We start from the raw sequence: 57,671 nt of genomic DNA on the forward strand, positions 1-57,671 counted from the left end.
ATCATGACTGAAAGATGAACTAATTGTTTTCCACGTACTTGTGGAAGTTGTTGAGTATCGCATACCAGCCTTCGCGCTGCATCTCTACAGAGTTTTGCGTTTCAGGATCGAAACTGATCTTCACCTTTGTTGTATTTTCGTCTGCTTTTTCAAAAACGATTTCGACGTTTCTGCCATCTTCCATGTGGTATTTGATCAATTCATTTTCCACGACTTCATCGTAGATTCCCACAAAATCAAATCCGAAACTTCCGTCTTTGGCTTCCATTCTGTTGTTGAATTTCCCACCCACTCTCAGGTCATTTTCAGAACTCGGGCATTCCCATGATTCGTGGGCAAAATTCCATTTTACGATGTATTCTGGATCGTTGTAGTAGTCCCAAACTTTTTCTACAGGTGCTAAAATTGTAATGTCTATTTTTATCTTTTCCATTTTTATTTTTTTTTCGAATATCTGTTACTTGGAGTACTATTTAATTTAACGCAATGCCAAAACAGAGAATTTAAATTTTAAAAGTTTTAAGTAAGACGAAGGCGTAAAATTAAAAAAAGAGATACAAAGCTTTTTAATTATGACAGTTTGCGGAAAATCATAATTTCTTCAAATATCGTTTTATTTTACCCTTCGTAGCCCTGATCAGTAGAAAAATTGATCATCCAGTAGACTCCGAATTTATCCTGAAAACTTCCGAAATAATCTCCCCAAAACTGATCTTCGAGAGGCATTTCAATATTTCCATCTTCAGAAAGTGCTTTAAAGATTCTCTCTGCATCTTCTCTGGAATCCGGGAAAATGGAAACATAATTATTGTTCCCGACCGTTAAATTCTGTCCGAATGATGGCACAATGTCTGATGCCATCAATAGATCACCACCCACACGGAGTGCGATGTGCATCACTCTGTTTTTTTCTTCGTCTGACAGGTTCTCAGTTCCTGGAGCATTGCCCATTTTGTGAACGCCGCCAACGAATTCGCCACCGAATACTGTTCTGTAAAAATTGAAGGCTTCTTCTGCTTTGCCGTCAAAATTGAGGTATGGATTTAATTTAGGCATAAGGTTTTGTATTTAAGGTTTAAGATTTAAAATTCAAGGTTTAAGGTTTAAGATTCAAGGTTCAAGGATTATTAACAGGTTTAAAATTTTCAGATTTGAAATTCGCTTCCCTAGGTTAGAAATCTCATAACACGAATCCCGAAACCCGAAACTCGAACTAGTATTTCATGTTTTCGTCGAAGTCGTATTTCATTCCTTCGTAGTTAAGGATTCTGCGCATTAAACCGATTTGTCCGGATAAGTAATCTTCGCGTCCGATGCACATTCCTACGAAGTTGAGAACATTTTCAGGGAAGAAATCGATATTCATTCCCATTGGAAAATCTCTGCCAAGTTCTTCGTCTGAGACTTCCAGTAATCTATTGTAAACCAAAGGTGAGATGTGATGAAAACTGTCTTTTAACTGTTTTAAAGTCGGATATTTAAAGCTTTCATCCAGTGCTTTTCCTTCGGAGAAATATTCTATGAATTCAAATTTTTCTTCCAGTCCTAGTACATTTCCCATTGCGTAGCGCATGTCGAGAAAGTTTCCTACCATCCAGATGATGTGATTGGTTCTGCCTTCGATTCTCTGCAAAGCATCTTCCTCAGAAATTCCGTCGAGAACCATCAGAAAATTCTGACTGTGACCGCGGAATGCCGGGATGATGATGTCTAGTTTTTGTGATTTTGGGGTGTCCATAAATTTATTTGAGATTTGAGGTTTGATGTTTGAGATTTTGTTTCGCACAGATTTCACGGATTTGCACGGATGATTGTGGGAATTCATTTGAGGTTTGATATTTGAGATTTGAGGAGATTAGCTAAAAAATCGTCTCAATTTGCGAGAGCTAAATTTACTCCGTCGGTATTTGAGACATATCTGCAAAAGTGACATTCCAGCCGTGACCGTTGATGTCCCAGAAAGAGTTTTGATACATCCAGCCATAATCCTGCGGCTTTTCGTGTTGCGTGGCTCCGTTGGCAACTGCTGCGTTGACAATCTGATCAACTTCCTCGCGGGAATCCATGCCGATTGCTATCAAAACCTGCGTGGTATCACCCTTGGGAACAGGCCTTTCAGAAAACGTCATAAAATATTCTTCGGTAATAAACATCACGCAGATATTTTCGCCTAAAATAAAACATACCGCTTTTTCATCGGAAATATTTTCGTTAACCGGGAAACCGAGATTCGTCCAGAACTCCTTTGTTTTCGGAATATCTTTTACCGGAAGGTTCACATAAATTTGATTGATTTTCATTTTATTGCAATATAGTTGGTTAAAATTCTATTCTGAAGGAATCTGAGAAACATCCCCGTGCATCACTTCCCACTGATGACCGTCGGGATCGGCAAATGCCCATTGATACATCCAGCCGTGATCTCTGGGTTCGCTGTATTCTGAACCTCCGTTTTCGGTAGCTGTTTTTACCATTGCATCAACTTCGTCACGGCTTTTAACACCGATTGCTAAAAGAGTCTGCGTAGTTTGTCCGTCTGCAACCGGTCGGTCGGTGAATGTTTTGAAAAAGTCTTCATGAAGAAACATAGTGTAGATGTGATTTTCTTTCATCACTACACAGATCGCTTTTTCGTCAGAAAACTGTTCATTGATAGAGAATCCTAATTTCGTCCAGAATTCTCTCGCTTTCTGAACATCTTTTACAGGAAGGTTGACATAAATATCCGTGATTTCCATTTTGTAATTTTTTAGTGTTAAACTTTAAACCAAAATTACCAAGTCAATACGAAAATCAACTTGCCATAAGACAAGATTTAAACTTTTCTGGGATGTGAAACAATTTCTTTACGGATTCTGCTGAGTGAAGTGTCTGTAACGCCCAAGTATGAAGCGATTTGCTTTAACGGAGCGAACTGTACCACCTGTGGTTTTTGTTCTAAAAGATTAAGATATCTTTTCGTTGCCGAAAGTGTAAACATTTCCACAGAGCGTTGTTTGTAGGCAAAAAGTTCCTGTGACATCCATGCTCTTCCCCACTCACTAAGGTTTTGAATTTTGTGATATAACTCCTGAAACGTATCGAAATCTATTTTCAACAACTCACAATCTGTGATGCAGACGATGTTTTCCTGGGTTGGAATTCTCTGAAAAAGTGAGGAGACCTCGATAACAATTTCATTTTCCACAAAAAAGTGCGTGGTAACGTCATTTCCGTTAAAATCTGTTACAAATGACCTCGCCAAACCTTTCTCTAAAATATAATATTCATTAGCTGTTTTGCCTTCTTCAAGGATTAAATCTCCCTTCTGAAAAACCACTTTTTCGTGAGCCTGAAAGATTTCTGTAAGTTCTTCTTCAAAAAAGAACGGAAAATCTGAATATACTTCAAAGGCTTTGCTGGTCATGAATTTCCTGTTTGTGTTAAAGTTTTAAAATTAAAGTTTTTATTGGAATAATGGAGAGAAAATTTTTGCGCCAATAAAGATTCTTTCTAATCCAAAAATTTTAACATACTCGTTTCCTGAAGATGACTGTTTGAATACAGAAGAAAACCCATAAATTTTAAATAATCTTAGATTCTTATTAAGACATCTCTTTATCAATCTCGAGGAATTCATTTAAAAGTTTAAACCATTTAGATTACTACTGAATGACAAACTAGACGCTGATTGTAATGTTAAATTTTAAAACAAAGAAAGCTGAATCGGTTTTGGCTTAGGAGGTTTTTCAGCGTCACCGAAGACCGTTTTGCCACCGAAGCGCCATGAATTCTGACGTTCGTCTTCAATTACATCATTGATATCGAAATCAGGAGTAAAATTTTTCTCAGCTTCGGAAATAATCGTGTGAAGCTTATTAATTGACTGCAATTTATCTGAATTTCCCAGTTTTGATTTTTCAATTCCTTTCTGTAAAATATTGATCGTTTCATCATAAACATTGATCGGAACGGGGAACGGATGACCGTCTTTTCCGCCATTGGCAAAGGAAAACCGTGCAGGATCTCTGAATCTTGAAGGCGCGCCGTGAATTACTTCGCTGACCAAAGCCAGACTTTGTAAAGTTCGTGGACCGACACCTTTCAGCAACAACAATTCCTCAAAATTTTCAGGCTGATTTTCTCTGGTCATGTACAAAAGTGTTCCCAGCTTTTTCAGATCGACATCGGAAGCACGAACCTCATGATGGGCTGGCAAAATCAAATTGGCAAAATCCTGCATAATCTTCTCTGAATTGGTGTGTGAAATTTCTATAATTCCTTTCCGGCTCTCTTCGGCTTCATGGGCAGTTAAGTTTAAAATATTTCCACGGTTGATTCCCTGAATGCCTTTGTGCGGTTCGTCGACAAATGATTCCATATTTTCGGAATGCCAGTGATATCGACGTGCAGTTCCGTCTGCATCATTCATTCCCTGTTGCACAACCGCCCAATTTCCTTCATCAGATAAAATAAAATTATGAAGATAAAGCTGATAACCATCCTGAATAGCAGTGTTGTCCACTTTTGCTGAAAGTTTACTTGCACGAACCAATCCATTTCCGTCTAAACCAGTTTTATCAGCAATAATGAGAAGTTCATTCGGAGTTTCTTTTGAAAACCTTCCCTTTCCGCCACAGATATAAATTCCGAGTTCTCTAGAATTGGGATTGATGCTGCGTTTCAAAGCACCCATCACGGAAGTTGTAATTCCTGACGAATGCCAATCCATTCCCATCACTGCGCCAAAACTCTGGAACCAAAAAGGATCTGCCAATCTGCGGAGAACTTCATTTTTTCCGTAATCTGCCAACATCACTTCTACGATGGAAAGTCCGAGCACAGTCATTCTTTCGTAGAGCCAAGGCGGTACTTTTCCGTAGTGAAGGGGCAGTGTTGCGGTTCCGGAGCGTTTCATTTTAAGGTTAAGGTTAAGGTTAAGGTTAAGGTTAAGGTTAAGGTTAAGGTTAAGGCAAAATTAAAGCCTTATGATTGAAATTCATAAGGCTCTGAACATAATTTTTATTTTAATGTAAATTTTTTCGAAATAGAATCTGATTTTAAGAATATTACTTTTTCTGGAAATTACCGATTTTTAAAAACATATTCAGAATACCCAAAATCAATCCTGTTCCGACTGCTATCACTAAAGATTTCAGCAGCAAGTTTTTTAATGCCTCGATATCTGAAAAATCGATATCAAATAATCCAAAGACCAGAATTCCAGCAAAAAGTCCTGCAGAAATGGGTATAAATGTTATTTTAAAATAGGTAGATCTGTTTGTCATCTTTTTAGTTTTAATTAAAATTTATTTTAATCTGAAGAAAATCAATACTCAAAATTAACGTTCGCAAATTAAGAAATTTTAATGCTTAATAATCTCCTTTACGATTCCACCCTGAGGTTCTCTAACCGTTTGAGTGAAAATAAATGCCTTCGGATCGATGGCACGGACAATATTCTGTAATTTTCTAACTTCCAGTCGGGTTACAATCGTGAAAATAATATCGGCATCGGCACTTTGCTCGAACGATTCTTTCATAAAACCTCTTTCGCCTTTATACACAGTAATCCCTCGGTTCATCGTTAATACCAAAGCTTTTTTAATTTCTTCACTATTCCCAGAAACGATGGTTACGCCGGTGTAGGCTTCGATTCCTTCAATCACATATTTTGTAATCTGACTTGCGACCAAGTACGTCATAATCGCGTACAAAGCGGTTTCCACTTTTAGGAATACGGCTGCGATGATGAAGATAATGACATTCATTCCCAAAATAATTTCGGTAATGCTGAAACTGCTTTTTTTGAAAGTTAATAACGCTAAAACTTCCATTCCATCAAATGTTCCGCCTCCACGCATGGAAAGTCCGATTCCGATTCCCAGAAAGAAACCACCGAACATGGCGACCAGTAATTTATCGTGGGTCAGTTCGGGAAAAGGAACAAAATACATCGTTAAAGCAATTAAAAGTATCGTTAAACTGCTTCGGATAGCAAAATGTTTCCCGATCTGAAAATAAGCGAGAATGATAAAAGGAATATTTAAAATAAATAAAGTCAGTCCTAAATTCAGATGATAAACTTCGTACAGTAAAAGTGAAATTCCGGTAACGCCACCGTCTAAAAAGTGGTTGGGAACGAGGAAAGATTTTAAAGCAAAACTCGCAGAAATTACGCCTAAAAACAGATAAATGATATCTGAAACGGTAAATAGCGGGCCATGTTTGGTTGCTGAGCTCATAAGATGATCAGTAGTTTTTTAGTTTTGTTTTGATGATATTCAGGTTGTCCTGTTTTTTCTGATTTCGGCTGTTGATGGCTGTTTCCGTGAAGTAATGGTGACTTTCGAGGAATTTTTCCTGCAAAAGATTCCAGTCGCGCTCAGAGTTCACGATTCCGAACATAGAAAGTTCTTCAAATAACTTATCTCCAATCACAAAGAAATCGTCTCTGCCCAGGTAATCCAGGTCAGCGTCAGCTAAGATTTGCTCCAAATGATTATGCGGCGTCTGCGGGATTTTTGTCGCCATAATCATTCCTTTGATTTTTTCGGTCTGCGCTTCTGAATATCCGTAATCTGAAAGGTATTCTTCAGCAATTTCACATGATTTTGCTTCATGCTCTTTCGAACCATACAAAAATCCAGTGTCGTGAAATAGTGCTGCTGTTTTAAGCAAAACCAAATCTTCATCATTTACGTTTTCTGATTTGGCAATTTTTCCGACAGAATCGATCACGTCTTTCACGTGCATAACGCTGTGATAAGACAGATGCTCAGGGAGATTTTCCTTGAGACGTTTTAATATTATTGTATTTAATTTTTCGTATTCCATATTTAAAATAGAAAATGTGTTTATAATTTTTAACCACAAAAGTCACAAAAGCTTGTGGTTTAATTTTAAAGCTCAAATTGTTACTTTGAAAAGTGCAAAAAAGGCAAAACTGAATCCTTAATATCCTTTATTCGTTTTCTCACAAAATAGAATAATTTTTCTAATAAACTTCTGTGTCTTTGACTTCGTCGAATCTACGATTTGTGGTTTTTAAATTTCTCTAATTTTTGATTGTGGTTAATCCTTTTTAGTTTCCAATGCAAAATACATGTCCATATCGCCTTTTCCTTTGGTATGAATTTTACCTCTGTATTCACAGTTGATGTTTTCTTTTACCAATTGATAGGTTGATTCTGAAATGTTTATTTTTCCTTTCTCACTGTTCTGTTCCATTCTCGCAGCGGTGTTCACAGTATCGCCCCAAATATCGTATGCGAATTTTTTCACGCCGACAATTCCTGCAATCAAAGATCCTGAATTGATTCCAACTCTGATATCCAATGCTTCAGGATGTGTCTTTTTTCTTTCTTCAATGAATTCAATGATATCCAAAGCTACCAAAACCGTTTGGTAAGCATGATTTTCATTTTTAATGGGAAGTCCGCAAACCGCGAGATACGCATCACCAATTGTTTTAATTTTTTCCAGACCATGTTTTTCCATAATCATATCGAATGCGGTAAAACATTCGTTAAGCTCAACCAACATTTTCTCGGCGCCCATTTTCTCTGAACTCTGCGTAAAATTAACAAAATCAGTAAATAAAACTGTGACTTCATCATAATATTTAGCCTCTGAACTTCCGTTTTCTTTTAATTCTTCAGCTACTTCATGAGGAAGAATATTGAGAAGTAAATTTTCTGTTTTCTGCTTTTCATTCTGTAATTCAAATGTTCTTTCATCCACCTGTTTTTCAAGCAAATCATTCTGATCCTGAAGAATCTGCTGTTTTTCCTGTTCCTGTTTTAAATTGATATCAGAAAGTCGGTTTACTTCATCGAGCTGTTTTACAAGACTTAAATTGGTGGAGGCAAACTGCCAGGCCAAGTAAGCTGAAATTGAAAGTGGAAAACTCGCAAAAATCAGGACAGCTACAATGATTCCGACCGTGTCTCCCAACATGATCTCAGGGATTGCAACATTTAAGGATTCTAAAATATTAAGGATGATGGTGAGAATAATGATACCAAAAAAAGTAAGAATTCCTCCGCCAACAATAAATGCGGATTTCTCTTTTCTTATCATTGCTCTGATAATCAGGTACAGAGACTCAAACCATACAAAAATGATATAAAAACTGACAAAACTTATAGCTGTTTTTGCACTGAAATAATAAACAGTCAGAATTATTGCAGCAGTAATCAACAGAATTTTCAGCCGCAGTTTACTTCTTCCAAAAAGGGTGTTGATGAAGCCTGTAAGTGAAGCCCCGAAAGCTAAGATTGAAAGAAATGAAAGAAAGCCGAAGGTATCTACATCAGCAGGATCAGTCATTTGGTAGAATGAAAGAACCATGTAGCTCAACAGGCCAATTGAAAAATTATATATTGAAAAATAAAGGTTATAAACAGCTTTTCTGTAAAACAAAAAGAGTAAAAGATGAATAAAGCCAAGCGCGGAAAAAACACCACAGATCAGCATTGTGATAAAATTAAAACCCTCCGTCATTTCCACCATATCAACCATAAACTCGTTGGCTGAATTTAAATTGATATTCAGTGTGGTTCTTCTGAAGTTAATTGCCATTTTGTCGGCGTTGATATTGGGTAGGAACCGAATGGCCAATACGTTGACCTCTGTATTGTCCAAAGAAAAAAGTTCAGGTACTTTATTATTCATTTTAAAGCTCCTTGTTTTTTCATCTCCGATCTTTCCGATGCTTTCGATCTTTCTACCATTCAGATAAATTTCTGACGCTCCATTTTGACCAATATCAAAACATAAAGGTTTATTTAAAGTCGCTGAGTCGATTTTAAAATAATAGCGAATCCAGTAAACCTGATCCTTTTTGTACGATTTTTTAGAGCTGAAGTCCACATGAGTCCACGCCGAATCGTCGAAATCCGAAGCGGAGAATGTTGGATTATCATCCGCTAAAAACTTTGCTGCCTCGTCGATCGATACACCTTCTGTAATTTCTTTTACGTTAAAAATCTTTGGTTTCTCACGGGAATTCTGAGCAAAGCAGAACGTCTGCACACAAAGCAGAAAAAGGAATGTAAAGAATAGATGTTTTTTCAAAATTTTTCACAGTTTAGTTTGACGAATTTACAAAAAACATATCCATTGCGCCCTTTCCTTTAGTTTCTATTTTTCCGCGGTATTCAAAAGTAAAATCATCTTTAATTAAATTATAAGTTGCTTCAGAAACATTTAATTTTCCTAAAGAACTGTTCTGCTCCATTCTGGCAGCTGTATTGACGGTGTCTCCCCAAATATCGTAAGCAAATTTTTTCACTCCTACAATTCCTGCAATCACAGGACCTGAGTGAATTCCTATTCTGATATCCAAAGCATTTGGGTTAATTTTTTTTCTTTCCTGTATATATGAAAGGATTTCAAGACCTGCATTGACAGCGTTTTTTGCATGTTGTTCGTTAGAAACCGGCAGGCCACTTACAGCAAGATAGGCATCGCCGATGGTTTTTATTTTTTCTAAACCATATTTCTCCATGATGCTGTCGAATTCTGTAAAACAAACATTCAGTTCATCCAAAACTTCCTGAACACCAATTCTTTCTGAGTTCATTGTGAAATTTACGAAGTCTGTGAATAAAACAGAAACCAAATCATAATGCCGGGCATCTGTTTTCCCTTTCTGCTTGAGTTCTTCAGCAACTTCGTGAGGCAGAATATTAAGAAGAAGATCGTCAGATTTTTTCTTTTCTGCATTGATTTCTTTGGTGCGTTCGTACACCTGCGTTTCTAATATTTCATTCTGTGTTTCAAGAATCTGTTGTTTTTCCGACGATAATGTTTCAACCTGTTCCATTTTCAACTGAAGATTTTTTTTATCATTCGAACTACGCCACGCCAAAAATGCAGAAAATGTGAATGGAAGACTGAAAATAAACATGATGAATAGTATAAAACCCAACATTTCACCAAAACTGTTGCCTGCATTTACAGATAAAACTCCATCTGAAAGAATTAGGTAGATTACCGAACCAAAAAGAACAGTGAAGAAAAACAGCAGTCCAAATCCTAAAATTCCGGATCCGGGAATTTTTTTAATGATTGCCCGGGCAATAAGAAACAGAGCTTCAAGACAAACCAAAAGAACAACAATGATAAATATTTGCTGATCTACATTTTTACCAATTTTGGAGAAGGTCATCAGGAATAGCGTAATGACAGATAACGCAGCCAAAAATTTAAATCTCATTCCTATTTTTCCGAAGAGATTATTGAGCATGACACTTAAAAAAACGGCAGCAAACAAACCCGATACAGAACTTATCAGACCAAGTCTCACACCACTTTCTACATTTTCTGCTTCATACGATAAAAACCATGCAAATAGAAACATCGACATCCCGAAATTGAACATTGAAAAATAAAGGTTCGAACGTTCTTTTCTGTAAAATAAAAATGAGAGAAGATGAATTAAAAATAATGTGAAAAATATAAAAGCTAGACCTTCAAGAAAAAAACTTCTTGTAACACTGTCGTCCAACATTTCTTTAACCGTATGATTGGGATTTGACAGCGTAATTTCAAAACCAAAAATTTCCTGCTCATCTGAAGGTCTGCTGTTTTCGTACCTGATTGCAATGGAATGAGTTCCGGCATTTCCACTGCTGATCATCAAAGGCTTTGTAGGATTTACATATTCCGGTTCTCCTTCTTTGGCAAACGTGCCGTAACGTTTAACCAGTTTTCCGTCCCAAAAAATATCCATCGCTGCTTCACTCCGGAACTCCAGAGCTAACGGTTGATTTTCAGCGCTTGAATCTATGCAGATTGCAGTTCTGAACCAAATAATATCTTTCGGATTTTTCTTCTGAATTTTTGAATGTTCAAATTTTTCGGTAGAAGTACTTTCCCATTTAGAGTCGTCAAACCCTGATTTTGCCCAGTTTTTATCGTCTCCTATAATGAATTTCCATGGTTTTTCAAGATTAATATTATGATTTTCTGTAAAGAAATTTTCTTTTATAACAACATTACATGAACTGTTGCCTGTTTTTTGCGCATCGAAAAACGCCGAAATCAGAATGAGAACGAATAAACAAATGTTTTTTGTGTGTTTCATGGAAATAATATCTTCAGTGAGAATATTGACTGCAAGATATTAAAAAAAGCACATCAAATTGATGTGCTTCCCTGTATTTTGATATAATTTATCTTATTTTAAAGACGCAATAGCTGCCTCATAATTAGGCTCCTGTCCTATTTCCGGAACCTGTTCCGTGTAAATTACGTTTGTTTTTTCATCCAAAACTACAACAGCTCTGCTCAAAAGTCCTTTCATAGGAGAATCTGTAAGCGTAACTCCGTAATCTTCGCCGAAATTTCCTCTGAAATCTGATAAAGTTTCAACATTATTCAATCCTTCAGCAGCACAGAATCTTGATAGAGCGAATGGCAAATCTCTGGAAACATTGATAACAACTGTGTTTTCAAGATCTGAAGCCTCTTCGTTGAATTTTCTTGCTGAAGCTGCACAGATTCCTGTATCGATGCTTGGGAAGATGTTTAAAACAACTCTTTTTCCTGTATAATCTGCAAGATGTTTTTCAGACAGATCTCCTGAAACCATGGTGAATTCCTGAGCTGTATTTCCTACTTCAGGAAGCGTTCCTATTGTGTTGATCGGGTTTCCTTTAAATGTAATTGTAGACATAAATTTTATTTTTTTAATGTTCCTTCAAATTTAGTCAAATCATCAAATATTTTCTCCTGATTAAAGGTTAAAAAATTCTTAAAGTACAGGATATTGAGCCCCCTTTAAATATAAACCAAATCAATTAAAGATGACCTTTTAAAATCAAAAAATTCCCACTAACTTTATTCTTTCAAATCCAAAACTATCAAAATCAAAAATTTATGAATTCAGAAAATGCATCATCATTCGGACAGATTTTTAAAAGTGAAAACGATATTCCGGAAGAATTTAAAATGGAAGAAATCCATCAGAGAGAATATCTCCTTAACGGTGAACTTGTACCCTGGAATGGTGAAACTACAGAGATTTATTCGCCGGTCTGCATCCGCACAGAAAACGGTTTGCAGAGAAAACTTTTGGGAAGCATTCCCAATATAGGTGTAAAAGAAGCGATGGAAGTTCTTGATGCTTCTGTAAAAGCCTATGACAACGGCTTTGGCGAATGGCCAACAATGACTGTAGAAGGAAGAATAAAATGTATGCAGAAATTTGTTTATCTGATGATTAAACAACGCGGTCTCATCATAAAATTACTGATGTGGGAAATCGGAAAAACGCTGACTGACTCTACGAAGGAATTCGACAGAACGGTAGATTACATCAATCAAACCATAGATGCCCTCAAGGATCTCGACCGTGAATCTTCCCGTTTCCAACAGGCGGAAGGTACGATTGCACAGATCAGAAGAGCTCCGCTTGGCGTGGTTTTAAGCATGGGACCCTTTAACTATCCTTTAAACGAAATTTTCACCACGCTGATCCCTGCATTAATTATGGGAAATACTATTTTGTTTAAACTTCCCAAGCATGGTGTCCTGACGCATTACCCTTTATTAAGTGCTTTTAAAGAGGCATTCCCGAAAGGAACTGTCAATACTCTGTACGGAAAGGGTTCAGAAATTATCACTCCGATTATGGAAAGCGGAAAAGTGAACGTTCTCGCATTTATCGGTTCCAGTAAAGTAGCCAACGGACTGAAAAAACTGCACCCGAAAGTCAACAGATTGCGTGCGATTTTAAGTTTGGATGCAAAAAATGCAGCGATTGTTACCAAAAATGCTGACGTCGATGTCGCTGTAACTGAATGTCTATTAGGATCATTATCTTTTAACGGACAGAGATGTACGGCTTTAAAATTAATTTTTGTTCAGAAAGAAATTGCTGAAGAATTTACTCAAAAACTGAGCAAGGCTGTGAGTGAAATGAAACCCGGTTTACCTTGGGAAAAAGATGTAAAAATCACTCCGCTTCCGGAAACCAACAAACCTTCATACCTGAAAGAATGCATTGATGATGCTGAGGCAAAAGGCGCAAAAGTTTTGAATGAAAATGGTGGTTTTACCGATGAATCATTCGTTTTTCCGGCAGTTGTTTATCCTGTAAATTCTGATATGAAACTCTATCATGAAGAACAGTTCGGACCGGTAATTCCTGTGGTGCCGTTTGAAAATATTGATGAACCGGTGGAATATCAGGTCAACGCTTCTCACGGAATGCAGGTGAGTATTTTCAGCGAAGATCCTCTGGAAGTTTCAAAACTGATTGATTCTTTTGTCAATCTTGTAAGTCGTGTCAACATCAACTGTCAGGCTCAGCGTGGTCCGGATGTTTTCCCTTTCACGGGTAGAAAAGACAGTGCGGAGGGAACGCTTTCTGTTTTTGATGCTTTGCGTTCTTTTTCAATCCGCTCACTGGTGGCTGCAAAAGCTACAGATTCCAACAAAAATCTTCTGAATACGATTGTGAGAGATCATGATTCTAATTTTCTGAGTACAGATTATCTTTTTTAATTTAGATTATAATTGACCACAGAGTTCATAGAGATTATTTTAAAATTTTGGTATTGTTTCACAGAGGCGTTTCACTGAAATAAGCCAGTAATTTTTTTAAAGTCACGGTAACTTTTATACGTTTTAGCGGCTTTGTAAAACTAAAACAGGTTGAATATTTAAAACTTAGTGAACTTTGTGTTCATAATTCCAAAAAGATCAAAATACAAAATATTATGAAATTTAAACAGATCTGGGCCAATTTCGCCGTAGAAAATATTGAAAGAACAGAAAAATTTTACCGTCATTTAGGATTGGAACGTAACGGTTCGCCATCAGAATCAGGACCTGAGATGACGAGTTTTAAGTTTGGAGAATCTGATTTTGTGATCCACTTTTTCAAAAAAGACCAACTTGAATTTGCCATGAACGGAAAAGTGGCTGATTCTGAAAATGGTAATGAAATAATTTTCTCAATTTCAGCTGAGAGTGAAGATGAAGTTAATCTGTGGGCGCAAAAAGTACTGGAAGCAGGAGGAAAAATTCACAAAGAGGCAAAAAGACAGGAAGACGGATATTATTACTGCGTTTTTGCTGATCCTGACGGCCATAAATTTAATGTTCTTCGTGTAGTAAAAGGAATGTAAAATCTTTACAAAATAATTCGGGCGGCCAGAAGTGGCCGCCCGAATCGCTGATATATAAATGTCTAATTTGAAGTCAAAAATCTTCTGAGAATTTCATTTAATTTGTCTGCATGAGTAACATTCAGACCGTGCGGTGCACCTTCAATTACAATAAACTCGCTGTTGGCAATTCCTGTAGCAGCCTGTCTTGCGGAAGTTTCAATCGGTACAACCTGATCATCATCACCATGAACAATCAATGTTTTTTTATCAACATTTGCCAATTCTGAACGGAAATCTGTATCTGCCCAGGCTTCGGCTGTTTTTATGGTTGCCAGTGGCGATGCCTGTGAGGAAGTCTGCCAGTCGTAATCTAACTGTTTCTGACTTACTGTCTGAGAAAGCAATCCGTAGTTGTAAAAGTTTTTGTGGAAAGTTTCAAGGAAAGTAACTCTTTCTTTTTTCAGACTTTCTAAAATTCCATTTAAATCATCAACTGGAACACCGTCTGGATTATCATTTTTCTGTTTCACCAAAGGAATAATTGATGCAATCAAAGCCACTTTGTCAATGTTTTCTGAACCGAAATTGGTGAAATATCTCACCACTTCGCCTCCACCCATGGAGAAGCCCATTAAAATAACATTTTTCAGTTCCAGTTGAGTGATCAACTCGTTCAAATCTGCAGTTAGTGCGTTGTAATCGTATAAATCTCCTGTAGGTAAAGATTTCCCGAAACCTCTCCTGTCGTAAGTTATCACTCTGTAACCCAAATCGGTAAGTGTAGGAATCTGAAGTTCCCAGCTTCTTCCGCTCAACGGCCATCCGTGAATCAGTACAATCGGTTGTCCGGAACCGAAATCTTCGTAATACAGGTTAAAATCTTTGTCATTTTCTTTTGTGATGTAAGGCATAATTTGAATATTTTAAATTTGATGTTGATTTTCAGAAAACAAATACCAAGCCATCGAAAAATAATATGGAACTAAAAAAACTGATGTTTCACTGTAACATTTTATTTCAATACGTACTAACTTATCAGAGTTAACAGCAACCATGAGCTTCGAAAAAGAATTTTTAGAACGTATCGAAAAACATAAAGGAATCATTTTTAAGATTTCGAAAATGTACATGGACGATTCTGACGACCGCGCAGATCTTTTTCAGGAAATTATATTTCAGGTGTGGAAGGCTTATCCGAAATTCCGTGGCGAGTCTGAATTTTCAACGTGGCTTTATAGAATTGCCTTGAACACGGCAATTGTGTTTTTAAAATCAGAAAAGAAAAGAAGTTTTATTGGAAATGAGGATTTTTCAAATTATAAAATTATTCAGGACGAATACGACCTAGAAAATGAAGAAAAACTCAGCAAAATGTACACAGCAATCAGTCAGCTGAATGCTATCGACAAAGCTTTTATTTTTTATTATCTCGAAGATTTTTCCGGAAAGCAGATTGCCGACCAGATGGGAATTTCAGAAGGAAATGTAAGGGTAAAAATGAACAGAGCGAAGAATAAATTAAAAGAAATTTTATCCAATTAGTTTCGGGATGCGGGATGTGGGTTACGCAAAGAATCTCAAAAATCGAAACTTTTAACTAATAAAGAAGTATTATGAATATCGACGACCTTAAAGATACGTGGAACAGAGAAAACCTTGAAGCCACACCCGAAATAAGCACCGAGCAGAGAAAATCGATGAACCTTCCTTTGGAAAAGATGCGTAAAAATATGCGTGGAGAATTCTGGTCTACCGTTGGAATTTTCGTTTTTGCTTTTGCTTTGATGGCGGTGAGTCCGGCTCCTTTTAAATTTAATTTTTACGTCAATTTGCTGCTTGTATCAATGCTTTTTGTAACCGTTTTTTATTTCAGCAAGTTTTTTAAACTGTATAAGGAAATGGGAAATCCCGCACTCAACACTTACGACGGACTGAAGGATCTTCTGCATCAGCTTGAGCTTAACAAACAGTATTACATGTCATTTTACGTCGCATTTGCACCGTTTATTGTCTGTGAAATGATTATTGTTTTAGAGTTCATCCCAAGAGCGGTTCCTTTAAGCAATATCAAAATTGCTTCAATATCAATTGGCACCTTAGTGGCAGGAATTTTTGCTTTATTTTATCTTGGAAAATGGTGGTTTCAAAGATTTTACGGCAAAAATATCGACATCATAAAAAATTTAGTGAATGACTTAAAATAAATAAAATAAAATCGGCAACCCTCATGGATCGCCGATTTTTTTTATTTCAAGCTCGCCAAAGAATTAACCTCAATCTCAAATGCCTGCTTTCTCTTTCTCAATCTCAGCTTTCACCCATTCCAGCTGTGGATCTTCTTTATTCAAGGTACTTTCAAAAGAATTTAAAATTTCAACGTTTGGAGTAACGCCTTTTTTCGTATTTGTGAAATCAATATTGGGCTGTATAAAAAGTACACCGATCGGAAGCTGAAGTTTGGAATTGGGTAAACTTTGGTAAGAATAGAATCCCGCAACCGTTCCATCGTTTGCACCACCTGTTTCTTCGCCCACCAAAATCGCGCGCTTGTCATTTTTAAGTTTAGAAGTGATTATTGATGATGCTGAAAAACTTCCGCCATTAATCAAAACATATACTTTCCCTTGAAAAGCAGTTTCTTTAGGCTTTGTTTCCTTGCTGTGTTTCATGCTGTAGTATGCTTTTCCGTCCTTGCCTTTTTTTCCTACGAAAAGCTGTCTGGTAAAAATAAACGGTGCCATAATCCCTTTAACAAGATAACCGATCGGACTGGTTTTTCTGAAATAATTGGTCTTCAGCGGACTGTATTTTGAAGTCATTTCAGGTTTATTGACCAGCTTAAAAGGCTCTTTAGCCAAATAAGAATACAGATTATTGATTTCTGAAAGTGAACCGCCGTAGTTTTCACGAACATCAATCACCAGATGCGTTGCTTTTTTATCTTTAATTTTCTGAAAAGTTTCCCTGTAAAACCGTTCTGAATATGATTTGGAAAAACTCTTCACTTTAATGTAAGCAATCGTGCTGTCCTGATCTAAATATTTAAAACTTCTGTTGTAGGAATCTGTTGCTGCAACATAATCATTGGTGCGTTTTTCTGTATTTCCTTTTTTCTGTGCCTTGTCTTTCTCTTTGTCGGCTTCAGATTTAGATTCTCTGGTAAGATTTACGGTTTTGATGACATCTTCATATTTCGTTTCGATTTTTGCGCTGTCTAAAAAACCGTTTTCAGCAGAATAATAATTAAAAAAACTGTCTTTCAGATAGTAAGGATAGAACGTTGAATTATATCCGTCACTCGTCATCAGTTTTCTGTATTTCTTCATAAATTTTTCAACAGGAACATCATTAATAGCAAGAATTTCCGTCCCCGGAAGAATATTTTCAATGGAATCTTTATTAGTTAACACATAGAGTTTTTGATTTTCGACATAATAATCAAGTCTGCCAAACAATCCTTTTTTATTTTTCATCGTCCGGATTTCTTTGCCGGAATATCTCTTACCCGGAATTCTCACTGCCAAATGCCCTTCTCTGATATCTGCAACAGCGGGCTGAATTTTAAAATAAAAATCTACAGGAGAAAGTGAATCTGTAATACTCAGTTTCAGGCTGTCGAATTTTTTGTTTAAATCTTTTTCAGAGACGTACCAAAACAGGTTCGGATGAAGTTCTTTCAGCTTTTTATAAGCGTAATCTACATCTTGTTTAAGTTTCTCAGGAGGAAGTTTGGTTTCCCGCTGACGGTTGTATTTCTGAACAGAATTGCAGGAAAATATGATGGTAAGAAGAGCCAGTAAAGAGAGTTTTTTCAATTGTAAAAGTTTTTAGGATCTAAAAATAAAAAAGTTTTCACAAAAAATTATGGCAAATAAAAAGTAATTTGATTTTTAAACCGTTATTAAAGGTAGATTTGATTTTTTTAACCGTTTAATTTTAAATTATGCTCTATTTATTGATTCTGATTTTAGCAATTGCAGGATTTGCCTATTACGTTTTATCGCAGGAAGTTTTCGGTGCAAAGCCTGAAGGAAAGCGACTGGAGAAAATGCTGTTGTCAAAAAATTACAAAAACGGACAGTTTCAAAATTTGAGCATAACACCCCAACTTGCAGATGGCCAAAGTATGCCGAAAGTGATGTTTAACTTTCTCTTCGGTACAAAAAATCCAGATCTGAAACCCAAAATCAATATTCCGTTTGTAGAAACTGATCTGAAAAATTTGAGTAAAGATGAAAATGTTTTTATCTGGTTTGGGCACTCATCATACTTTATACAGTTGAATGGTGTAAAGTTTCTTGTGGATCCTGTCTTCAGTAAATTCGGTTCGCCCTTTAAGTTTTTCAATAAAGTATTTAATGGTTCAGATTTTTATACTTCTGATCTGATGCCGGAAATTGATTATCTTATTATCACACATGATCACTACGATCATCTGGATTATCCGACCGTAAAAAGTTTAAAAAACAAAGTAAAACAGGTTATTCTTCCGCTGGGCGTAGGTTCGCATCTTGAAAAATGGGGTTACAGTGAAGAACAGCTTTTGGAGGAAGACTGGGGCGGCAGTTTTGTTCTGAAAAACAATCTACAGATTACATTTACACCTGCACGACATTTTTCAGGACGAAAATTCAGCAGAAACAATACCCTGTGGTCATCGTTTGTCCTTCAAAGTTCAGATAAGAAACTATTTTTAGGCGGAGACAGCGGCTACGACAGCCATTTTAAAATGATTGGTGAAAAATACGGACCTTTTGATTTTGCCATCCTTGAAAACGGGCAGTATAACGAAGCCTGGAAGTATATTCATGCTTTGCCGGAAGATGTTATTCAGGCTTCGGAAGATTTGAAGGCGCAGAAAATAATTCCTGTACACTCAGCAAAATTTGCTTTGGCGTTACATGCCTGGAATGAGCCTTTAAAGAAAGTTTCAGCATTTGCACAGGAAAAAAATCTGTCGGTTCTCACACCGAAAATCGGACAGATTTTAAATTTAGATAAAGAAAACAACCCTTTCGAAAAGTGGTGGGAATAGGCTAATCATGCCAAATCCCCTTATATCTTTTTGGATGGTTTTCGAGCTGCTGTCTCACGAAATCACACTCAGGATCAATCATATAATCTTTTTCTTCGGCAAAGCGCACAAGCTCGTCAAGCAGTAATTTAGCATAACCCTGACCTTCACGCTCGGGGTTTATTTTTGTGTAATAAACATTGATGAGCCTTCCGTCTACGGCAATTGACATGTAACCAACTTTCTCGCCGTCTTTAAACATTTGAAGTTCATCCTGATATTCTGATATTTTGAACTGTACATTATCCATAATTTCTGATATTTTTAATTAGACTTCATTTATTTTTTCAAAATAATTTCAACTTTGATTTCCTTAAAATTACAAAATTTAAATTAAAACTAAACTTTTTAAAAACAAAAAAACTAAATATCCTCCGGTGTTTCCTCAATTTTTGTTGCCAGAATTTTATCTACACGGTTGCCGTCTTTGTCGACAATTTCAAGGCTGAGATTACCCACTCTTATAACATCACCCGTCTTGGGAATACCTTCAGATTCATTAAAAAACAAACCGGAAACACTGATAAACTGAGTTTCAATTTCTTCATCCACTTCGGTTTCAAAATATTTTTTAAAATCATAAATGGTGCATTTGCCGTCTATCAGCCACGAATTTTCACTGCGCTGAATAATTTCCGGTTCGGTGTCCATTTCATGTGTGACGGTTCCTACCAAATCGTCCAGAATATCATTTAAAGTTACAATTCCTTTGGTGTTTCCGAATTCATCAATCACGACTGCAATATGAGATTTTGAATCCTGAAAACTCTGCAAGAGAGGATAAATAAAAGAATTTTCACTTACAAAAATAGTTTTGTTCACATGATCTGCAAGCGCAAATCCGTCATCACAAAAATCAAAAAGATCTTTCATCTTCACAATTCCTACAATCTGATCGATATTGCCATTTTCCGTAACCGGATAGGTGGAAAATGAGGCGTTTTTAATTTTCTGTTTTACAGTGTTGCAGTCATCCAGCAAATCCAGAGCAATAATTTTCGTCCGGTGCGTCACAATTGAATTTACCTTTCTGTTTCCCAGATCAAAGGCATTTCTGAGGATGTCGTGTTCTTTATCTTCAATCACTCCGCCTTCACTCCCTTCTTTTATTAACGATTTAATTTCCTCTTCGGTAATGGTCTCCTTCTGATCATTATAGATACCGAAAATTTTCAGGAAGAAATTGTTAGTGACCGTCAGAAGCCAGACAAAAGGAGAAGCGATGGCAGAAAGCAAGTACATTGGTTTCGCAATGAACATTGAAATTTTTTCAGGAAATTTAAGCCCGAGACGTTTTGGAATCAGCTCGCCAAAAACGATGGAAATAAAAGTAATGATGAAGACAACCAGAAAAGAGGCTATACCATGCACATAATCTGCGCTGATTCTGAAATGTAAAATCTGTTTTTCAAGATCAGCAATCAGTTTATCTCCGGAAAAGATACCGATGAGAATTCCGGTTAAAGTGATTCCAATCTGAACGGTTGAAAGAAATTTATTTGGATTTCCGGCAAGCCTTAATGCGGTTTTAGCATTTGAAAAGCCTCTTTTGGAAGCCGTTTCAAGTTTATATTTTTTGGAAGAGACCAATGCCATTTCCGACATTGAAAAAATTCCGTTGACAATAATCAACGCAATGATGATGAAAATTTCCATATTCTAAAGTGAGGTGTTTTATAAAAGTACAAAAACTAAAGAAAAAAGGATGCCCTTTATGATTGAAATTAAAAATATAATGTTTAATAATTATTCATCTTCACCACCGTGCAGTATCAGAAAAAAAATCGGAATTTTGAGCCCGTAAAAACAATGCTGATGCTTACAGAGAAAAACAAATTTATTGCGACAGTTCTGGCCTTCGCGGTAATTCCCATGTCTGGTCTTGCGACCGATATTTATTTACCTAGTATGCCGAGCATGGCGAGAGATCTCCATCTTCCCGAAAGTAGCATCCAGCTTACACTTTCACTTTTTCTGATCAGCTACGGCGTGACGCAGTTTTTTGCAGGAAGCGTTGTAGATTCTTTCGGTCGGTACAGAATTACACTTATTTCGCTTGCTCTTTTTGTGATCTCGTTTCTGATTACGGCTAATACAGGAAATATTTATGTGATTTACGCGATGAGAATTCTTCAGGGTGTACTTTCCGGTTTCGCGGTGGTTGCCAAAAGAGCTTTTTTTGTGGACGTATATGAAGGTGATGAGCGGAAACATTATCTCAGCATCATGACGATTGTATGGTCTGTAGGCCCCATCATTGCTCCGTTTATCGGTGGTTATCTGCAGAGTATTTTCGGCTGGGAATCCAATTTTTATGTACTGGCGGGTTACAGTTTTATCCTTTTGATCTCTGAATATTTTTTCTCCGGTGAAACTTTAAAAATGAAAAAAGTTTTAAGTTTAAATCTGCTGAAAAAAGAATACAGCATGATGTTCAGAGCCAAAGATTTCTTCTATGGAATGCTGATGTGCGGCCTGAGTTATTCGATGATTATGTTTTTTAATCTGTGTGGTTCCTTCATCATCGAGCACAAAATGGGATATTCTGAAGTGGTTGCCGGTTACGTTTCACTGATTTTAGGTTTTGCCTGGATGCTTGGTGGCTTTATCGGTAAAGCGCTGATCAACAAAGCGTTTTTACCCAAGCTTAGGATTGCCAATTTTCTACAGATCGCTTTAATTGGAATGATGATTTTAGCATCCTTTTTTCTGAACAACATCTACAGTCTCGTTGCTTTTGCATTTGTAATTCATGTGACGGCAGGATTTATCTTTAATAATTATTTCTCGTACTGCATCGGGAGATTTCCCAATTCTGCGGGAATTGCAGGCGGTCTCACAGGCGGAATGGCTTTCATCATCACTTCCGCCATCAGCTACGGAATTGTCGCCATCCTGAAACCTGAAGTTCAGCTCGACGTTGCAGAAGGTTATCTGGTGATGGGTATTTTGGGGCTTTTGGTTTTAACATTGATTCAGTTCAGAAAGGCACATATTTGATTTCTGAGCATAAAAAAAGCTGCCAACAGGCAGCTGTAATATTTTTTGTGGAGTTGTTCTTATTCTTCCTCTTCTTCGTCGTACTTAGCCAACTCTTCGTCGCACCATTTGAACGCAGCTTCTACAACCTTAGTCGCTTCATCTGCCATCGATTCTTCATCATCGCCTTCCAAATCATCTAACCACTCAACCTCTTCTTCTTCAACGTTTAAGATAAATCTTGGATACTCTGTATGAACCACGAATAAATCTTCTGGAAATTCCGAATTGTCTGCTAATAAAAACTTTGGTAATTTCATTTTTTGTAATGTTTTAACTTTAATCAAAGATAATAAAATTATTGAAACTTATTCTTTCTGATCTTAATTTTTTCTAAAACTTTATGTTGTGTTAACGTTGTTTTTTTCAGCGTGTCTTCTGCCTTGGAGGTGAGATCAATATCCGAATTTACGGTACTTATGAGCTCAGCAATCTGTACTTCATCAAGTTTTTCAACATCTTTCACATAAAACAGCAGTCTTGTATTTTCAAGTTTTTCCTGTTTCAGAAACCGAGTAATTTCTTTTCGGTTTTCAAGATAATCTCCTTTGGAAAGCCAGGTAAACAAACCACCAGACATTATACTCAAAAATCCCAAAGCATAAGTTTTAATATTAAATATTTCAAATAATTTTTTAAAATAAACCAGCCAGATCGGATATGAAAAAGGAGCCAACAAACGATAATCAAGCGGTGTAATCCAATAAAAATATTGTATAAAAAATGAACATATAATACCGCTAGTACCGATTAATAAGAGAAAAATTTCAGTTTCAGAATGTCTTTTAGTAAAAAACAGATAAAGCATTAACAAAATATTTACAGCCCCAATTCCATAAATGGCGAAATTAATTTTTCCTCCACCAGGATCTGCTATATGAATGAAAGGATTAAAAGAAGTCGCAAGTCCCTGAAAAAACTCCGGCAGTAATTTGGACGTTGGATTGAGCCCGATTTCTAAGGCTTCATTAATATAATTTGAGTTAAAGTAATCTATAAACAAAAATTTATATCCGATGATAAAAACAAGACCAATAAATGCTGAAACAATAAAGGTTTTCGCATAATTTCTCTTCCAGAAAATCAATCCGAAAAGTCCGGTTCCTCCAATAAAAAACAAAGAACTGTATCTGATATTATACAAAGTAATCAGCGATATTGACAAGTAAAAAACGGCTTTTCCGCCAGAAATTTTTCCGTTTATAATCTGATGTGCACAATAAAAAAAGAGGAATACAAACGGCAAAATCAGTGCTTCACTCATTGTGAAGGAAAAGATAGAAAGGAAACTGAAGAGTGAGGAAATCACCACCGTTTCCCTGAAAAAAAATTTCTTTTTCCACGCAAACAATATGATGAAGAGAAACGAAACAATTCCGACAATTTTACTCGCCCAGAATTCATCAGTTCCAAAAAGCGTAAAAAACCTGATGGATAAAGGATAACCTAGTGGCGTAGTCGTATTATCCATTTCCGGCAAAACATGGGCAAACCGCATATACCGGATCGAATCTGGGTTCACCCTGCCCTTCTCGTTCAGTAAAAAACGCAAAATGGTCATCACTAAAGTAATGATGACCATTGATATCTGAACATTTCTTTCCTTAAAATTCATGAGATGTGAAATTAGTGAATTTTGCTATGCAAGTCAATTTTCTTCGAAGTGAATTTATAATAATGCTAAAATTCACATTTGACTTATTCACAATTCACTTTCTTACTTCGCAAACATTTTCGCCACTTTCTCAGCTTTTTTGCTTTCAGAATAATCATAAAAACCTTCACCTGATTTCACTCCTAATTTCCCTGCCATCACCATGTTTACCAATAAAGGATTTGGTGCATATTTAGGATTTTTGAAGCCGTCGTACATTACATTTAAAATTGCCAGACAAACATCAAGTCCAATAAAATCTGCCAACTGAAGCGGTCCCATCGGATGAGCCATTCCAAGTTTCATCACCGTATCAATTTCTTCAACGCCCGCAACGCCGTTGTACAAAGTTTCGATAGATTCGTTGATCATAGGCATCAAAATTCTGTTCGCCACAAAACCTGGATAATCGTTTACCTCAACAGGTACTTTTCCTAAAGTTTTGCTCATTTCGTAGATAGAATCAAAAGTTTCTTTAGAAGTAGAATACCCTTTAATGATCTCTACCAGTTTCATAATCGGAACCGGATTCATAAAGTGCATCCCAATTACTTTGTCTGCTCTTTTTGTAGCGGCAGCAATTTTAGTAATAGAAATAGAAGAAGTGTTTGTAGACAAAATGCAGTTTTCGGGAGCGAATTCGTCCATCTGAGCGAAGATTTTCAGCTTCAGATCCTGATTTTCAGTTGCGGCTTCCACTACAAGATCAGCATCAGTTACAGCGTTTTTTAACTCCGTAAAAGTTGTAATATTTCCTAAAGTTTCAGCCTTTTGGTCTTCCGTAAGATTTCCTTTTGCAATAATTCTGTCAAGATTGGTGGTTATCGTTTTTAAACCTTTATCTAAAGCATCCTGAGAAACATCTACAAGATTTACTTTGAAACCGCTTTGAGCGAAAGTGTGTGCAATACCGTTCCCCATGGTTCCTGCACCGATAACTACAATGTTTTTGATCATTTTATTTTCTGTTTTGTTATAACTGTTTTGTTACTTAAAGTTGTATTTGGCAAGGCCGACAAGTCTTTTTTCGAAACCATCGAACTTCCCATAAAATCTACTGTTCCGTCGCTACCGCCTTTTGCAGTATTCTGTGCATTGATCGCCGCTTCAAGACCTGAAATAAATTTCCTTTTATTTGATTTTGAAAGCGCATCCAGTCCTACAAAAAGTTTGAACTCACCTTCTCTTCCCAAACCGGTCTGTTTAAAAATTTCAACCGTTTTGCTTTTATTATTACCCTGAAATTTCTGAATATAGTCGCGCACCGGCTTTTCAGAGGGAGGTCCACAGCAGATGCTGTTGTAGCTGATCTGATAATAGTTTTCACTTTTCTGTGCAAAGAAAATTGCTGATGTGAAAATACCGAATATGAATAATACCTTTTTCATTTTTGAAGTTTTTAAAATTAAGCTTAAAATTTTACTTATTAAAATAATCCCAGACAACTTTAGAAATATCTGAAATCATTTTACAGTTAACGTCACTGCTTTCTGTTGAGTTGCTGACGAATACAGCTATTGCATAATGTCTGCCATTGGGTAAAGTTACCACCGCGATTTCATTTTCTGCGCCTGTAAGACCGTCATTATTCTTTCCGGAAGCTCCCGTTTTTCTCGCTACAGGCGTATTTTTCGGAAGCTGCTCTATTAATTTATTTTTTCCTGTGGATGTGGAGAGCATTACTTTCATCAGATAATCTGTAGATTTTTCTGAAAGCAATTTGCCGTCATAGAATTTTTTTAAAGCATCTGTCGCAGCGTTTGCAGTAGAATAATTTTTATACTGAACATTCCAGTCTTTATGCATTTCTGCTTCACCGGATATTATCTGAAAATTCTTCACACCTTTAGAATCAAAAAATTGCTGCACTGTTTTCGGACCGCCCAAAAGCCCGAGCAGAATATCGCAACCGCTATTGTCGCTTTGTGCTACGGTCATTTCCAAAATCTCACTTAAAGGAACTTCCACTCCACCATCTGGATATTTATCCCGCAAAGGCGACCACGTTTTTTGCATTAAATTATCTTTCGTCAGTAAAACTTTCTGATCAAGAGACAGTTTTCCTTTATCCACATAATCCAAGATTGCTGCAGCAATGTGAAATTTAAAAACACTCTGCATCGGCAGTTTTTTTTCTGCGTTTTTACTGTATTTAAAGCCATTTTCAAAGCCCAGAACAGAAATTCCGACCGTTGCTTTTTTACCTTTAATGATTGAATTTATTTTCTTGTCTAAAACAGATTGCTGAGCACAGAAAAATGCGGAAATCAGGAGGAAAAACAGGCTTATTTTTTTCATAATTTTTCAATTAAAACAAATCCCTTTTAATTTTAAAAGAGATTTGCAATTTAAGATTTTTTACTATTTCAATTCAAAATAATTGAAATTCACCCCATCATTTTCAAAAATGATTCTGATTTTATTTTCTCCTTTTTTTTAACGCTAAGCCTTTTACATAAGCGGTTTTCCAGTTTTCATTTCCGCCCGTTGAGTCTAAAATAACTTTGGATAACAATTTTCCTGAACCATCTTCACTTTCTATTATTAGGGAAGTTTACTGTAGAATCTTGGATTGCAAAAAATATATTTAAAATTTAGTTGAATGGAATTATATGCAGTTAAAATTTCAGTTTGTCCCGTCATAAAAAAACGAGCAAAAACTCGTTCTAAATCTTTTATTTAATTTCCAAACTTTCAATCTTATTCGCAAAGCTTAATTCTGAAATCATTCTTATTGAAGATTCTAAATAATCCATGTCTTTCGTAAAATCCTTTTCTTTAAAATTCATTATATCAAGTTGAAAGTCAAGCATAATCATATTCTCTGTAAATTCGGAAACATAAACATTTCTATTTTTTTTGAAGATATTCTCAATAATTTTCGACTCTTTTAAATCTAAAATATTCTTTAAATTAAATTTTACAATTACATCCGGATAATATTTAGCTATAATAATATATTTAAGATTATTTACTTCGCTAAAAACCTTCTCTGTAGAAATTGCTTTCTTCAACTCATCAAAAGGAAAATCTTTACACCATTCAAATTCTATTTTTTTATCTGACAAATCGGTGTTTTGTATTTTCTCCAAGTTGGAAAAATCTTTAGAAGTCCAGCAAATTGAAACTGGAAAGAGCTGTTCTGTCCCAACTATCAAGACATTAACTGTAATAAAGACATAGCCATCAGAAATACCTCGGTCTATCGGTAAAAGACCAATAATTAGTTTTACAGGATTTTCAACTTTTCGATCTAGATTATTAATATTGTAAAGTTTGTCTTTTAACTGTTTAGACATTTCACTTCTAAAACTAGATGAAAAATCATAACTACCAACATAGGTTATCCAATCATCGTGCATCAAATTATTACTGCCACCTTGCGCTCCTAAATTCATAAATAAAAAGATAAGAAATACTGTAAATATATTTTTCATCAAAAATTTGTAGTTATTTTACAATTAAATCTGTGGGGAAAATCAAGAAATCAACTCCATTATCTCCAGCGCCACTTTTAATGCCTCTGTTCCGTCCTCCAGAGAAACTTCTACGTTTTTCCCCTGAAGAATGGCGTCTGCAAACGAATTCAGTTCATCCAAAATGGCATTGTTGGACTGAATATTTGGATATTCAAATAAAATCTGATTCTTTTCACCTTCCGCATTTTCAATAATCATATCAAAAGGTGTCGGGTTTTCCGGAGCTTCTTTCATCCGGATAACTTCGGCTTTTTTCTCTAAGAAATCAACGGAAATGTAAGCATCTTTTTGGAAGAAACGGCTTTTTCGCATGGCTTTCATAGAAATTCTTGAAGTCGTTAAATTAGCCACACAACCGTTTTCAAATTCAATTCTTGCATTCGTGATATCCGGACTTTTACTTACCACGCAAACACCGCTTGCGTGAATATTTTTCACTTTAGATTTCACAACGCTCAATAAAATATCAAGATCGTGAATCATTAAATCCAGAACCACAGAAACATCGGTTCCACGGGGATTAAACTCAGCCAGACGGTGAATTTCAATAAACATCGGATCCTGAATGAATTCTTTTGCCCCAATGAATGCAGGATTATACCTTTCCACATGACCTACCTGAGCCTTGATACCGTTTTCACTGCATTTTCTCACAATTTCCTCAGCCTGTTCCAACGTTTGAGTCACCGGTTTTTCGATGAAGAAATGAAGACCTTTTTCAATAGCTTTCAAAGCATAATCATAGTGGTAAAGGGTCGGCGTCACAATGTCCAACATCTCTATCCGATCCAGCAACTCATCAAAATTTTCAAAATATCTGTATCCGAATTCTGCTTCGAGTTTCCTGCCGTTTTCGGCATCCTTATCGTGAAAACCAACAAATTCATATTTATCTGACTGATTGAGAAGTCTCAAATGGATCTTTCCTAAATGGCCTGCACCCACCAAACCTGCTTTTAACATAGTTGTATTAAATTTTTGTAAATATAATTTTTTAATTTGAAAAAAATCATTTGAGATTTGAGGTTTGAAGTTTGAGATTTGAGATTCGAGATGCGGGATTCGGGGTTTGGGATTCGAGGTGTTAGGTTTTGAATTTGAGATTTACTAACAATTCACATCAAACTGATGCTTAGAATATTGAAAATTGCAGCATGAAAAGTGATGGATTTCCCACGAAAATTTTAAGGCAAAATTTTAAATCTCAAACTGCAGATTTCAAATCAATTCCTTACTTTTGCTCAATGCAGGATTCATTTGTACATAAGGGAAAGAGAAGGAATTTGGTAGATTATCTGAGACGCAGCATCGGAATTTGTGATGAAAGCGTATTGGCAGCAATCAACGAAGTTCCCAGACATCTTTTCATTGAAAGTATTTTTGAAGATTACGCCTATGAAGACCGCGCTTTTCCCATTGCGGCGCACCAGACGATTTCGCATCCCTCCACTGTTGCAGAGCAGTCTGAACTTCTGGAGATAAAGGAGGGCGAAAAAGTTCTGGAGATCGGAACCGGATGCGGTTACCAGACTGCCGTTTTAATTGCTATGAAAGCCCTGGTTTACACCGTGGAAAGACAGAAAGACCTTTTTGATTTCTCCAAAAAGAAACTGAGAGAAATGAATCTGTATCCCAAATTCCAAAGTTTCGGTGACGGTTTTGCGGGGCTTCCGACTTTTGCTCCTTTCGACAAAATTATTGTGACCTGTGGCGCTTCAGTTTTGCCTACAGAACTTTTAAAACAGCTGAAAGTCAGCGGTAAAATGGTGATTCCTTTAGGTCCGACCGACCAGCAGGTTTTATACAGATTTACCAAAATTTCTCCTACAGAATTTGAAAAAGAAGAATTCGGAACGTACAAATTTGTCCCGATGCTGAATAATACCAATCAATAAAGATGATTAATCCCGATATTCTTGATTACATTGAAAAGCTGTCAGATTCAGACAAAGAAATCTGCAAAATACTTTCAAAAATAATTGATGAAGAACTGCGTGATGCCGAAAATAAAATCTGGCACGCCCATCCCGTTTGGTTTCTCGAAGAAAATCCGATCGTTGGATTCAGCAGACAGAAAAAGGGAATCCGTCTGATGTTCTGGAGCGGAAAATCCTTTAACGAAGAGCAATTGAATGTAGAGGGAGAAAAATTTCAGGATGCTTCAATATTCTACAATGCTCAAAGCGAAATTAACGCAGCTGATTTGAAGCGATGGCTGAAAAAATCTGTAGAAATACAGTGGGATTACAAAAATCTGGTCAAAAGAAAGGGTGAACTGATCAAAATTAAAGGCTGAAATTACGGTGTTCGGAATGATAATTGGATTTTAAAAAACACCAATCCAAAAAAATTCAGTTATGGACACTAACAGATTTAAATCGTCACACGATTTCAGTAATATCGAAAAAAACCTGCACAACAACCCCGGTTACAGTGTAGAAAGTTTTTCTCAGCAGGCAAAAGATTACATCAACGAAATGAAATCCCAAAATCAGGAGGCCACTAAGCAGGGCTTCATAGCGCAGGCAAAAAAATCTGCACACGAAGTTTGGGAAGAGATTCAGCATATGGCTGATGAAGGTTGGGAAAAAGGTACAAACCAGCCGGATGACAAAGCATAAATTTAAATTATAACTGATAAGACACCTCATTTTTAAACAGTGAGGTTTTTTATTTTAAAAAAAACACTATACATTTTATGAGAGTATTTGTAAACAAAAGAATTCCTGAAATCGGGTTGAAAATAATGAAGGACAACGGGCTCGATGTTTTTATCCCTGAAAACGATAATCTTTCGGATGAGCAGTGGCTGAAATACTGTCAGGATTCTGATCTTATCTTAAATGTCGGCTTCCATAAATTTGACAGAGATTTTTTTGAGCAATGCCCAAATCTGAAAGCCATTGCTCTGCTTTCGGTCGGTTTTGATCATGTCGATATCAAAGAAGCCAATTCAAGAAATATTCCCATCGGAAATACGCCGGATGTTTTGAGTGTAGCCACGGCAGATACTGCTTTTCTTCTGATGCAGTCCGTAGCAAGACGCTCGAGTTTTTATTTTGAAAGAGTAAAGAATGGTGAGTGGGGAGATTTCGATCCTTTGTTTGCATTGGGCCAGGAACTTACCGGTAAAACTTTAGGAGTTTTCGGTTTGGGAAGAATTGGTTTTGAAATGGCTAAAAAAGCGAAATACGCTTTCGACATGAACATCATCTACCACAACAGAAATCACAATGAAGAAGCTGAAAAAGAACTTGATGCAAAATATGTTTCGTTCGATGAACTGGTGGCTCAGTCTGATGTGCTGTCCATCCATGCGAATTTTAAACCTGAACAAAGCGAACTTTTTAATGCTGAAGTTTTAAAAAAAATGAAGCCCAATGCAATTTTCATCAATACAGCGAGAGGAGGATTCCAGAATGAGCACGATCTTTACGAAGCGTTGATCAACAATGAAATCTGGGGTGCAGGTCTGGATGTCACCAATCCCGAACCCATGAGCAAAGAAAATCCACTTCTCGGACTGTCAAATGTCTGCGTTCTTCCACACATCGGTTCTGCAACTGAAGAAGCCAGAAACGGAATGGCAAAAATGGCAGCCGACAATCTGGTCGCTTTTTCGAAAGGTGAAAAAATGCCGAACTGTGCGAATGAGGAAGTTTATGATGAGATTTGAGATTTGAGATTTGAGATTTGAGATTTGAGATTTGAGATTTATGGGAAACTGTTTTTCTTAAATATTTATTGTTTGAAACAAAAACTTTAGCATCTCAATTTGGATCTTTTTACTGTTTCCCTGCATCTTAAATACTACTTGTTTCTCTCTACTTTTTCCTTGTCTCTTCTGAAATTGGACTCATTTTTGTCTTATCCCAAACATCACAAAAAATAATTATTATGAGCACAGAAAACAATGCTGAAGAGCAAGACAGAAAGCTGGAAGAGATGGATTACAATCCTGGAGAGGACATCTTTAATAAAGAAGAGCACATTCCACTCGACGGAGACGGTAACCCAATTTTAAATCCCGGTCACGTAAATGATGGTATGCCTTATGGACTGGATATTCCGGGAGCAGAAGACGACGATAATTTCGAACAGATTACCGATCAGTTACCGGAAGAAGAAGATGATGTATACAATATTATTGATGACGAAGAAGATGAGTTTGAAGATGAAGATGATTTGATTGACGATTTGGAAAACGAAGATGAGGAAGATGATATTGATAATTAAATCAGTTAATTTTTATTAATTTAATATAAGCACAAACAAAGGCTATCTCTACAGGGATGGCCTTTTTTATGTTAATTCATTTTTAAATAATTATAAATAAATATTTATGAATATTTTATTTATAATTTAAAAGTTATAAATTTGCAGAATATTTAAACATAACCAAAATTAATTAGAAAATAACTAAATATTTACTTTTAATGAAAAGAATTTTACAAATTATTTATTTTTTTATCAGTTTTTCAGTTTATTCTCAAAACAACTTAAATGTATTAATTAAAGACAATTCAGGAAACGAAAATTTTCACGTCACCTGCACCAATGATTTAAATGCAAACGGATGTATCAGTCTACACGCAGAATATCCATCAATAAAACAGACGGATACTTATACCCTGACTCAAAGCAGCTTCTCGCCAGCCGCGGCATTTAATGCAGGTACATCACTCAATGCTAATTTCGATGATTCGTTTACCTCGCTGATCAGTCTGCCGTTTAATTTCTGTTTTTTTAATCAGAATTTTGATGCTTTGGTGATTGGCTCCAACGGTATGATCACTTTTGATGCAACACAGGCAGGAAAAATCAATTTTCCGAATGTCAACTGGACAAATCCCAATACTGGACTTCCTAAAAATTCAATTTTTGGAGTGTACCATGATATGGTTTTTTCAGCTGCAGATCAGTCGGAAATATACTATTCAACAATCGGAACAGCGCCTAACAGGAAATTCATTGTGAATTTCTACGAAGGCAGAATGGCAGGATGTACAGAAAGATCATCTTCCCAGATTGTTTTGCATGAAACCACAAATATTATTGAAGTTTTTGTTGACAAAAAACTTACTCCGTGCGCAACAAGAAAATTTGAAAATGCCTTAATTGGAATCATCAACGACAGCGGAACTTTGGGCTATTCCCCTGCTTCGAGAAATACCGGAAACTGGGAAGCACAGCAGGAAGCATGGAAATTCACACCTTCAGGAAACGACATTACACCTGAAGTGTTATGGAAAAATGCCGCCGGTCAAACCCTCGCATCCGGAGTTCAGGCTACACTTTGCCCGACACAAAATGAAGTCTACACCGCTGAAGTCAATTTCAATACCTGCGGAAGCAGTGTTCTGACGCTTACCGATACTTTCAATCTGACTTTTGATCCAACTTATCCAACTGCAGTCAATTACAGTCAGACTTTTTGTGGAAACAGTCCGGTTAATTTAAATTTAAATAATTTTAAACCTAATTTAACTTCACAAAATCCGGCCAATTTCAACTTCACTTATCACAACAGTTTGCAGGACGCTCAGAATAATGTGAACGGAATCTCAAATTCCTACCAGCTGAATTCCAATAAAACCATTTATGTAAGAATCCAAAATCCTGTTACCGGCACCTGTTTCAGAGTGGCGACACTTACTTTGGAGTTTTTAACGAAACAGCTCCTTACCAGTTCCGTAGTTCTTTGCGACACCAATAACGACGGTGTTGAAGATAATTATGATCTTAGCCTTTTAAACAATTCACTTCTTGCACCGGGGAATACTTCTGTAACTTATTTTTTAACCCAGAATAATGCTCAGAATAACACAAATCCTGTTACGGCAGCCAATATTTCTGCAGGCACGCAAATCTGGCTGAGAGTGCAGGATGCAAACTGTACTTATGTTTTAGGTCCGGTGACTTTCCAGTTTAAACCGGGGGTTAATGCCCATGGAATCAATTATCCGATAACAATCTGTGATATCAATGATGACAATAATGAGCCTTTTGAATTTGCATTACAGCTGGGTCCACTCATCAGCACGCAGGCCGGAGCGACCTTTACCCCCTATGCCACTTACGCTGAAGCTTATGCTGCACAGGGATCGGTTTTGCAGACCATCAAAGAAGGAGTTTACCCTGTTTTTATACGGGTTCAGATTCCGGGAGGATGTTTTACGGTTGTTCAGGTGAATATGAATGTGACTTTCACAAAAATTAAGGCCAATCATAAAAACGAATACATCTGTTTCAACGGGACTGAAGATATTACCATAAACCTCACGAATTTATCTTCAAATTTATTGATAGATCCCGTTACAGTGCCGGTCACAGAGTTTTATGGTTCTGCGGACGATGCCTTTTACGGCAACAACCCAATTTCTCCGACGCAGACCATCACAAATAACGGAAATCTGGTTTCACAGACTTTCTACGTGAGATTTGAGCAGAGTGATGACTGTTTTACTGTAAGACCTATCACCGTGAATCTTGTACATCCCGTGATCGTTAATTCTAATTTTACGGTTTGTGATTTTAGTAATGATAACTCAGAAAATGTAAATTTAAATCAGTTTTCAGCTTTAATCATCGGAAATCAAAATGCTACGACCACTTTTTATCTGAGTCAGGCGAATGCCATTGCAGGTACAAATCCTGTAACGACCGTTAATCTGAATGGTTCCCAGCAATATTTCGTGAAAATAAACTCCTACAACTGTACTCAGGTTTATCCTTTTACGGTAGGATTGGTGGCGACTCCGAATGTTAATCCGAATGTCAACATTGTACTGAATAATATTTGTGATAATAACAATGATGGTGTAGAGAATTATAATCTTACCCAGGCTCAGACGCAAATCTATTCAGGTTCATCTGCTGTAACTTTTACGTATTATCAGAATTACAATGCAGCCAACCAGACGTTCTCAAACGAAATAACCAATGCGACAAGCTATCCGGTTACAGGAAATGCAACGGTTTACGTAAAAATTAAATTTAATTCAGGAGAATGTTATTCGGCTTCAAAACTGACCATTCAGATGAACTTTCTTCCGGTGGTTGTAGTGACCAATAATGCGGTTTTAAATAGATGTGATGAAGATTTTAATTTAAGTGAAACTTTCACGCTTGCCGATGCGATTCCGCAGATGTACAATCCTTCACAGAATACGTATGCTTTATCAAATATCGATGTGAAATTTTATCATACTCAGGCAGAAGCCAATGCAGGCAGCGCGGCCAATCAAATCGGAAATACTTTGGTAACGAATGTTTCAAGCGTTCAGGTTTGGGCAAGATTTACTGCTAAAACTACAGGGTGTTTCTCTGTGGCTCCGCTTCAGTTAAACACTTATTTCCCTCCGAAAGCCATTAATTCAACCATCAAAATCTGCGATGAAAATCTCGACGGAAATTATGAAGTCAATCTGATGGCATTCACCAATCAGTATGTGGATTTACCTAATCCGATGAACACATTCAGCTTCTTCCCTACTCAGCAGGATGCTCAGAACGAAACGAACGGTATTCAGAATCCAACGATGTTTACAGCAAATCCTTTCCCTGCACAAATCTGGGTAAGGGTGATGAATATACCTGGATGTGATGATATTGCCAGCATTAACTTTGTCTTTGGTGATAAACTTGTCACACAACCCGGACCGTATTTATTGAATAACGTTTGTGACCAGCTGAATGACGGTATTGAGGCTGTCAACCTGACTCAGTTCCAGAGTCAGATTTATTCCGGTGCCAATGCGACATTCACCTACTACCCTTCTTTGGCTGATCTTCAGGCGAATTCGAATGTTATTTCAAATCCGGCTGCGTATTCTTTCAATCAAAACACAGGTCCGGATACCATTTTTGTAAAAGTAGAAGCTCCCGGACTTTGCCCGGAATACACAACGATTAAAATCAGTCTGAAAAAAGTACCTGTTTTTACAATCGCAACGCAATATTTCTGTCCGGACGCAACATTCAGCTATACCTTAAAAGTGGAAGGACACAATATCGTAAGCTATGTATGGACAAATCCTGCGGGACAAATTGTTTCAAACACTGATACGGTGACGAATATGAACATGGTGGGAACCTATTCAGTTACCGTCACTTCAGACAACGGATGCTCTTACACCGCAACGTTCGAGGCAAAATATTATGATGTGCCGGTGATTCAGCAAATGACAGCCAATGGAAATACCTATACAATCACAGCGACCGGTTCGCAGCCGATTGTTTATTCAATTGACGGCATCAGCTGGCAGTCGGGTAATATTTTCTATAATCTTCCAACCGGAATTACGACGTTCTATGTGAAATATGTTGAAGGAAAATGCATCGTTAAACAGGACGGAGTTGTTTTAGATATTAAAAACGCCATCACACCCAACGGCGACGGCATCAACGATAAATGGATTATTAAAGACCTTCACGTCTTCGGAAAGAAAATGACGAACGTAAAAGTTTTTGACCGTTATCAGTACAAAATTTTCGAACAGGACACAAACACGCAGATCATTTGGGATGGAACCATTGCCGGAAGAGCAATTCCTTCCTCAAGTTACTGGTACGTGATCACCCTTCCCGACGGCAGAACATTTACCGGATGGGTTTTGGTAAAGAACACAAATTAATCATATATAATGAACAATAAGACCTCGCCTTTGAGCGGGGTTTTGTTGTTTTCCAGTTATTATTAAAACAATATCCGAATCATAATTCCCATCCTCTGGAGGGCTGGATTCGACCAAAGGGAGAAGACGGGGGTGGTTACACGCAATTTTACTCATAATATTTTTCACATTTCTAAAGAAATTCTTATCTTTCATTAAACACTTACCGATGAGAGAAATCCTCATAGAAATAAACGGAATTCCGATTTACAAAAAATGCACTCACTATCTTCCCTACAATCCAAATTTAAAAATACCATTGCCAAAAAAACGAAAAGCAGGAATTCTAAATGAAGTAATATTCTGGAAGAAAGTCAGAGCAAAAAATTTCCACAAAATTGATTTTGACAGACAGCGAATTATTGGAAATTATATTGTTGATTTTTATGTAAAAACACTCGGATTAATCGTAGAAATGGACGGTTCAAGCCATGATGGAAAAGAGATTTATGATGGTGTAAGACAAGATTATCTGGAATCATTGGGGCTGCAAGTGTTCAGAATTTCAGATTTTGATATTAAAAACAACCTGTGCGTAGTGATGAAGGAACTGGAAGATTTTATTATCAAAAACTATAGCACGTAAAATTCCTCTCCTCTGGAAAGTTGGATTCGATCAAAGAGAAAAGGCTGGGTGGTTAAATTGCGCGTAAACCACCCCGTCAAAAAATCAAAGATTTTTCGCCACCCCTCCAATGGAGGGGAATTTTCATCACCCTTTTATATTCTCTTTCTTTATTTGCAGGGATTTTCTAATTTGAATATCTTTAAAACCACAAAAAATTCAAATCCAATAAAAGAAACCATAAACTTAAACATGATGTTCTTACATTATTCTTGGATAATTTTAAGGCTCATAATAAAATATTTTAGTCTGATTTTATTAGTTGCTTTAGTTTTATTTTTAACAAAAAAATACGTTGATTATTCATCAACTGTTTATTTAATTTTTATAATTCCAATTCTATCACTGCTAATTTTAATTAATTTAATTGTCATTTATACCAGAGACTACTTAAAATATAAAAAGAAAAAAGGAAACTTTAGAACTTCAAATATTGTTATTTTGACACTTTTTGCTATTTCTGTCCTTCATTTCTCAGTTAACTATTATATGGAAAACAAAAGTGTTTACCTTTCAGCAAATCTCAATGAAAGCAATACAAAATTATTTTTATATAGTGATAAAACTTTTAAAATTGCAAAATATTGGAATCATGGGGGTGACAATATTTTAGGAAAATATGAATTGAAAAACAATATATTGACATTAAAAAAAGATGATTTAGAAAAAATATCGAACTTTGAAATCACTCATCGTTACAACATTTTCTCTAAAGACAGAATCATCACAACAGATAAAAAAGGCTTTAAGAACTTAATTTTTGAATAATTAAAAATGACTTTCCAACAACAAATCCAACAAGGTATTCCCACCGAATTACCTCAGCCAAAACCATATGAAACCCACATCAACCACGCTCCAAAACGTAAAGAAATTCTTTCAGACGAAGAAAAAAAACTCGCTCTGAAAAACGCTTTGCGCTATTTCGAACCCAAATTCCACGCAGAATTGTTGCCTGAATTCAGGGAAGAACTGGAAAAATACGGCAGAATTTATATGTACCGCTTCCGTCCGGATTATGAGATGAAAGCAAGAGATATTGCCGAATATCCCGGAAAATCTGAGCAGGCAAAAGCCATTATGCTGATGATTCAGAACAATCTGGATTATGCCGTGGCGCAACATCCGCACGAACTGATTACGTACGGTGGAAATGGTGCGGTATTCGGCAACTGGGCGCAGTATCTTCTGACGATGAAATATCTGTCGGAAATGACGGACGAACAGACGTTGACGATGTATTCCGGTCATCCGATGGGACTGTTTCCTTCGCATAAAGATGCGCCGAGAGTGGTGGTAACCAACGGAATGATGATTCCAAATTACTCCAAGCCGGATGACTGGGAAAAATTCAATGCGCTGGGTGTTTCGCAGTACGGACAAATGACGGCCGGATCTTATATGTACATCGGTCCGCAGGGAATTGTGCACGGAACGACGATTACCGTTTTGAATGCTTTCAGAAAAATCAATAAAGAACCAAAAGGAGGATTATTCGTCACTTCAGGTTTGGGCGGAATGTCCGGAGCTCAGCCAAAAGCCGGAAATATTGCAGGTTGCATTACGGTCATTGCCGAAGTAAACCCGAAGATTACCAAAATCCGTCACGAACAGAAATGGGTGAATGAAATACACGAAAATCTGGATGAACTGGTGGCGAGAGTACGAAAAGCGCAGGAAAATCAGGAAACGGTTTCTCTGGCTTACCTTGGAAACATCGTCGATATCTGGGAGAAATTTGATGAAGAAAATTTAAGAATCGATATCGGTTCAGACCAGACTTCGCTTCACAATCCGTGGGCTGGCGGTTATTATCCGGTCGGACAAACCTTTGAGGAATCCAACACAATGATGGCAGAAAACCCTGAATTATTCAAAGAAAAAGTTCAGGAAACCTTGAGAAGACACGCTGAGGCTATTAATAAACATACAGCAAAAGGAACTTATTTCTTCGATTACGGAAATGCCTTTTTACTCGAAGCTTCCAGAGCCGGAGCCGATGTAATGGCAGAAAATCCTACGATTGGAAGGGAGTTCAAATACCCATCTTACGTTCAGGATATTATGGGACCGATGTGTTTTGATTATGGTTTCGGGCCGTTCCGTTGGGTTTGTACGAGCGGAAAACCGGAAGATTTGCAGAAAACGGATGATATTGCGTGCGCTGTTTTAGAAGAAATGATTAAAACATCGCCGGAAGAAATTCAGCAGCAGATGAAAGACAATATCACGTGGATCAAAGGTGCTCAGGAAAACAATCTGGTCGTTGGTTCGCAGGCGAGAATCTTGTACGCTGATGCAGAAGGAAGAATGAAAATCGCTGAAGCCTTCAACAAAGCCATTGCCAACGGAGAAATCGGAGCGGTGGTTTTGGGAAGAGACCATCACGATGTTTCGGGGACAGATTCGCCGTACAGAGAGACTTCCAACATTTATGACGGCTCAAGATTTACGGCAGATATGGCGATTCACAACGTGATTGGCGACAGTTTCCGTGGCGCAACCTGGGTGAGCATCCACAATGGTGGTGGCGTTGGTTGGGGCGAAGTCATCAACGGTGGTTTCGGGATGTTGCTCGATGGAAGCTCTGATGCCGACAGAAGATTAAAATCAATGCTTTTCTGGGACGTCAACAACGGAATTTCCAGAAGAAGCTGGGCAAGAAATGAAGGTGCTGTTTTTGCGATCAAGAGAGCCATGGAAGCTGAGCCGAATTTGAAGGTAACGTTACCGAATTTTGTGGATGAGGGTTTATTTTAATTATGGATTTTGATCATAAGCATAAAGTAATATCATCTTTTAATCTTCCAACTTTAGGAATGATTGTAGGCCTTTCTGACGTGGAATTTGGATTCAAGAAAGGAATGGTTTTAAAATCAATTTCTTCAAAGCGTTATTGGGAAGTTCAGTCGAGAATAATTCATTCTTCGACCGAAAAAAGATTTGATGGCGAAACTGAAATTGTAACTCATACAAATATCAGAGAAATCGGCGCTTTAAAAGATAAAACAGAAATCATTAATTCTTTCGAATACAATATTAAACCAATCGGACACCATGAAAAACCAACTTTAGATGAATTATTGGTTTTCAGTGTAACAGTTGCTGTTCATGTTATTTATAAAGTCATTGATATTTATAATGACTATTTATTATTGGATACTAATAATGGAGATACCGGAGTCATGCATAAAAAATATGTTTCCGAAAAAGTTCAGATCGGAGATTATGTCAGACATTGTGAACACAAGATTCATGATTTAGTTGATGAATGTGGCAATTTTATTATACGTTAATAATTTGCTCCATTAAAAGACATAAGAAAGCTGAGCCGAATTTGAAGGTTACGCTGCCGAATTTTGTGGATGAGAGTTTGTTTTAAAACTTTTTAAATATTGAAAAACCTGCTGTGAGGCAGGTTTTTATTCTTTAATAAATGTTTTTTTTATAGTTCAGAATATTTTTGGTTTAAATAATCAATCAGTTCCTCTATTAAATCAAAAGTTCTTATTAAAAAATCATTAGAATATCTTTGTTTCAAGAATTCTTTACTTCTGTGAGTTATTTGACTTCTTACCGTCATAACATCTCTTATTTGCTGATATTTATCCTTTTCAATAATATTCATTTCCACTAGTGTTCTAAGCAACATCCCACTTGGTTTTAACTCAGACCTTTCGATACAAACAAATTCGGCTATTGTACGTATTATTCTTTCTAACGTAACACATTCTAAAAGTATATCTTGTTCTAATGGATTATCTATAGTATGATAACTAATTGTATCTTCAATCAAAGATTCGAAATTTGTCTTCAAATGTTTTTCAAAGAATCTTTCTGCATCAAGAATAAAAATTGCTTGACCTGTAATTTCAAATGTTTTAAGAATATAGTGAATGTGTGCTTCCTTATTGGGCTTCATCCAATCACCTTTTGTAGTATCATAAGTTAAAAAAATTATATCCGTTTTTTTATCAAGAGCACATTTAATCATTTCATGGTAAATAAAATAATCACCGAATGGATTTTCTGGTTTTTCAATTATATCGGCAAGACCAGGAATAGCGAAATTAACTTTCTTTGTAATATCATTTTTTAATTTCTGTATATCTAGATTTTTTGTGAGATTTGAAAATTCAGTCTTTAGAAAATCAATCTCATCATCCTCTAATTTGTAGTTTTGGTTAAAAGTATCTATTAAATCAAGAAAATCATCTGAAAAGTTTAATTGCTTATTTTCAATTCTAAATTTGTCAATATCTTTTTTCAAATCATTAGAAACTTTTTCAAATGATTTTATTTGTTTTTCTATTGCTTTATCTATATAATCAAAATCCTTTAGAACTTCCTTATGATCACTTTTATATTTTATAGTTCTATCAATGATGTCTGATTTTAAACTTTCAGACATTGATTCCAATGCCGATTGAAAATATTTTTGAATTACATCTTCTCTATTTTTAATAAACTCTTTTTGAACTTGACCTGACAGACATAATTTTCTGAAATTATCTTTAAAAAACATTCTTAATAATTCTCTTTGCTTAAAAGATATACTATAAAATCTTAATAAAATGTTGGTATCCAAAAAAATAGGAATATCATTATTCATTTCAAGTGCATCATTAAAATTATTATAGTAATGTTCAATTGCTTTTTTATAAGTTTTTAAATCAATGCTTATTTCAGGGGACTTAAAAGTTTGGTTCTTTTGAATTTTTATCATGGTATTTTTTATAATCTTTAAAATAGTGGAAGAATCGGAGAAAACGTTGATATAAACTATATTTATTCAAATATAACAAAACTACACCATCATTGATAAACGTTTTTTAACAAAAAGAGAATTTGATATTCAACCAAATTCTCCACGCTCGTGCGAGCATCTTGCTTGTACCATTATTTATCTTGAGACACGAGCTTGAAGCTCGCGCTAGCGGATTATGATGCAGAAATATTCATTTTCAAAACAACCTTTTAAAACTTCTTGCATCCGTAGAAACTCACATCAAACTTAAAACAAACTTCCGTAGTCCTCCGTTCATTTAAAACAACCCTGTTTATAACTTCCGTAGTCCTCCGGAAGTCTCCTGCAAGTTGCGGGAAACCTCCGGAGAACTTCTTTGGTTTAAAACAACATTGTTTGTAACTTCCGGAGCACTCCCTTGGTTTAAAATAAGACTGTTTGCTACCACAGAAGATTTTTTTATATTTGATTTCTAATTTATTAATTAAAAACGCAAACGTATGAAAATTGCACTCACTAAGCTGAGCACGAAAGACCTTGCGACTTTGGCTCAGAGAATTATTTCAAACATTCAGTCAGGTAAATATCCTGTGATTTCCAACCATCCCCTTACCGCAACTCTGCAGAATTCCTACACCGAATACGATGCGGTCTACACCAAGCAAATCTACAGCGGAAAAGGAAAAGACGTTGCCACGGCAGACCGTGAGCGGGACGTTGCTTATGCCAATCTTAAATCTTTTCTGGACGGTTACCGAAAGCTACAGTCGGCACCCAATTATCAGTCGGCGGAAGATTTGTACGGCGTTTTCAAAACTTTCGGGCTGGATCTCGACCGCTTAAGCTATTCCTCACAAACCGCACAGATGAAAAAGCTGATTGAAGCTTTGGAAAGTCCGGAAAACCAACAGAAAATTGCGCTTCTTTCTCTGAACACGGCTTTCGCAGATATGAAAACAAAACACGAAGCTTTTGAAACCATCTTTGGCGAACAGGCAGAAGCCAATGCCGACCTCAGACAGATGACCAGCGCAAGCGCCATCCGCCACGATCTGGAGAAAAACCTCAAAACCTATCTGAATCTGCTGACCGCCATGAAAGACGTCCGCGACTGGAAACTCCTCTACAGCGATACCAACGAGCTGGTAAAAGCAGCGAAAAATTCGGAAGTAAAAAGGAAGGAAGAAAAACCAGAATAAATAATAGAAAGACTCAGCGGATTGCTGAGTTTTTGTTGGTGTTAATGGAATATGCATCCTGTTTGTCATCCTGCAAGGATCTAAGCCCGAATCTTTCCGTACAACATCTCTAATACTACGTTGAGATCCCTACGGGATGACAAACTGTGTGAAAATAAAATAATATTTTTGGAAGATGGATTTGATTCGTCAGTTCAAGTAGGTTTTTGAAGAAAACCGTATCGAGAACTTTTTGAATGGCGACAAATTTTGTGCTTAGGTTCGCTGGTTCTCGATACAAATTCTTTCAGAATTTTACTCGAACTGACGGATTTTCATAGCAGATATTCTGAACTATGTTGATGAATATTTGTATTAAAATGATATTTTTGAAATATGAAAATGTTTAAAGCCGATTTGTATAAGGTGTTCGATGAGAATGGGAATCTTGTTGGTGAACAAATCTTAGGATCTACTTTTGGAAAAAAAGCACATTTGAAAGTAGACGGTGAAATTTATTATCACAAAGAAATAGGTTTTTTCGGTGGGGAAACTCATTATAATAATAAAGCCGGAAGATTGATACTGAAAATGGATTCTGTACACCAAAGAATATTTTATGACGGTGAAAAATATACTGAAATCTATTATTTTAAATCCAAGAGTTGGTACAACAGTTCGATTTCACTGTATCAATTTGAAAACGACCAACTGTTGGTGAAATTCAGACGAAGATATCATTTTCTAAAACCAATCTATGAGGTTCAGGTCGAAGAAAATTTCCACAACAAATTAGTTATTTTAGCATTTGTATTTTATTATATCAAAGGCTATGAAGATGCATAAAGAACAATAATTTAAATATGAAAAAACTAGGAATCATTGGCTGCGGCTGGCTCGGAAACCACATTGCAGAACGATTATCAAATCAATATCAAATTTTCGTAACAACGACGACAGAATCGAAAGTTGACGAATTTAAATCTAAAGGATATAAAGCAACAGTGATCAGTTTCCCTAATGAACTGGATTCTGAAATGAAAGAATGGGAAGCTGTAAAAGAATTAGATGCCATCATCGTGAGCGTTCCGTTTTCGGGAATCCGAGGTGTGCAAATTCCGATGAATGACAAAAGGGAAAACCTGCTGAACTTCCTCGGAGATTTTACAGGGCAGCTTTTTCTGATGAGCTCCACGGGGGTGTATTCTCAGGAAGATAAAGAATTTACAGAAGACGATCAGCATGCAAAAGATGTGGAAAGCGAAAGTTTTATTTTAGAAAAATTCCCACAAACCAATATTCTGAGACTGGCCGGATTGATGGGCGGTGAAAGGCTTTTGAAAAATTATAATATTTCAGGTCTGGAGCAGTTGGTGAACCACATTCATTATGCAGATATCGCTCCGGTCATTGAAAAAATGCTGGACAATCAATCTGAATCTAAAGTTTACAATGTTGTTGCCCCAATTCATCCAAACAAAGAAGAAGTGATCAATGCGCAAAAAAATTTGCCTTACGATGGCGAGAGAACAACGGTTGGAAGAACTATTTCTCCTGAGAAATTAATTGAGGAACTTGATTTTGAATTTCAATATCCTGATCCGAGGTATTTTCACTTGTAAATCATTGAAAGTAAATAGATCAAATGTAAAAACCTGCCGATTGGAAGGTTTTATTTTAATTAAACCTAAAGAATTTTATTATATTTGTCTCATAAAGTGATACCAAATAAATAAAATTATGATAGCGGAAATAGAAAGATATATAGAGATTCAAAATAATATTGATGAAATTCTGAAAAATTCGCCATTTAAAATGTCTTATATCATTGAGAAATCGGGAATTAAAAAGCCTACATTTTTCAAGAAATTAAAGGAGAAGAGATTTACGCCGGAAGAACTCCTGGTCATTTCAAAAACCATTGAACCTAAAGAATGGAGAAACGAAACGAAAGAAGAAATTTTGGAATCTTTAAAGCGTTCTGAGGAAGATTTTAAAAACGGAAAAGGACTTCCAGGAGAAGTCGTTTTGGAAGATATGAGAAAACGTATAGAAAAATACAAGGCTGATGCGTTACGAAATATCTGAAAAAGCTCAGCAAGACCTTTTCAATATTGAATCTTATCTTTTAGAAAAATGGAACATTGCCGTGCTGGAAGATTTCTTTATAAAATTCCAGAGAGCAATCAACATCCTGTTGGATAAAAAAGTATTTTTTCAAAAGTATGAAGCCACTCACTTTTATAAATTTAATGTGACGAAACATAATTCACTTATTTATACTTATGGAGAAGATGTTTTATACTTACACCGCATTCTTCAAAACTTTCAGGATCCTGATGACAATTATGATTCTCTGAAAGACCTTTAAAAACACAAAACATTGTACTCAAGACTGAAATATTTTGCCTTTGCATCTTTTTTACTGCTACTGTTTTCCTACAGTCTGCAGGATATTGGGCTGATCTACCCTTCCTATTTTCCGAAACCTGTGTATGATTTTAAAAAGAATCCGTTGAAATCTGCTACGGTTCAGCTGGGAAGAAAACTGTTTTACGATCCTATTTTATCAAGGAATAATACGATTTCCTGTTCGTCCTGTCATAATTCCGGTCAGGCTTTTTCTCATGCAGGGAATCATTTGAGCAAAGGAATTGAGGATGGAATAGGTGACAGAAACTCACCTGCAATTTTTAATCTGGCGTGGCAGAAAAATTTTATGTGGGATGGAGTGATTCCGAATATTGATGCGCAGGCGCTGGCTCCAATTAACCATCCCATGGAAATGGGCGAAGATATCAATGTTGCTGTCAGAAGACTGAATAAATCTAAAGAATACAGAACGCTTTTCTACAGAAGTTTTGGCGACAGTCTGGCAACGTCGGAGCGTCTGATGAAAGCACTTTCGCAGTTTCAGCTGACTATTGTTTCGGCCAGTTCAAAGTATGATAAAGTAAAACAGAAAAAAGCTCAATTCACTGATTCTGAAAAAAGAGGTTATCTTCTGTATCAACAAAATTGCAATTCTTGCCACAGCGAACCGCTTTTCTCGACCTATGATTTTGCCAATAACGGACTTCCCGTCGATTCCAAATTAGACGACCACGGAAAATGGAATAAATCTTTCGAGCCCGCAGATCAGTGGATGTTTAAAATTCCAAGTCTCCGCAATCTTGGCTTCACTTATCCTTACATGCACGACGGCAGATTTAAAACTTTAAATGAAGTTCTCGATCATTACGAAAAAGGAATTGTAAAAAGTCCAACTCTGGCGAAACAGCTTGAAAAACCTATCATTTTTAATCATAAAGAAAGAGAAGATCTTCTGTCTTTTTTAGCCACGCTGAATGATTCTGTACTGGTTTCCAATCCTGATTATCAGAAAAAATAAGCTTAAACAGTCAAATCAAAAAAAAACATGCAGCGACGCAGGTTCCTTTTTATCTGTTTACGAGAATATTTTCTACTGAATTCAGAATTTCTTTTTCAATATCCTCTTCAGAAAGATTCTCGAGCGTGTAGTACTGTTCTTTCAGAGCTGCGGTTCCTGTACCGTTCTGGAAAATGGTGTCCTGATGAATGACAATTCTTTTTAAATTTTTATCAGCCACAAACATAATGTGCGGAAACTTGTCATTTGCATAAAAATTGGAATCCACATTCCTTGAAATCTGCAGCTTGATATTGGTTTGAGAGTTAATTCCCAACCCGTTTTTAATCTCTTCATTAAAAGAAATCTTGCATCCAAAACCATTCTCACGAAGCATTCTTCTGAACTCCTGCATTTTCGGATCTATGAAGTTTTTACATAAAGTCCTGAAGCCTTCAATGAATAAATCGTCTTCGCTTTTTTTCTTTTCAAGACTTTCTTTCAGCTTTTGATCTTCTGATTTTAAATTAGAGAATAAGGAATTAAGTTTATTGATATTTTCTTCTTTCATTTTATTTGAGGTTGAGGTTGAGGTTTAAAAATATAAAATTATCTTAGTATTTACGTTCTCTTCTCAGCTCAGCGACTACAACCGTACTTGCCAGATTATCATGAAGACATTGATTTCTGCGGTTGAAAAAGAACATCAAAAATCCAATAAAAAGTGTAAGGTTATTCAGGATATTGGCAAAATAACGTCCTGTCGACTGTCCAAAATTTACCTTCATACCGTCTGTGCTCAAAAGTTTGATGTTTACGACTTTCTGCCCCATTGTCTGCTGATCATTACTTGAATGCAGGAGCGCATAGTAGAGCCATCCCGCAAATAAAGGGAGAAGGCACGAAGGAATTATGATAATTAAAACATCTAATATTCTTGCTCCAAGCCTTTCGCCAAAACTAGCATATCGGTAATGGATAATTTCGTTTTCGTAGTGTATTTTCAAGGTGTCGTCATTCAGATATTCGATCCTCCCGTTTTGATAATTAGTACTATAATTTTGAGGCTGATATGAAGGAGGCTGATGTCTTTCCTTTGAAAGATTGATGGGTGGCGGCGTCATTGCAAACAGACTTTTAAGTTCATACAGTTTATCTGCTTCCGTCCAGTTGTTGAGGCCACTGTGCCAGATCAGGGTATATCTTCTTACATCCTGTAATCTGAGTTCTTCTAACGTGTAGGGACCTTTTTTGTCTGTTCCGTCATGAATAAAGTATTTCTGTTCCATCGTTTGTTTGCAGTTTTATTATGAGTCGGTAAATATAATAATAAGAAATAAATTATTGGGAATGTCGGTGTGAGCTCACAGAAACATTGTAAAAAATAAGACTTCACATTTTTAATTTAGTAAAATCGGACTTTCTCTCATGTGCTGACTGTCTATTAAAATAGATTATTCATAATTCTTCATTGTCGCCAAAAGCTCATTTTTAAAATTATAAATATCTTCCAATGAAGCGATTAATTTTTTTTCGCCATTATCTTTGCCGTTGTGAAAAAGTTCAATGTATTTATTGGATGAATTAAAATGAAGACGACAAATTGGCTTGCGGTTATTATCATCCAGTAAAATTCCAAAATACGATAATGTATCTCTGAACGCGATTCTTGATGCAGGCAAAATCTCCCTCAGAATAGCTTTTACAATTTGTGATCCCTCGACTTCCTCCTCAGTTGTGATGATTTTTGAAGCGTCTTTTGGGTCGTCAATCGGAGTAATTTCTTCTTTGGCTTTTGAAGGTATGGTCTCATTTATATTCAAAGCATTTTTTAATCTGAAGTTAATCGATTCATTTATTGAGTTGGAAAAGGCCTTTCTTGTGTATTCTTTAAAAGAAACTAATCTGGAAGCCGTAACAGGTTTATCAAAAAATCTATTGACCAACATTCTTACCATTTCATCAGAGGGTTCTTTCAGTTCTTTTTCAAACTCATTACGGATGGCTTTGATGTATTTTAAAGATTCTGCAGAGTCTAAAATTCCTTCTAAATTATAACCGTTCTTTGAGAATTTTTCCAGTATTTTTAAACTGGAATCTTTTAAATTAGCTAAATCTAAAGTGAAAAACGGTTTCTCGTCCATGATATTAGGCTTTTCCAGATCTGCATAAAAATTATATTGATGGCCATTCGTTAATACACCAAATCTTGATTTGGATACGTGATAATAACGATGCAGTTGAGAATTATGTGCGTCTACCTTCTCTTTCCAGTGTTTGCATTCTATAATTAAAATGGGTTCGTCATCTTTTTTAATAACATAGTCTATTTTTTCGCCTTTTTTGGTTCCGATATCACAGATAAATTCCGGAATTACTTCTGTCGGGTTAAAAATATCATATCCGATAATCTGAATAAACGGCATCACAAAAGCATTTTTTGTAGCCTCCTCTGTATTGATCTGATCTTTTAGAGCATCAACTCTCTGATGAAGTTGTTCCAGTTTTAATTTTAAATCTGTTTCCATAATTGAAATTTTAGGGTTATTGTTTATGATTTTAAAACAAATATTGTCTGTGGACCAATGTTTTTTTTCAAATCTAAACAACCTTTTTCAATAAAAATTACGGCATCACGTAGTTCTAAATAAAATAAATATTAAGTATATTTTTTTAGTTTTTTGCAGCAAAAGCAGTTTTGATTTTCTCTAATTCGTCCTTTTTCAATTTGGTTGTTTTTGCCAGTTTTTTAATGAAACTTTCTACTTCTTCGGGGGCAGAAGGACAACCGATATTTTCCTTTTTTTCATCAAGTGAATTTTCTTCCATTTCCCCGTTTGCATTTATAATTACCCAAAACGGAATTCCCTGATCTTCACTGCCACCATATTTTTTCAAAACTTTTTCACCTCCTTCATTCTCAAGATTTTTCCTGTTTGGAGATTCCATTAAAGTCAAATGAGTTGTGACAAAATTGCTGTTAAAATAAGGTTCAACTTCGGGTTTCTGAAGATTTTTATCCATCTTTTTGCACCATCCACACCACGAGGCATGAAAAATGAGAAGCACTTTTTTCTTTTCTTTTTTCGCTTGTGTTAAAGCTTTAGACATTACAACGTCTGCACTTTCCTGAGCACATACAAACGAAATACTGAAAAGACCAATTAAGAATGTAAGAAGAATTTTTTTCATATAACTTAGAATTAATTTTAAACAAATATAAGAAAAGTACCTTATCGTTATGCAGAAAGATCTACTCTTGCCGCTGTATATTAAAATATTAAGAAAACCTCATCAAAACTAAATGTGAGATATCAGATTAAACAAAAGCTTATTCACTATTTCAAGTGAAAATACCTGTTGATTGTTATAACTGGATCAAATTTTCAGATTGTGTTTTCACGCATGTTTGAGAATTAAAAAAAAGAATTATATTCACGAACTTTTTTAAACAAATAAATAATGGAAAGAAAAATTACATTTTTAATGTTTGCAATTCCTGTATTAGGATTCAGCCAATCGGCTATTGGAAGCATTAATTCCGGTGCATTATCCGGGAACGATCTCGCCCATTCGGTTGGTGAGATATATGTGATTCCCAGCAATCCCGATGACGCAGCTTCCGGAACTATGGGTCTCTTGCAGTCAACAACCGTTCAGCTTTTGGGAATCAGTGAGGCTGTGAAAGACAATATTAAGGTTTATCCCAATCCCACTGCAGATTTTATCTACATTAAACTTGAATCTAAAACTAAAGTTCATGAATTTGAAATTTATGACATCGCAGGAAGAATAGTATTAAAAGGAAAAATCGACTCCGAAAAACTTGATCTTCGTCATTTGAAAGAGGGAAATTATATGATTAAATTCAAAAACACCGACATCAAAGCAATTAAAATTATTAAAAAACATTAAAATATTTTGAAAAAAATGAAAAAACTCTATATCACTTTAGGATTATTTATCGCATCATTAGTTAGCGCACAGGTACCACAAGCGTTCAGTTACCAAACCATTGCATTTAACTCAGCTGGAGCTCCGATTGCAAACGGAAACGTTTCATTAAAAATCAGCATCCTTGAGAATTCTGCTACAGGAACTGTATTATATACTGAAACACAAACCAAAACGACCAATGCTAAGGGGTTGGTTAACCTTAATATCGGGCAGGGAACAGCAACTGTAGGTACATTTGGAGGAATCAACTGGGGTACAAACACGAAATTTGTGAAAGTTGAAATGGATCCGCTGGGTGGCTCAAACTACACTAATGTTGGAGTAAACCAATTATTAAGCGTTCCTTATGCACAAGTGAGTAAAACTGTTGTGACTGGTGCGGGTCAGGGAATTACACTTACCTCACCTAACGGAACGAGTTACACTTTAGGAGTGAGTGATTCAGGTACTTTGAGTTTGCCAACAAATACGAATACCTCCGGTAATAACTTGCCATCAAATTTTTATATGTATGGCTCATATAATTCTTTCAACTCATCTACCGCTGAACTAATGAGAGGTAACGGTATCACCAAAATAGGATATAAATATCTGCAAGCAAATACACAAGTGAAATTTCTGGCTTCACCGGCTAATGGTGCACAAAGTTATGGATCAGATTCTTATGGCTCGATTAGTCCAAATGGAGCGAGCTACAATGTTTCCTCTAATGGATTTTATCAAATTTATGTAGGATATAATAGCACAACAACAATAGGGGCAAATTTTGAAAATTTTGTGCCTAAAATCCAATTCACGTCCATTACAACTGCAACTCCTACTACAACTACAACTTATAATACCTCAACTGGAAAGTTTACGATAATTGTAAATGGGATATCAACAAATAATGGCGATTATTTCTATCTGAAACTTGCAGACCAAGGAATAAACCCTGAATTTATTGGTGATAATTTAAACGATGGATCTTTCGATATAAATGGTGACAATATTCATTTTCCCAATGTAACTTCCACGCCTAAAAACTATAAAATTGAATTTAGTATTAATTTTGATGCAACAGGAACTTATACAATTACACAAATATAATTTAAACAGGCAATCGCCTCTTTTTTATGAAACGATCTGAAATTAAAAGTCATCATAACAGAAGTTATGAATCTCAAAAATCAAAAACTCAGCATCGCCGCTGAGTTTTTGATTGTTTAAGTAAAAGCTTAATTAATTTTTCTGATTCTAATGAGTTTGGTGATATCATTAGATGCTTTAGACATGACTCCGGAACCCGTTCCGTAATTCGGAGTAGCGCCGCCGCCGGGCTTTGTCATTACTATCCGAATCAGATCATTTTGATTAAAACTGAGAATTGTCCGAGGAATAATGATGGTCTGCACTTCATTGGAAGCAGCATTGTCAAAAGGCATGGCTGTTCCCGCAACGGCTGTCCACACTGTACCGTTATCTGTCGATTTCATTACCGTAAATGCAACCGCCGTGTAATTAGAATTGTTGGCAGTTACATTTCTTCTCGGGTTAAAAGTGAAATTTGCGAGAATACGGTATTGCCCTGTAGTCAGTACTCTGAAATCCTGAGCTGTAGAAAGTTCTACATCATCTGTATTATCCAGATAAATATCTGCCGCCGTCCACGTCACAGGGATATCTGATGTATCCGAACTGTTGACAGCCGTAAGCTGTGTTGTAGTGAAAGGTTGCTGGGTAAAAGATTCCAATACGTACTGACTTGAAAATGCTAAATTGGCAAGTTCTGTAGCAGAGGCAAACTTCTGCCAGATATTATTCTGTCTGAAATAAAGTGAATTCGCGAGCACTGCATTTGGAGTTGTGCCGGCTGCTGCAAGATTAAAAGCAATCAGTCCATTGGTGGGAGCAGAGATTGTCGCTGCATCATTTCTACCTGAAAGATTGAGTCTTGGCAATAAAATTCCTTTATTGGAGGAAAATACATCAAGTGCCGCTGAAGAATTTGGCGAAGTAGTTCCGATGCCTACCTGAGCCGAAAGACTGCTCACACCCAACAATGCTGAAATTAATATGATAATGCTGTTTTTCATTTTGTTTCGGATTAATTGATTTTCTGTAATCTCAACAGTCGTGAGTACTGAAGGCCTGTACCCGACTCTATGTTTAAGCTATTGCCCGTCGTTCCGTGATTGGCCGCCGAACCTTTAGCCACAACCGCTCTCACAAGATCATTCTGATTGAGAAGAATGGTAAATGGTGCTACAATCACAGACCTGTTTCTGTCTCCTGTTCCTACACCCCACATTGTACTTGATTTTGCAATCTGTACCCATGTGACACCGTTGTCCGTGGATCTCTGAACTATAAAATCCAGTGCGGCAACACAGGTTCCTTCAGTTGCAGCTGTAGTACAGGTAGTCGGAACCCAGGGATTGTATCCTACATATCCGGCAATCTCAAAATAACCCGAAGAAAGAATCCTGAAATTATTGTTGGCCAGCGAAACTCTGTTTCCCACATTTACATTCATCGCTCCGGTTGCAGTACTGCTGAAATTTACAACCTGAGGAGTTCCGGCATTAAAAGCTGTCTTGTCTAAAAGTTGATTTCCTGTATTTCCCGTAATAAACATTTGCGGAAAAATTCTGGAACGTATCGTTTCAGATGTAGCGAGATCCATCCAACGCACGCCATTCCAGAAATAATAGGTGTTTGCAGTAATCATAGGATCGGTAGCGGAAGCTGTTGTATTGAAAACCAAAAGTCCCGTTGCAGGATTGGCCACCGTCACAATATCTGTAGTATTTGATAAAGCAACTCGTGGCATCAACATTCCTTTTTTATCATTGGCTGCACGTGAACTGACATCAATATCCAGAAGCGCTGAAGCTGCAGGAGTATCGGTTCCGATTCCTACATTCTGTGAAAACCCTAAAGTACTTATAAGGATAAAAGCAGAAGATATTACTTTTTTAAAATTTATTTTACTGCAGATCATAATCTAATAAAACTATCGTTAAACTTTTGGAAACCGGAACTCTCGCTGCTGTCGTAATTGCGGGAAGTGGACTCCCGACAGTTGTTTCTCCGTGTAGTGATGAGGTATCTGTTCCTTCAAAAGGATTTTGTACCACCAGCCTCAATTGCTGCCCGGCCGTAAGATAAACAGGTGTAGAACTTAGAATTGCGGTTTTAAGACTGTTAGCTGCTCGTACACCCCATGCCGTACGGTTTCCGATAATATCGGTCCATGTTGTACCGTTATCGGTTGACCTTTGAAGTTTTAAATTCAAAAAGCAGCCTCTTTGTGGCGATCCTATGGATGTTCTGTTGGGATTGTAATTTACAAAACCAGTCACCTCATACAAACCGGTAATGCTTATTACAAAATTATTATCTCCCGACTTTGATGCAATAGCTCCGGTATTGGTTACAATATCACCATCAGCAAAACTCACGGGAATGCCGCCGTTGGCAGAACTCGTAGCATTGATGCCTGCATAAGTGAAAGTCTGAGTTGAGGTACTGTTGAGGCTGAGAATTCGGTCGGCCAGATAACCAGTCAGCGAAGAAGTCACTGCAAGATCTGTCCAGATGGTACCGTTCCAGTAATAGTATCTGTTGGCAATGACGTTATTGGGGAAAGTTCCTCCATTCGCAGTGTTGTAAACAAATAAACCGACTGCCGGAGACGGAATTGTTGTAGTGTCTCTGTTTCCGGCCAAAGCAACTCTGGGCGGAAGAAAACCTTTTTTATTGCCGACAGCAAGATCGTTAGTACTAATTTCCAGAATGGCGGATGGTGCTACCTGACTGGTCTGTATTCCCACCTGCGAAAACATGGAAGCAGAAAAAACAGCAGATGAAAGAAGAGTGAAAAATTTTTTCATAAAAATAAGTTCAAAAAAGCAAACAATATTTTAATAATCAAAAAGCAGGTGTCAGTTTTTAATTAAAATTTAATTATCGTTAAAAAATTCGCGATGTGATTTTGATTTAAAAAAGAAAAATTCTGATCAAGAATTATTCCAAAAGAAACAAAGTAAAATACTTCATTTATGTAGATTTAAAGATATATCAGAAGATATTTTATGATCATGGAAATGATTTGAAAACAATTAACAAAAGGCATTTAATAAGTTTCATAAAATATTAATAATATTCAAATATGATTGATTTAAAGATAATTTAAAAGGTTCAAACTGAATCAAACACTTTAATGGCAGTTATTTGATTTAAGATTTCGAACAGCATTCTGAATTGTGCATCTAAATCATCAATTATCTACAGTGATTATCGTTTTTAAGCCAAGAAAATTTAAAATCAGAAAAGCTTTAAGAATAAAAATACTTAAATTTGTCTGTCTTAAAAATCAAACAATAAACTAACATTATAATGTCAGAAAAATCAAAAATCTATTACACGCTTACAGACGAAGCTCCAATGTTGGCAACGCACTCGTTTTTACCGATTGTGAAAGCTTTTACAAAACCGGCAAACATTGAAATCGCTGTTCCGGATATTTCTTTGGCAGGAAGAATTTTAGCCAACTTCCCTGAGTTTTTGAAAGATGATCAAAAGATCGTTGATGCATTGGCTCAATTGGGAGAACTGGCTACTCAGCCTGATGCAAACATTATCAAATTACCAAACATCTCTGCTTCTGCTCCCCAACTGGATGCTGCAATCGCTGAGTTACAGGCTAAAGGTTTCGCAGTTCCAAACTATCCGGCAGAACCGAAAAATGACGAGGAAAAAGCAATCAAAGCTAAGTATGCAAAAGTTTTGGGAAGTGCTGTAAACCCGGTATTGAGAGAAGGAAATTCTGACAGACGTGCTCCGAAAGCCGTTAAAAACTACGCAAAAGCGAACCCTCACAGAATGGGTGACTGGGCATCAGACAGCAAAACTGACGTGGCTCACATGAACAGCGGAGATTTCTACGGAACTGAAACTTCAACTACGCTTGAGAATGCTACAAAATATAAAATCGTTTTCAAAGGTAATGACGGTGCAGAATCTTTATTAAAAGATTTCGCAGGTCTTCAGGCCGGTGAAGTAATCGATTCGTCGGTAATGAATTTAAATTCTTTAAAATCTTTCGTACAGGAAGCAATTGAAGAAGCTAAAAACAGAAACGTACTTCTTTCTGCTCACCTGAAAGCGACGATGATGAAAATCTCTGATCCAATCGTATTCGGAGCGATCGTTGAGACTTTCTTCAAAGATGTATTCGCTAAATATGCTGAGACTTTTGATTCTTTAGATGTTAATCCAAACAACGGTTTAGCTGATCTTTTCGATAAAATCAAAGGAAACGCTCAGGAAGCTGAAATAAAAGCGGATATCGAAACTGCTTTGGCAAACGGACCAAGAGTGGCAATGGTTAATTCTGACAAAGGAATTACCAACTTCCACGTTCCTTCCGACATTATCGTTGATGCTTCTATGGCTGCCTTGGTAAGAGGTGGAGGAAAAATGTGGAACAAAGAAGGTAAAGAAGAAGATACAGTTTGTATCATTCCGGACCGTTCTTACGCAGGTTTCTATCAGTCTGTAATTGATGATATGAAAGCGCACGGAAAATTAGATCCTACTACAATGGGTTCTGTTCCAAACGTTGGTTTAATGGCTCAAAAAGCTGAAGAATATGGTTCTCACGACAAAACTTTCCAGGCTACAGCTGAAGGAACGGTTGAAGTTCAGGACGAAAACGGAAACGTTCTTCTTTCTCAGAAAGTTGAAACCGGAGATATCTTCAGAATGTGTCAGACTAAAGATGCTCCGATTCAGGACTGGGTAAAACTCGCGGTAAACAGAGCAAAACTTTCTGACACTCCTGCGATTTTCTGGTTGGATAAAGGAAGAGCTCACGACAGAGAAATGATCAAAAAAGTTGAAAAATATTTGGCTGATCACGATACGAACGGATTAGACATCAAAATTCTTGATGTAAAAGACGCAATGACCGAAACTTTAAAAAGAGCAAGAGAAGGAAAAGATACCATTTCTGTTTCAGGAAACGTATTGAGAGATTATCTTACTGACCTTTTCCCAATCTTAGAACTTGGAACTTCTGCTAAAATGCTTTCTATCGTTCCGTTGATGAATGGTGGTGGTTTGTTTGAAACAGGTGCCGGTGGTTCTGCTCCGAAACACGTTGAACAGTTCATCGAAGAAGGTTATTTAAGATGGGATTCTTTAGGTGAATTCCTGGCTTTACAGGCATCTTTAGAGCATTTGGCACAGACTCAGGGCAATACAAAAGCTCAGGTATTGGCAGATGCACTCGATGAGGCAAATGCTAAATTTTTAGCAACCGACAAATCTCCTGCAAGAAAAGTTGGACAGATCGACAACAGAGGTTCTCACTTCTATCTGGCAATGTACTGGGCGGAAGCTTTGGCTAACCAAACTGCTGATGCTGAACTGGCTGAGCAGTTTGCTCCGGTTGCAGAAGCGCTGCAGGAAAGCGAAGATGTAATTAATTCTGAATTGATCGGTGCTCAAGGTAAGCCTCAAAATATTGACGGTTACTTCAAAACTGACACTTACAAAACGTATGAGGCTATGAGACCAAGTACTGTTTTAAATGAAATTATCGATGGGATTTAATACGAATTAACCGAATTTTTTCGGATTTCCCGAAGTATTATAAAACAGAAGAACACGCAGATTTATTTGCGTGTTCTTTTCTATTTTAGAGAAAAATTAATTTAATTCCTTACAGTTATCTTTCCTTCTCGTATCAATTAAGTACTGAATTTTCCAGTCTCCGTTTTGTTTTACAAGTTGAAAACTGTTGGCGCCGCAATGCGAAAATTTTCCTTTAAAATAAAAGGAATACGGTGTAAAAACGCTTGCCAGATTTCCGTCTGTATGAATGCCTTCGATCGAAATTCTTTCGTCCAGATCATCTTTTTTCATTTTGGAAATGGATGAAACAAAATCATTGATGTTTTCAGTTTTCACACCATCTTTTGTAATGGTTTGAAGAATGGCGGCATCAGCAAAAACCGTTTTCAACAATTCTGAATCTGCATTTTTCATGGCGAGAAATAAATTCCTGATTGGTTTTTCGATCTCCGAATTTGAGGTTTGCTGTGCGAATGATAGGCTTCCGAGAAATAATGTGAGTGCAAATATAATTTTCATTGTGATCTAATTTCTTAAGGTTTAAAATTAGATATTATTTTGATATAAAATAACCTAACTTATTATCCATACGGATAAGTAAGAATTATAGTTTGATAAAAATTAATTTAAAATTAAATAGCGCGATAAAACTATTCAGAATTACAGAACAAAAAATGACTGCACTTTCGCACAGCCATTCTTAATTTCAACTATTTTATAAGCCAGATTACCGCTTATTTCCTTTAGTTTTATAGACTTTATGAGCCTTTGCTTTTTTGTTCATATGCTTATAACGCTTATCATTGTTTTTGTTACTGTTGTAGACAGCTACAGGATTTTTTCCTTTGTAATATTTGGTTTTAAATTTTGTATATTTATCTCTTCCCATGATTCTCTCCAGTTCAGAATATCTGTCTGTAGACCATCTGTCGGGCTGATTTGAATATACCCTGTTCCAGCCATCGTAGTCATTGTATCTGTTATTCAGAGCGTTAATTTCATTCGCTTGTGTTGCTGATAATAACAGATCTGAAACCACAGTCTGCCAGTTGACATCTGTTACACTTCTTCTGTAATCATTGTAATAATCTGACTGCGCATATCCCAAACTGAAAGTTCCAAGAAGTAATGCTGTGATAAATAATTTTTT

59 protein-coding genes (1 of these 59 cut by a window edge) are annotated in these 57,671 nt (G+C 36.5%); 25 read left to right on the plus strand and 34 right to left on the minus strand.

The window, feature by feature from the left end:
* Positions 1 to 19 precede the first annotated feature (19 nt).
* From IC610_RS06105 to tpx, 13 genes are all read right to left on the minus strand, one after another.
* Positions 20 to 433: an SRPBCC family protein gene (locus IC610_RS06105; protein ID WP_191735672.1), complete on the minus strand. Its 414-nt coding sequence runs from the start codon at positions 431 to 433 to the stop codon at positions 20 to 22.
* 185 nt (positions 434 to 618) lie between these two features.
* Positions 619 to 1,056: a VOC family protein gene (locus tag IC610_RS06110; RefSeq protein ID WP_191735673.1), complete on the minus strand. Its 438-nt coding sequence runs from the start codon at positions 1,054 to 1,056 to the stop codon at positions 619 to 621.
* Positions 1,057 to 1,213: 157 nt separating this feature from the next.
* Positions 1,214 to 1,738, minus strand: a complete 525-nt coding sequence (locus IC610_RS06115) for a DinB family protein (RefSeq protein ID WP_191735674.1) — start codon at positions 1,736 to 1,738, stop codon at positions 1,214 to 1,216.
* A gap of 154 nt (positions 1,739 to 1,892) precedes the next feature.
* Positions 1,893 to 2,300, minus strand: coding sequence for a VOC family protein (locus IC610_RS06120; protein WP_191735675.1), 408 nt, complete (start codon positions 2,298 to 2,300; stop codon positions 1,893 to 1,895).
* Between the two features lie 27 nt (positions 2,301 to 2,327).
* Positions 2,328 to 2,738 carry a VOC family protein gene (locus IC610_RS06125; RefSeq protein ID WP_191735676.1) on the minus strand — a complete coding sequence of 137 codons (411 nt, stop codon included), beginning with the start codon at positions 2,736 to 2,738 and terminating at the stop codon, positions 2,328 to 2,330.
* Between the two features lie 77 nt (positions 2,739 to 2,815).
* Positions 2,816 to 3,406 carry a Crp/Fnr family transcriptional regulator gene (locus tag IC610_RS06130; RefSeq protein WP_191735677.1) on the minus strand — a complete coding sequence of 197 codons (591 nt, stop codon included), beginning with the start codon at positions 3,404 to 3,406 and terminating at the stop codon, positions 2,816 to 2,818.
* A 279-nt stretch (positions 3,407 to 3,685) separates the two neighbouring features.
* A complete protein-coding gene (locus IC610_RS06135) occupies positions 3,686 to 4,897 on the minus strand; it encodes a DUF763 domain-containing protein (protein ID WP_191735678.1) in 1,212 nt (403 codons plus the stop codon).
* A 151-nt stretch (positions 4,898 to 5,048) separates the two neighbouring features.
* Positions 5,049 to 5,267: a hypothetical protein gene (locus IC610_RS06140; protein WP_191735679.1), complete on the minus strand. Its 219-nt coding sequence runs from the start codon at positions 5,265 to 5,267 to the stop codon at positions 5,049 to 5,051.
* 78 nt (positions 5,268 to 5,345) lie between these two features.
* Positions 5,346 to 6,224 carry a YitT family protein gene (locus IC610_RS06145; RefSeq protein WP_191735680.1) on the minus strand — a complete coding sequence of 293 codons (879 nt, stop codon included), beginning with the start codon at positions 6,222 to 6,224 and terminating at the stop codon, positions 5,346 to 5,348.
* A gap of 7 nt (positions 6,225 to 6,231) precedes the next feature.
* Complete coding sequence (locus tag IC610_RS06150; RefSeq protein WP_191735681.1) at positions 6,232 to 6,816, minus strand: HD domain-containing protein; 585 nt, start codon at positions 6,814 to 6,816, stop codon at positions 6,232 to 6,234.
* A gap of 237 nt (positions 6,817 to 7,053) precedes the next feature.
* Complete coding sequence (locus IC610_RS06155) at positions 7,054 to 9,057, minus strand: adenylate/guanylate cyclase domain-containing protein (RefSeq protein ID WP_191735682.1); 2,004 nt, start codon at positions 9,055 to 9,057, stop codon at positions 7,054 to 7,056.
* Between the two features lie 13 nt (positions 9,058 to 9,070).
* Positions 9,071 to 11,071 (minus strand): adenylate/guanylate cyclase domain-containing protein, encoded by a 2,001-nt coding sequence (locus IC610_RS06160; protein ID WP_191735683.1) that lies wholly within the window; start codon positions 11,069 to 11,071, stop codon positions 9,071 to 9,073.
* Between the two features lie 93 nt (positions 11,072 to 11,164).
* Positions 11,165 to 11,662, minus strand: coding sequence for a thiol peroxidase (gene tpx / locus IC610_RS06165; protein WP_056081055.1), 498 nt, complete (start codon positions 11,660 to 11,662; stop codon positions 11,165 to 11,167).
* 203 nt (positions 11,663 to 11,865) lie between these two features.
* On the opposite strand from tpx, the gene IC610_RS06170 reads away from it, so the two are divergent.
* Together IC610_RS06170 and IC610_RS06175 are read left to right on the plus strand one after the other, a co-directional pair.
* Entirely contained in the window at positions 11,866 to 13,494 is a 1,629-nt protein-coding gene (locus IC610_RS06170) for an NADP-dependent glyceraldehyde-3-phosphate dehydrogenase (RefSeq protein WP_191735684.1), read from the plus strand.
* Positions 13,495 to 13,709: 215 nt separating this feature from the next.
* Complete coding sequence (locus IC610_RS06175) at positions 13,710 to 14,120, plus strand: VOC family protein (protein WP_191735685.1); 411 nt, start codon at positions 13,710 to 13,712, stop codon at positions 14,118 to 14,120.
* Positions 14,121 to 14,182: 62 nt separating this feature from the next.
* On the opposite strand, the gene IC610_RS06180 is transcribed toward IC610_RS06175, so the two are convergent.
* Complete coding sequence (locus tag IC610_RS06180; protein WP_191735686.1) at positions 14,183 to 15,013, minus strand: alpha/beta fold hydrolase; 831 nt, start codon at positions 15,011 to 15,013, stop codon at positions 14,183 to 14,185.
* Between the two features lie 142 nt (positions 15,014 to 15,155).
* On the opposite strand from IC610_RS06180, the gene IC610_RS06185 reads away from it, so the two are divergent.
* Together IC610_RS06185 and IC610_RS06190 are read left to right on the plus strand one after the other, a co-directional pair.
* Positions 15,156 to 15,644 carry an RNA polymerase sigma factor gene (locus IC610_RS06185; RefSeq protein ID WP_191735687.1) on the plus strand — a complete coding sequence of 163 codons (489 nt, stop codon included), beginning with the start codon at positions 15,156 to 15,158 and terminating at the stop codon, positions 15,642 to 15,644.
* A gap of 71 nt (positions 15,645 to 15,715) precedes the next feature.
* Positions 15,716 to 16,306, plus strand: a complete 591-nt coding sequence (locus tag IC610_RS06190) for a hypothetical protein (protein ID WP_191735688.1) — start codon at positions 15,716 to 15,718, stop codon at positions 16,304 to 16,306.
* A 75-nt stretch (positions 16,307 to 16,381) separates the two neighbouring features.
* Here the strand turns inward: IC610_RS06190 and IC610_RS06195 are convergent, their stop codons facing one another.
* The gene (locus IC610_RS06195) at positions 16,382 to 17,917 is read right to left on the minus strand and encodes a S41 family peptidase (RefSeq protein WP_191735689.1); all 1,536 of its coding nucleotides are present in this window, start codon (positions 17,915 to 17,917) and stop codon (positions 16,382 to 16,384) included.
* 128 nt (positions 17,918 to 18,045) lie between these two features.
* Between IC610_RS06195 and IC610_RS06200 the strand changes: the two genes are divergently transcribed.
* A complete protein-coding gene (locus IC610_RS06200) occupies positions 18,046 to 19,137 on the plus strand; it encodes an MBL fold metallo-hydrolase (RefSeq protein ID WP_191735690.1) in 1,092 nt (363 codons plus the stop codon).
* A gap of 1 nt (position 19,138) precedes the next feature.
* On the opposite strand, the gene IC610_RS06205 is transcribed toward IC610_RS06200, so the two are convergent.
* Both IC610_RS06205 and IC610_RS06210 read right to left on the minus strand, forming a co-directional pair.
* The gene (locus IC610_RS06205; RefSeq protein WP_191735691.1) at positions 19,139 to 19,426 is read right to left on the minus strand and encodes a GNAT family N-acetyltransferase; all 288 of its coding nucleotides are present in this window, start codon (positions 19,424 to 19,426) and stop codon (positions 19,139 to 19,141) included.
* A gap of 113 nt (positions 19,427 to 19,539) precedes the next feature.
* Positions 19,540 to 20,832, minus strand: a complete 1,293-nt coding sequence (locus tag IC610_RS06210; protein WP_191735692.1) for a hemolysin family protein — start codon at positions 20,830 to 20,832, stop codon at positions 19,540 to 19,542.
* A gap of 159 nt (positions 20,833 to 20,991) precedes the next feature.
* Here IC610_RS06210 and IC610_RS06215 point away from each other — a divergent pair, with 159 nt between their 5' ends.
* On the plus strand, positions 20,992 to 22,176 hold the full coding sequence (locus IC610_RS06215) for an MFS transporter (protein WP_228462856.1): 1,185 nt from the start codon (positions 20,992 to 20,994) through the stop codon (positions 22,174 to 22,176).
* A gap of 59 nt (positions 22,177 to 22,235) precedes the next feature.
* Here the strand turns inward: IC610_RS06215 and IC610_RS06220 are convergent, their stop codons facing one another.
* The 7 genes from IC610_RS06220 to IC610_RS06250 form a co-directional block, all read right to left on the minus strand.
* The gene (locus IC610_RS06220; protein WP_056081084.1) at positions 22,236 to 22,475 is read right to left on the minus strand and encodes a hypothetical protein; all 240 of its coding nucleotides are present in this window, start codon (positions 22,473 to 22,475) and stop codon (positions 22,236 to 22,238) included.
* Between the two features lie 38 nt (positions 22,476 to 22,513).
* Positions 22,514 to 23,830 carry a hypothetical protein gene (locus IC610_RS06225; protein WP_191735694.1) on the minus strand — a complete coding sequence of 439 codons (1,317 nt, stop codon included), beginning with the start codon at positions 23,828 to 23,830 and terminating at the stop codon, positions 22,514 to 22,516.
* A 102-nt stretch (positions 23,831 to 23,932) separates the two neighbouring features.
* Positions 23,933 to 24,823, minus strand: coding sequence for a 3-hydroxybutyryl-CoA dehydrogenase (locus tag IC610_RS06230; protein WP_185113738.1), 891 nt, complete (start codon positions 24,821 to 24,823; stop codon positions 23,933 to 23,935).
* The gene (locus IC610_RS06235) at positions 24,823 to 25,257 is read right to left on the minus strand and encodes a hypothetical protein (RefSeq protein ID WP_191735695.1); all 435 of its coding nucleotides are present in this window, start codon (positions 25,255 to 25,257) and stop codon (positions 24,823 to 24,825) included. Before IC610_RS06235 ends, IC610_RS06230 begins: the two co-directional genes overlap by 1 nt.
* 31 nt (positions 25,258 to 25,288) lie before the next feature.
* Positions 25,289 to 26,167: a CGA/CIA family class A beta-lactamase gene (gene bla-A / locus IC610_RS06240; RefSeq protein ID WP_191735696.1), complete on the minus strand. Its 879-nt coding sequence runs from the start codon at positions 26,165 to 26,167 to the stop codon at positions 25,289 to 25,291.
* Between the two features lie 377 nt (positions 26,168 to 26,544).
* On the minus strand, positions 26,545 to 27,306 hold the full coding sequence (locus tag IC610_RS06245) for a hypothetical protein (protein ID WP_191735697.1): 762 nt from the start codon (positions 27,304 to 27,306) through the stop codon (positions 26,545 to 26,547).
* 42 nt (positions 27,307 to 27,348) lie between these two features.
* Entirely contained in the window at positions 27,349 to 28,311 is a 963-nt protein-coding gene (locus IC610_RS06250; protein ID WP_191735698.1) for a Gfo/Idh/MocA family protein, read from the minus strand.
* A gap of 281 nt (positions 28,312 to 28,592) precedes the next feature.
* On the opposite strand from IC610_RS06250, the gene IC610_RS06255 reads away from it, so the two are divergent.
* The 10 genes from IC610_RS06255 to IC610_RS06300 all read left to right on the plus strand — a co-directional run bounded on the left by IC610_RS06255 (position 28,593) and on the right by IC610_RS06300 (position 39,944).
* Positions 28,593 to 29,243, plus strand: coding sequence for a protein-L-isoaspartate(D-aspartate) O-methyltransferase (locus tag IC610_RS06255; RefSeq protein WP_191736226.1), 651 nt, complete (start codon positions 28,593 to 28,595; stop codon positions 29,241 to 29,243).
* A 2-nt stretch (positions 29,244 to 29,245) separates the two neighbouring features.
* Positions 29,246 to 29,644: a DUF1801 domain-containing protein gene (locus tag IC610_RS06260; protein ID WP_191735699.1), complete on the plus strand. Its 399-nt coding sequence runs from the start codon at positions 29,246 to 29,248 to the stop codon at positions 29,642 to 29,644.
* A gap of 61 nt (positions 29,645 to 29,705) precedes the next feature.
* Positions 29,706 to 29,969 carry a prevent-host-death protein gene (locus tag IC610_RS06265; RefSeq protein WP_191735700.1) on the plus strand — a complete coding sequence of 88 codons (264 nt, stop codon included), beginning with the start codon at positions 29,706 to 29,708 and terminating at the stop codon, positions 29,967 to 29,969.
* Between the two features lie 77 nt (positions 29,970 to 30,046).
* Positions 30,047 to 31,024 (plus strand): 2-hydroxyacid dehydrogenase, encoded by a 978-nt coding sequence (locus tag IC610_RS06270; protein WP_191735701.1) that lies wholly within the window; start codon positions 30,047 to 30,049, stop codon positions 31,022 to 31,024.
* A 221-nt stretch (positions 31,025 to 31,245) separates the two neighbouring features.
* Positions 31,246 to 31,584 (plus strand): hypothetical protein, encoded by a 339-nt coding sequence (locus IC610_RS06275; protein ID WP_056081113.1) that lies wholly within the window; start codon positions 31,246 to 31,248, stop codon positions 31,582 to 31,584.
* Between the two features lie 200 nt (positions 31,585 to 31,784).
* Positions 31,785 to 35,984, plus strand: a complete 4,200-nt coding sequence (locus IC610_RS06280) for a T9SS type B sorting domain-containing protein (RefSeq protein ID WP_191735702.1) — start codon at positions 31,785 to 31,787, stop codon at positions 35,982 to 35,984.
* Between the two features lie 208 nt (positions 35,985 to 36,192).
* Complete coding sequence (locus IC610_RS06285) at positions 36,193 to 36,609, plus strand: endonuclease domain-containing protein (protein WP_191735703.1); 417 nt, start codon at positions 36,193 to 36,195, stop codon at positions 36,607 to 36,609.
* A 231-nt stretch (positions 36,610 to 36,840) separates the two neighbouring features.
* Positions 36,841 to 37,416, plus strand: coding sequence for a hypothetical protein (locus IC610_RS06290; protein ID WP_191735704.1), 576 nt, complete (start codon positions 36,841 to 36,843; stop codon positions 37,414 to 37,416).
* A 6-nt stretch (positions 37,417 to 37,422) separates the two neighbouring features.
* Positions 37,423 to 39,408 (plus strand): urocanate hydratase, encoded by a 1,986-nt coding sequence (locus IC610_RS06295; RefSeq protein ID WP_191735705.1) that lies wholly within the window; start codon positions 37,423 to 37,425, stop codon positions 39,406 to 39,408.
* Positions 39,409 to 39,410: 2 nt separating this feature from the next.
* Positions 39,411 to 39,944, plus strand: coding sequence for a hypothetical protein (locus IC610_RS06300; protein ID WP_191735706.1), 534 nt, complete (start codon positions 39,411 to 39,413; stop codon positions 39,942 to 39,944).
* A gap of 149 nt (positions 39,945 to 40,093) precedes the next feature.
* Here the strand turns inward: IC610_RS06300 and IC610_RS06305 are convergent, their stop codons facing one another.
* On the minus strand, positions 40,094 to 41,374 hold the full coding sequence (locus IC610_RS06305; RefSeq protein ID WP_191735707.1) for a PIN-like domain-containing protein: 1,281 nt from the start codon (positions 41,372 to 41,374) through the stop codon (positions 40,094 to 40,096).
* Positions 41,375 to 41,895: 521 nt separating this feature from the next.
* On the opposite strand from IC610_RS06305, the gene IC610_RS06310 reads away from it, so the two are divergent.
* The 6 genes from IC610_RS06310 (at position 41,896) to IC610_RS06335 (ending at position 45,964) form a co-directional block, all read left to right on the plus strand.
* Positions 41,896 to 42,594 carry a DUF6261 family protein gene (locus IC610_RS06310; RefSeq protein ID WP_191735708.1) on the plus strand — a complete coding sequence of 233 codons (699 nt, stop codon included), beginning with the start codon at positions 41,896 to 41,898 and terminating at the stop codon, positions 42,592 to 42,594.
* Between the two features lie 375 nt (positions 42,595 to 42,969).
* Positions 42,970 to 43,419: a hypothetical protein gene (locus IC610_RS06315; protein ID WP_191735709.1), complete on the plus strand. Its 450-nt coding sequence runs from the start codon at positions 42,970 to 42,972 to the stop codon at positions 43,417 to 43,419.
* Positions 43,420 to 43,436: 17 nt separating this feature from the next.
* Positions 43,437 to 44,195 (plus strand): NAD(P)-binding domain-containing protein, encoded by a 759-nt coding sequence (locus tag IC610_RS06320; RefSeq protein ID WP_191735710.1) that lies wholly within the window; start codon positions 43,437 to 43,439, stop codon positions 44,193 to 44,195.
* Positions 44,196 to 44,313: 118 nt separating this feature from the next.
* The gene (locus IC610_RS06325; RefSeq protein ID WP_191735711.1) at positions 44,314 to 44,661 is read left to right on the plus strand and encodes a hypothetical protein; all 348 of its coding nucleotides are present in this window, start codon (positions 44,314 to 44,316) and stop codon (positions 44,659 to 44,661) included.
* On the plus strand, positions 44,642 to 44,944 hold the full coding sequence (locus IC610_RS06330; protein ID WP_191735712.1) for a type II toxin-antitoxin system RelE/ParE family toxin: 303 nt from the start codon (positions 44,642 to 44,644) through the stop codon (positions 44,942 to 44,944). The genes IC610_RS06325 and IC610_RS06330 overlap by 20 nt, the downstream gene beginning before the upstream one ends.
* Before the next feature lie 12 nt (positions 44,945 to 44,956).
* Entirely contained in the window at positions 44,957 to 45,964 is a 1,008-nt protein-coding gene (locus tag IC610_RS06335) for a cytochrome-c peroxidase (RefSeq protein ID WP_191735713.1), read from the plus strand.
* Positions 45,965 to 46,013: 49 nt separating this feature from the next.
* On the opposite strand, the gene IC610_RS06340 is transcribed toward IC610_RS06335, so the two are convergent.
* The 4 genes from IC610_RS06340 to IC610_RS06355 all read right to left on the minus strand — a co-directional run bounded on the left by IC610_RS06340 (position 46,014) and on the right by IC610_RS06355 (position 49,135).
* Positions 46,014 to 46,514: a hypothetical protein gene (locus IC610_RS06340; RefSeq protein WP_191735714.1), complete on the minus strand. Its 501-nt coding sequence runs from the start codon at positions 46,512 to 46,514 to the stop codon at positions 46,014 to 46,016.
* Positions 46,515 to 46,557: 43 nt separating this feature from the next.
* Positions 46,558 to 47,232: an RDD family protein gene (locus IC610_RS06345; RefSeq protein WP_191735715.1), complete on the minus strand. Its 675-nt coding sequence runs from the start codon at positions 47,230 to 47,232 to the stop codon at positions 46,558 to 46,560.
* Positions 47,233 to 47,397: 165 nt separating this feature from the next.
* On the minus strand, positions 47,398 to 48,471 hold the full coding sequence (locus IC610_RS06350) for a type I restriction endonuclease (RefSeq protein ID WP_056081166.1): 1,074 nt from the start codon (positions 48,469 to 48,471) through the stop codon (positions 47,398 to 47,400).
* Positions 48,472 to 48,616: 145 nt separating this feature from the next.
* Positions 48,617 to 49,135: a thioredoxin family protein gene (locus tag IC610_RS06355; protein ID WP_191735716.1), complete on the minus strand. Its 519-nt coding sequence runs from the start codon at positions 49,133 to 49,135 to the stop codon at positions 48,617 to 48,619.
* 270 nt (positions 49,136 to 49,405) lie between these two features.
* Here IC610_RS06355 and IC610_RS06360 point away from each other — a divergent pair, with 270 nt between their 5' ends.
* Together IC610_RS06360 and IC610_RS06365 are read left to right on the plus strand one after the other, a co-directional pair.
* Positions 49,406 to 49,858: a T9SS type A sorting domain-containing protein gene (locus tag IC610_RS06360; RefSeq protein ID WP_191735717.1), complete on the plus strand. Its 453-nt coding sequence runs from the start codon at positions 49,406 to 49,408 to the stop codon at positions 49,856 to 49,858.
* 15 nt (positions 49,859 to 49,873) lie between these two features.
* Entirely contained in the window at positions 49,874 to 50,989 is a 1,116-nt protein-coding gene (locus IC610_RS06365; RefSeq protein WP_191735718.1) for a cadherin repeat domain-containing protein, read from the plus strand.
* A 128-nt stretch (positions 50,990 to 51,117) separates the two neighbouring features.
* On the opposite strand, the gene IC610_RS06370 is transcribed toward IC610_RS06365, so the two are convergent.
* From IC610_RS06370 to IC610_RS06380, 3 genes are read right to left on the minus strand one after another with little or no spacing between them, the layout of a single operon-like run.
* Positions 51,118 to 51,975, minus strand: coding sequence for a hypothetical protein (locus IC610_RS06370; RefSeq protein WP_191735719.1), 858 nt, complete (start codon positions 51,973 to 51,975; stop codon positions 51,118 to 51,120).
* Positions 51,976 to 51,986: 11 nt separating this feature from the next.
* Entirely contained in the window at positions 51,987 to 52,883 is an 897-nt protein-coding gene (locus IC610_RS06375; RefSeq protein WP_191735720.1) for a hypothetical protein, read from the minus strand.
* Entirely contained in the window at positions 52,870 to 53,775 is a 906-nt protein-coding gene (locus IC610_RS06380) for a hypothetical protein (RefSeq protein WP_191735721.1), read from the minus strand. Before IC610_RS06380 ends, IC610_RS06375 begins: the two co-directional genes overlap by 14 nt.
* Positions 53,776 to 54,280: 505 nt before the next feature.
* Between IC610_RS06380 and IC610_RS06385 the strand changes: the two genes are divergently transcribed.
* Positions 54,281 to 56,500, plus strand: a complete 2,220-nt coding sequence (locus IC610_RS06385) for an NADP-dependent isocitrate dehydrogenase (protein ID WP_191735722.1) — start codon at positions 54,281 to 54,283, stop codon at positions 56,498 to 56,500.
* 96 nt (positions 56,501 to 56,596) lie between these two features.
* On the opposite strand, the gene IC610_RS06390 is transcribed toward IC610_RS06385, so the two are convergent.
* Both IC610_RS06390 and IC610_RS06395 read right to left on the minus strand, forming a co-directional pair.
* Complete coding sequence (locus tag IC610_RS06390; RefSeq protein ID WP_191735723.1) at positions 56,597 to 57,040, minus strand: nuclear transport factor 2 family protein; 444 nt, start codon at positions 57,038 to 57,040, stop codon at positions 56,597 to 56,599.
* Between the two features lie 208 nt (positions 57,041 to 57,248).
* On the minus strand, positions 57,249 to 57,671 hold the 3' portion of the coding sequence (locus tag IC610_RS06395) for a hypothetical protein (protein WP_191735724.1). It continues 3 nt past the right edge of the window; 423 of the gene's 426 nt are visible here — the last part of the coding sequence; the start codon falls outside the window, past its right edge; its stop codon occupies positions 57,249 to 57,251.

Origin of the sequence: Chryseobacterium caseinilyticum, from assembly GCF_014837145.1 — a bacterium.
Lineage (GTDB): Bacteria > Bacteroidota > Bacteroidia > Flavobacteriales > Weeksellaceae > Chryseobacterium > Chryseobacterium caseinilyticum.

Coding starts and splice junctions, on each gene's coding strand:
- IC610_RS06105 (WP_191735672.1), bottom strand. CDS start 433: ATGGAAAAGATAAAAATAGACATTACAATTTTAGCACCTGTAGAAAAA.
- IC610_RS06110 (WP_191735673.1), bottom strand. CDS start 1,056: ATGCCTAAATTAAATCCATACCTCAATTTTGACGGCAAAGCAGAAGAA.
- IC610_RS06115 (WP_191735674.1), bottom strand. CDS start 1,738: ATGGACACCCCAAAATCACAAAAACTAGACATCATCATCCCGGCATTC.
- IC610_RS06120 (WP_191735675.1), bottom strand. CDS start 2,300: ATGAAAATCAATCAAATTTATGTGAACCTTCCGGTAAAAGATATTCCG.
- IC610_RS06125 (WP_191735676.1), bottom strand. CDS start 2,738: ATGGAAATCACGGATATTTATGTCAACCTTCCTGTAAAAGATGTTCAG.
- IC610_RS06130 (WP_191735677.1), bottom strand. CDS start 3,406: ATGACCAGCAAAGCCTTTGAAGTATATTCAGATTTTCCGTTCTTTTTT.
- IC610_RS06135 (WP_191735678.1), bottom strand. CDS start 4,897: ATGAAACGCTCCGGAACCGCAACACTGCCCCTTCACTACGGAAAAGTA.
- IC610_RS06140 (WP_191735679.1), bottom strand. CDS start 5,267: ATGACAAACAGATCTACCTATTTTAAAATAACATTTATACCCATTTCT.
- IC610_RS06145 (WP_191735680.1), bottom strand. CDS start 6,224: ATGAGCTCAGCAACCAAACATGGCCCGCTATTTACCGTTTCAGATATC.
- IC610_RS06150 (WP_191735681.1), bottom strand. CDS start 6,816: ATGGAATACGAAAAATTAAATACAATAATATTAAAACGTCTCAAGGAA.
- IC610_RS06160 (WP_191735683.1), bottom strand. CDS start 11,071: ATGAAACACACAAAAAACATTTGTTTATTCGTTCTCATTCTGATTTCG.
- tpx (WP_056081055.1), bottom strand. CDS start 11,662: ATGTCTACAATTACATTTAAAGGAAACCCGATCAACACAATAGGAACG.
- IC610_RS06170 (WP_191735684.1), top strand. CDS start 11,866: ATGAATTCAGAAAATGCATCATCATTCGGACAGATTTTTAAAAGTGAA.
- IC610_RS06175 (WP_191735685.1), top strand. CDS start 13,710: ATGAAATTTAAACAGATCTGGGCCAATTTCGCCGTAGAAAATATTGAA.
- IC610_RS06180 (WP_191735686.1), bottom strand. CDS start 15,013: ATGCCTTACATCACAAAAGAAAATGACAAAGATTTTAACCTGTATTAC.
- IC610_RS06185 (WP_191735687.1), top strand. CDS start 15,156: ATGAGCTTCGAAAAAGAATTTTTAGAACGTATCGAAAAACATAAAGGA.
- IC610_RS06190 (WP_191735688.1), top strand. CDS start 15,716: ATGAATATCGACGACCTTAAAGATACGTGGAACAGAGAAAACCTTGAA.
- IC610_RS06200 (WP_191735690.1), top strand. CDS start 18,046: ATGCTCTATTTATTGATTCTGATTTTAGCAATTGCAGGATTTGCCTAT.
- IC610_RS06205 (WP_191735691.1), bottom strand. CDS start 19,426: ATGGATAATGTACAGTTCAAAATATCAGAATATCAGGATGAACTTCAA.
- IC610_RS06210 (WP_191735692.1), bottom strand. CDS start 20,832: ATGGAAATTTTCATCATCATTGCGTTGATTATTGTCAACGGAATTTTT.
- IC610_RS06215 (WP_228462856.1), top strand. CDS start 20,992: ATGCTTACAGAGAAAAACAAATTTATTGCGACAGTTCTGGCCTTCGCG.
- IC610_RS06220 (WP_056081084.1), bottom strand. CDS start 22,475: ATGAAATTACCAAAGTTTTTATTAGCAGACAATTCGGAATTTCCAGAA.
- IC610_RS06225 (WP_191735694.1), bottom strand. CDS start 23,830: ATGAATTTTAAGGAAAGAAATGTTCAGATATCAATGGTCATCATTACT.
- IC610_RS06235 (WP_191735695.1), bottom strand. CDS start 25,257: ATGAAAAAGGTATTATTCATATTCGGTATTTTCACATCAGCAATTTTC.
- bla-A (WP_191735696.1), bottom strand. CDS start 26,167: ATGAAAAAAATAAGCCTGTTTTTCCTCCTGATTTCCGCATTTTTCTGT.
- IC610_RS06245 (WP_191735697.1), bottom strand. CDS start 27,306: ATGAAAAATATATTTACAGTATTTCTTATCTTTTTATTTATGAATTTA.
- IC610_RS06250 (WP_191735698.1), bottom strand. CDS start 28,311: ATGTTAAAAGCAGGTTTGGTGGGTGCAGGCCATTTAGGAAAGATCCAT.
- IC610_RS06255 (WP_191736226.1), top strand. CDS start 28,593: ATGCAGGATTCATTTGTACATAAGGGAAAGAGAAGGAATTTGGTAGAT.
- IC610_RS06260 (WP_191735699.1), top strand. CDS start 29,246: ATGATTAATCCCGATATTCTTGATTACATTGAAAAGCTGTCAGATTCA.
- IC610_RS06265 (WP_191735700.1), top strand. CDS start 29,706: ATGGACACTAACAGATTTAAATCGTCACACGATTTCAGTAATATCGAA.
- IC610_RS06270 (WP_191735701.1), top strand. CDS start 30,047: ATGAGAGTATTTGTAAACAAAAGAATTCCTGAAATCGGGTTGAAAATA.
- IC610_RS06275 (WP_056081113.1), top strand. CDS start 31,246: ATGAGCACAGAAAACAATGCTGAAGAGCAAGACAGAAAGCTGGAAGAG.
- IC610_RS06280 (WP_191735702.1), top strand. CDS start 31,785: ATGAAAAGAATTTTACAAATTATTTATTTTTTTATCAGTTTTTCAGTT.
- IC610_RS06285 (WP_191735703.1), top strand. CDS start 36,193: ATGAGAGAAATCCTCATAGAAATAAACGGAATTCCGATTTACAAAAAA.
- IC610_RS06290 (WP_191735704.1), top strand. CDS start 36,841: ATGATGTTCTTACATTATTCTTGGATAATTTTAAGGCTCATAATAAAA.
- IC610_RS06295 (WP_191735705.1), top strand. CDS start 37,423: ATGACTTTCCAACAACAAATCCAACAAGGTATTCCCACCGAATTACCT.
- IC610_RS06300 (WP_191735706.1), top strand. CDS start 39,411: ATGGATTTTGATCATAAGCATAAAGTAATATCATCTTTTAATCTTCCA.
- IC610_RS06305 (WP_191735707.1), bottom strand. CDS start 41,374: ATGATAAAAATTCAAAAGAACCAAACTTTTAAGTCCCCTGAAATAAGC.
- IC610_RS06310 (WP_191735708.1), top strand. CDS start 41,896: ATGAAAATTGCACTCACTAAGCTGAGCACGAAAGACCTTGCGACTTTG.
- IC610_RS06315 (WP_191735709.1), top strand. CDS start 42,970: ATGAAAATGTTTAAAGCCGATTTGTATAAGGTGTTCGATGAGAATGGG.
- IC610_RS06320 (WP_191735710.1), top strand. CDS start 43,437: ATGAAAAAACTAGGAATCATTGGCTGCGGCTGGCTCGGAAACCACATT.
- IC610_RS06325 (WP_191735711.1), top strand. CDS start 44,314: ATGATAGCGGAAATAGAAAGATATATAGAGATTCAAAATAATATTGAT.
- IC610_RS06330 (WP_191735712.1), top strand. CDS start 44,642: ATGCGTTACGAAATATCTGAAAAAGCTCAGCAAGACCTTTTCAATATT.
- IC610_RS06340 (WP_191735714.1), bottom strand. CDS start 46,514: ATGAAAGAAGAAAATATCAATAAACTTAATTCCTTATTCTCTAATTTA.
- IC610_RS06345 (WP_191735715.1), bottom strand. CDS start 47,232: ATGGAACAGAAATACTTTATTCATGACGGAACAGACAAAAAAGGTCCC.
- IC610_RS06350 (WP_056081166.1), bottom strand. CDS start 48,471: ATGGAAACAGATTTAAAATTAAAACTGGAACAACTTCATCAGAGAGTT.
- IC610_RS06355 (WP_191735716.1), bottom strand. CDS start 49,135: ATGAAAAAAATTCTTCTTACATTCTTAATTGGTCTTTTCAGTATTTCG.
- IC610_RS06360 (WP_191735717.1), top strand. CDS start 49,406: ATGGAAAGAAAAATTACATTTTTAATGTTTGCAATTCCTGTATTAGGA.
- IC610_RS06365 (WP_191735718.1), top strand. CDS start 49,874: ATGAAAAAACTCTATATCACTTTAGGATTATTTATCGCATCATTAGTT.
- IC610_RS06370 (WP_191735719.1), bottom strand. CDS start 51,975: ATGAAAAACAGCATTATCATATTAATTTCAGCATTGTTGGGTGTGAGC.
- IC610_RS06375 (WP_191735720.1), bottom strand. CDS start 52,883: ATGATCTGCAGTAAAATAAATTTTAAAAAAGTAATATCTTCTGCTTTT.
- IC610_RS06380 (WP_191735721.1), bottom strand. CDS start 53,775: ATGAAAAAATTTTTCACTCTTCTTTCATCTGCTGTTTTTTCTGCTTCC.
- IC610_RS06385 (WP_191735722.1), top strand. CDS start 54,281: ATGTCAGAAAAATCAAAAATCTATTACACGCTTACAGACGAAGCTCCA.
- IC610_RS06390 (WP_191735723.1), bottom strand. CDS start 57,040: ATGAAAATTATATTTGCACTCACATTATTTCTCGGAAGCCTATCATTC.